This is a genomic window from Brevibacillus brevis, from assembly GCF_022026395.1.
Lineage (GTDB): Bacteria > Bacillota > Bacilli > Brevibacillales > Brevibacillaceae > Brevibacillus.
Genome location: NZ_CP041767.1, coordinates 5,076,104 through 5,133,774 on the forward strand (window position 1 = coordinate 5,076,104; position 57,671 = coordinate 5,133,774).

The 57,671-nt window shown below is 49.6% G+C and carries 48 protein-coding genes (2 of these 48 running past the window's edge); 16 read left to right on the plus strand and 32 right to left on the minus strand.

The window, feature by feature from the left end:
• Both FO446_RS24145 and FO446_RS24150 read left to right on the plus strand, forming a co-directional pair.
• Window positions 1-619, plus strand: the end of a protein-coding gene (locus tag FO446_RS24145; RefSeq protein WP_221867840.1) for a spore germination protein. Its footprint begins 764 nt before the window's first position; the window shows 619 of its 1,383 coding nt (coding positions 765-1,383); the start codon falls outside the window, past its left edge; its stop codon occupies window positions 617-619.
• Window positions 616-1,794, plus strand: coding sequence for a Ger(x)C family spore germination protein (locus FO446_RS24150; RefSeq protein ID WP_173609946.1), 1,179 nt, complete (start codon window positions 616-618; stop codon window positions 1,792-1,794). The genes FO446_RS24145 and FO446_RS24150 overlap by 4 nt, the downstream gene beginning before the upstream one ends.
• Window positions 1,795-1,862: 68 nt before the next feature.
• On the opposite strand, the gene ald is transcribed toward FO446_RS24150, so the two are convergent.
• From ald to FO446_RS24165, 3 genes are all read right to left on the minus strand, one after another.
• Entirely contained in the window at window positions 1,863-2,987 is a 1,125-nt protein-coding gene (gene ald, locus FO446_RS24155; RefSeq protein ID WP_047073211.1) for an alanine dehydrogenase, read from the minus strand.
• Between the two features lie 131 nt (window positions 2,988-3,118).
• Window positions 3,119-4,357, minus strand: a complete 1,239-nt coding sequence (locus tag FO446_RS24160; RefSeq protein WP_237899299.1) for a PucR family transcriptional regulator — start codon at window positions 4,355-4,357, stop codon at window positions 3,119-3,121.
• Between the two features lie 81 nt (window positions 4,358-4,438).
• Window positions 4,439-5,008, minus strand: coding sequence for a helix-turn-helix domain-containing protein (locus FO446_RS24165; RefSeq protein ID WP_237899300.1), 570 nt, complete (start codon window positions 5,006-5,008; stop codon window positions 4,439-4,441).
• 227 nt (window positions 5,009-5,235) lie between these two features.
• Between FO446_RS24165 and FO446_RS24170 the strand changes: the two genes are divergently transcribed.
• Together FO446_RS24170 and FO446_RS24175 are read left to right on the plus strand one after the other, a co-directional pair.
• On the plus strand, window positions 5,236-6,537 hold the full coding sequence (locus FO446_RS24170) for an MFS transporter (RefSeq protein ID WP_173609943.1): 1,302 nt from the start codon (window positions 5,236-5,238) through the stop codon (window positions 6,535-6,537).
• Window positions 6,538-6,554: 17 nt separating this feature from the next.
• Window positions 6,555-7,541 carry an ornithine cyclodeaminase family protein gene (locus FO446_RS24175; protein ID WP_237901089.1) on the plus strand — a complete coding sequence of 329 codons (987 nt, stop codon included), beginning with the start codon at window positions 6,555-6,557 and terminating at the stop codon, window positions 7,539-7,541.
• Window positions 7,542-7,609: 68 nt separating this feature from the next.
• On the opposite strand, the gene FO446_RS24180 is transcribed toward FO446_RS24175, so the two are convergent.
• Both FO446_RS24180 and FO446_RS24185 read right to left on the minus strand, forming a co-directional pair.
• On the minus strand, window positions 7,610-7,963 hold the full coding sequence (locus FO446_RS24180; RefSeq protein ID WP_173609941.1) for a response regulator: 354 nt from the start codon (window positions 7,961-7,963) through the stop codon (window positions 7,610-7,612).
• A gap of 119 nt (window positions 7,964-8,082) precedes the next feature.
• On the minus strand, window positions 8,083-8,274 hold the full coding sequence (locus FO446_RS24185; RefSeq protein ID WP_173609940.1) for a hypothetical protein: 192 nt from the start codon (window positions 8,272-8,274) through the stop codon (window positions 8,083-8,085).
• A gap of 174 nt (window positions 8,275-8,448) precedes the next feature.
• On the opposite strand from FO446_RS24185, the gene FO446_RS24190 reads away from it, so the two are divergent.
• Complete coding sequence (locus FO446_RS24190; protein ID WP_237899302.1) at window positions 8,449-9,459, plus strand: BMP family ABC transporter substrate-binding protein; 1,011 nt, start codon at window positions 8,449-8,451, stop codon at window positions 9,457-9,459.
• A gap of 5 nt (window positions 9,460-9,464) precedes the next feature.
• Window positions 9,465-11,285: a sensor histidine kinase gene (locus FO446_RS24195; protein ID WP_221867836.1), complete on the plus strand. Its 1,821-nt coding sequence runs from the start codon at window positions 9,465-9,467 to the stop codon at window positions 11,283-11,285.
• Here FO446_RS24195 and FO446_RS24200 read toward each other — a convergent pair.
• Both FO446_RS24200 and FO446_RS24205 read right to left on the minus strand, forming a co-directional pair.
• Window positions 11,282-12,082, minus strand: a complete 801-nt coding sequence (locus tag FO446_RS24200; protein WP_237901090.1) for an alpha/beta hydrolase family protein — start codon at window positions 12,080-12,082, stop codon at window positions 11,282-11,284. The two genes, FO446_RS24195 and FO446_RS24200, sit on opposite strands and share 4 nt — an antisense overlap.
• A gap of 5 nt (window positions 12,083-12,087) precedes the next feature.
• Window positions 12,088-12,975 carry a LysR family transcriptional regulator gene (locus tag FO446_RS24205; protein ID WP_173609937.1) on the minus strand — a complete coding sequence of 296 codons (888 nt, stop codon included), beginning with the start codon at window positions 12,973-12,975 and terminating at the stop codon, window positions 12,088-12,090.
• A 118-nt stretch (window positions 12,976-13,093) separates the two neighbouring features.
• Here FO446_RS24205 and FO446_RS24210 point away from each other — a divergent pair, with 118 nt between their 5' ends.
• Complete coding sequence (locus FO446_RS24210; RefSeq protein ID WP_221867835.1) at window positions 13,094-13,480, plus strand: rhodanese-like domain-containing protein; 387 nt, start codon at window positions 13,094-13,096, stop codon at window positions 13,478-13,480.
• 53 nt (window positions 13,481-13,533) lie between these two features.
• Here FO446_RS24210 and FO446_RS24215 read toward each other — a convergent pair whose 3' ends face one another.
• The 5 genes from FO446_RS24215 to FO446_RS24235 all read right to left on the minus strand — a co-directional run bounded on the left by FO446_RS24215 (window position 13,534) and on the right by FO446_RS24235 (window position 20,357).
• Window positions 13,534-13,947, minus strand: coding sequence for a S1 RNA-binding domain-containing protein (locus FO446_RS24215; RefSeq protein WP_173609935.1), 414 nt, complete (start codon window positions 13,945-13,947; stop codon window positions 13,534-13,536).
• 127 nt (window positions 13,948-14,074) lie between these two features.
• On the minus strand, window positions 14,075-15,193 hold the full coding sequence (locus tag FO446_RS24220) for an acetate/propionate family kinase (RefSeq protein WP_304502566.1): 1,119 nt from the start codon (window positions 15,191-15,193) through the stop codon (window positions 14,075-14,077).
• Window positions 15,194-15,254: 61 nt separating this feature from the next.
• A complete protein-coding gene (locus tag FO446_RS24225; RefSeq protein ID WP_173609934.1) occupies window positions 15,255-15,758 on the minus strand; it encodes a VanZ family protein in 504 nt (167 codons plus the stop codon).
• Between the two features lie 110 nt (window positions 15,759-15,868).
• Window positions 15,869-19,117: an efflux RND transporter permease subunit gene (locus FO446_RS24230; RefSeq protein ID WP_237899305.1), complete on the minus strand. Its 3,249-nt coding sequence runs from the start codon at window positions 19,115-19,117 to the stop codon at window positions 15,869-15,871.
• Window positions 19,110-20,357 (minus strand): efflux RND transporter periplasmic adaptor subunit, encoded by a 1,248-nt coding sequence (locus tag FO446_RS24235; protein WP_237899307.1) that lies wholly within the window; start codon window positions 20,355-20,357, stop codon window positions 19,110-19,112. Before FO446_RS24235 ends, FO446_RS24230 begins: the two co-directional genes overlap by 8 nt.
• A 266-nt stretch (window positions 20,358-20,623) precedes the next feature.
• Between FO446_RS24235 and FO446_RS24240 the strand changes: the two genes are divergently transcribed.
• From FO446_RS24240 to FO446_RS24250, 3 genes are all read left to right on the plus strand, one after another.
• Window positions 20,624-21,316 carry a CoA transferase subunit A gene (locus tag FO446_RS24240; RefSeq protein WP_015893185.1) on the plus strand — a complete coding sequence of 231 codons (693 nt, stop codon included), beginning with the start codon at window positions 20,624-20,626 and terminating at the stop codon, window positions 21,314-21,316.
• Window positions 21,317-21,362: 46 nt separating this feature from the next.
• On the plus strand, window positions 21,363-22,019 hold the full coding sequence (locus tag FO446_RS24245) for a CoA transferase subunit B (protein WP_173609931.1): 657 nt from the start codon (window positions 21,363-21,365) through the stop codon (window positions 22,017-22,019).
• Between the two features lie 101 nt (window positions 22,020-22,120).
• Complete coding sequence (locus tag FO446_RS24250) at window positions 22,121-22,885, plus strand: alpha/beta hydrolase (protein ID WP_173609930.1); 765 nt, start codon at window positions 22,121-22,123, stop codon at window positions 22,883-22,885.
• Here the strand turns inward: FO446_RS24250 and FO446_RS24255 are convergent.
• Window positions 22,863-24,077, minus strand: coding sequence for an MFS transporter (locus tag FO446_RS24255; RefSeq protein WP_173609929.1), 1,215 nt, complete (start codon window positions 24,075-24,077; stop codon window positions 22,863-22,865). The genes FO446_RS24250 and FO446_RS24255 overlap by 23 nt on opposite strands.
• 125 nt (window positions 24,078-24,202) lie before the next feature.
• Here FO446_RS24255 and FO446_RS24260 point away from each other — a divergent pair, with 125 nt between their 5' ends.
• On the plus strand, window positions 24,203-25,096 hold the full coding sequence (locus FO446_RS24260) for a LysR family transcriptional regulator (RefSeq protein ID WP_237899309.1): 894 nt from the start codon (window positions 24,203-24,205) through the stop codon (window positions 25,094-25,096).
• 68 nt (window positions 25,097-25,164) lie between these two features.
• Here the strand turns inward: FO446_RS24260 and purU are convergent, their stop codons facing one another.
• The 5 genes from purU to FO446_RS24285 all read right to left on the minus strand — a co-directional run bounded on the left by purU (window position 25,165) and on the right by FO446_RS24285 (window position 29,952).
• The gene (gene purU / locus FO446_RS24265) at window positions 25,165-26,061 is read right to left on the minus strand and encodes a formyltetrahydrofolate deformylase (RefSeq protein ID WP_237899316.1); all 897 of its coding nucleotides are present in this window, start codon (window positions 26,059-26,061) and stop codon (window positions 25,165-25,167) included.
• A 111-nt stretch (window positions 26,062-26,172) separates the two neighbouring features.
• Complete coding sequence (locus FO446_RS24270) at window positions 26,173-26,853, minus strand: TetR/AcrR family transcriptional regulator (RefSeq protein ID WP_237899318.1); 681 nt, start codon at window positions 26,851-26,853, stop codon at window positions 26,173-26,175.
• Between the two features lie 17 nt (window positions 26,854-26,870).
• Window positions 26,871-28,010 (minus strand): ABC transporter permease, encoded by a 1,140-nt coding sequence (locus FO446_RS24275; RefSeq protein WP_232774067.1) that lies wholly within the window; start codon window positions 28,008-28,010, stop codon window positions 26,871-26,873.
• Window positions 28,007-28,765, minus strand: a complete 759-nt coding sequence (locus FO446_RS24280; RefSeq protein ID WP_237899320.1) for an ABC transporter ATP-binding protein — start codon at window positions 28,763-28,765, stop codon at window positions 28,007-28,009. Before FO446_RS24280 ends, FO446_RS24275 begins: the two co-directional genes overlap by 4 nt.
• Window positions 28,762-29,952: an HlyD family secretion protein gene (locus tag FO446_RS24285; RefSeq protein ID WP_173609924.1), complete on the minus strand. Its 1,191-nt coding sequence runs from the start codon at window positions 29,950-29,952 to the stop codon at window positions 28,762-28,764. Before FO446_RS24285 ends, FO446_RS24280 begins: the two co-directional genes overlap by 4 nt.
• Window positions 29,953-30,281: 329 nt before the next feature.
• On the opposite strand from FO446_RS24285, the gene FO446_RS24290 reads away from it, so the two are divergent.
• Window positions 30,282-30,659 (plus strand): VOC family protein, encoded by a 378-nt coding sequence (locus FO446_RS24290; RefSeq protein WP_173610237.1) that lies wholly within the window; start codon window positions 30,282-30,284, stop codon window positions 30,657-30,659.
• A 53-nt stretch (window positions 30,660-30,712) separates the two neighbouring features.
• On the opposite strand, the gene FO446_RS24295 is transcribed toward FO446_RS24290, so the two are convergent.
• Window positions 30,713-32,911, minus strand: coding sequence for a DNA topoisomerase III (locus FO446_RS24295; RefSeq protein WP_237899321.1), 2,199 nt, complete (start codon window positions 32,909-32,911; stop codon window positions 30,713-30,715).
• A 243-nt stretch (window positions 32,912-33,154) separates the two neighbouring features.
• Here FO446_RS24295 and FO446_RS24300 point away from each other — a divergent pair, with 243 nt between their 5' ends.
• Genes FO446_RS24300 through FO446_RS24310 form a run of 3 tightly spaced genes read left to right on the plus strand, consistent with a single transcriptional unit; the run spans window position 33,155 to window position 35,641 of the window.
• The gene (locus tag FO446_RS24300) at window positions 33,155-33,664 is read left to right on the plus strand and encodes a MerR family transcriptional regulator (RefSeq protein WP_237899322.1); all 510 of its coding nucleotides are present in this window, start codon (window positions 33,155-33,157) and stop codon (window positions 33,662-33,664) included.
• Window positions 33,657-34,097, plus strand: coding sequence for an SRPBCC family protein (locus FO446_RS24305; RefSeq protein WP_221867826.1), 441 nt, complete (start codon window positions 33,657-33,659; stop codon window positions 34,095-34,097). Before FO446_RS24300 ends, FO446_RS24305 begins: the two co-directional genes overlap by 8 nt.
• Window positions 34,094-35,641, plus strand: coding sequence for an MFS transporter (locus FO446_RS24310; protein ID WP_269137315.1), 1,548 nt, complete (start codon window positions 34,094-34,096; stop codon window positions 35,639-35,641). Before FO446_RS24305 ends, FO446_RS24310 begins: the two co-directional genes overlap by 4 nt.
• 259 nt (window positions 35,642-35,900) lie before the next feature.
• Here the strand turns inward: FO446_RS24310 and FO446_RS24315 are convergent, their stop codons facing one another.
• The 8 genes from FO446_RS24315 to FO446_RS24350 form a co-directional block, all read right to left on the minus strand.
• Window positions 35,901-36,803 carry an Ig-like domain-containing domain gene (locus FO446_RS24315; protein ID WP_173609919.1) on the minus strand — a complete coding sequence of 301 codons (903 nt, stop codon included), beginning with the start codon at window positions 36,801-36,803 and terminating at the stop codon, window positions 35,901-35,903.
• A 245-nt stretch (window positions 36,804-37,048) separates the two neighbouring features.
• Entirely contained in the window at window positions 37,049-37,567 is a 519-nt protein-coding gene (locus FO446_RS24320) for a ribonuclease FAU-1 family protein (protein ID WP_173609918.1), read from the minus strand.
• 118 nt (window positions 37,568-37,685) lie between these two features.
• Window positions 37,686-39,107 carry a branched-chain amino acid transporter BcaP gene (locus tag FO446_RS24325; RefSeq protein WP_330873260.1) on the minus strand — a complete coding sequence of 474 codons (1,422 nt, stop codon included), beginning with the start codon at window positions 39,105-39,107 and terminating at the stop codon, window positions 37,686-37,688.
• 116 nt (window positions 39,108-39,223) lie between these two features.
• Window positions 39,224-39,691: a DinB family protein gene (locus FO446_RS24330; RefSeq protein WP_237899327.1), complete on the minus strand. Its 468-nt coding sequence runs from the start codon at window positions 39,689-39,691 to the stop codon at window positions 39,224-39,226.
• A gap of 502 nt (window positions 39,692-40,193) precedes the next feature.
• Complete coding sequence (addA, locus tag FO446_RS24335; protein ID WP_237899328.1) at window positions 40,194-44,021, minus strand: helicase-exonuclease AddAB subunit AddA; 3,828 nt, start codon at window positions 44,019-44,021, stop codon at window positions 40,194-40,196.
• Entirely contained in the window at window positions 43,990-47,487 is a 3,498-nt protein-coding gene (addB, locus tag FO446_RS24340; RefSeq protein ID WP_237899329.1) for a helicase-exonuclease AddAB subunit AddB, read from the minus strand. Before addB ends, addA begins: the two co-directional genes overlap by 32 nt.
• Before the next feature lie 15 nt (window positions 47,488-47,502).
• A complete protein-coding gene (locus FO446_RS24345) occupies window positions 47,503-51,153 on the minus strand; it encodes an AAA family ATPase (RefSeq protein ID WP_237899330.1) in 3,651 nt (1,216 codons plus the stop codon).
• Window positions 51,150-52,391, minus strand: a complete 1,242-nt coding sequence (locus FO446_RS24350; protein ID WP_237899331.1) for an exonuclease SbcCD subunit D — start codon at window positions 52,389-52,391, stop codon at window positions 51,150-51,152. The genes FO446_RS24345 and FO446_RS24350 overlap by 4 nt, the downstream gene beginning before the upstream one ends.
• A gap of 172 nt (window positions 52,392-52,563) precedes the next feature.
• On the opposite strand from FO446_RS24350, the gene FO446_RS24355 reads away from it, so the two are divergent.
• Window positions 52,564-53,313 (plus strand): inositol-3-phosphate synthase, encoded by a 750-nt coding sequence (locus tag FO446_RS24355; RefSeq protein ID WP_237899332.1) that lies wholly within the window; start codon window positions 52,564-52,566, stop codon window positions 53,311-53,313.
• Window positions 53,314-53,545: 232 nt separating this feature from the next.
• Here FO446_RS24355 and FO446_RS24360 read toward each other — a convergent pair whose 3' ends face one another.
• From FO446_RS24360 to FO446_RS24380, 5 genes are all read right to left on the minus strand, one after another.
• Window positions 53,546-54,460 (minus strand): COX15/CtaA family protein, encoded by a 915-nt coding sequence (locus FO446_RS24360; protein ID WP_221867819.1) that lies wholly within the window; start codon window positions 54,458-54,460, stop codon window positions 53,546-53,548.
• Between the two features lie 122 nt (window positions 54,461-54,582).
• Window positions 54,583-55,518 (minus strand): heme o synthase, encoded by a 936-nt coding sequence (cyoE, locus tag FO446_RS24365; protein ID WP_237899333.1) that lies wholly within the window; start codon window positions 55,516-55,518, stop codon window positions 54,583-54,585.
• A 96-nt stretch (window positions 55,519-55,614) separates the two neighbouring features.
• On the minus strand, window positions 55,615-56,073 hold the full coding sequence (locus tag FO446_RS24370; protein ID WP_232774056.1) for a DUF420 domain-containing protein: 459 nt from the start codon (window positions 56,071-56,073) through the stop codon (window positions 55,615-55,617).
• Between the two features lie 43 nt (window positions 56,074-56,116).
• On the minus strand, window positions 56,117-56,989 hold the full coding sequence (locus tag FO446_RS24375; protein ID WP_173609909.1) for a cytochrome c oxidase assembly protein: 873 nt from the start codon (window positions 56,987-56,989) through the stop codon (window positions 56,117-56,119).
• 552 nt (window positions 56,990-57,541) lie between these two features.
• Window positions 57,542-57,671, minus strand: the end of a protein-coding gene (locus FO446_RS24380) for an NAD-dependent succinate-semialdehyde dehydrogenase (RefSeq protein ID WP_237899334.1). 1,313 nt of this gene lie beyond the right edge of the window; 130 of the gene's 1,443 nt are visible here — the last part of the coding sequence; the start codon falls outside the window, past its right edge; its stop codon occupies window positions 57,542-57,544.

Sequence of the window (57,671 nt, forward strand, 5' to 3'; positions counted from 1 at the left end):
TCCGGTTTCTTATGTATGGTTGGAACGCATTCTGCGTTTGGGTGGATTTTGGATCGCGATTTTTCTGCCTGGCTTCTGGATTGCGCTGTCCGCTTATAACGTAGAGCAATTTCCTTTTCAATTGCTCGCTACCGTTACACAAGGCCGAAAAGGGCTGCCATTTTCCGCGCCAATGGAGCTATTTATCATCTTGTTTATCTTTGAATTTCTGCGCGAGGCAGGTGCCCGCTTGCCCAAAAACGTCGGGCAGACGCTGGCATTAGTCGGCGCACTGATTATCGGGGATGCTTCCATTCGTGCAGGACTGACATCGCCCTCGATGCTGTTTATCGGCTCCTTGACAGTCGTTGCCTCCTTTACACTGGTCAACCAGGCATTAAGCGGAGCTGTTACCGTGGCACGTTTCGCTGTTTTCTTCCTTTCCGCAACCATCGGCATGTACGGCTTTATCCTCGGGATGATTGCCATCGTATACTATTTGTCCACCTTGACCTCCTTTGGCAGATCGTATATTTTGATGGGTTCATCCAACTCCTTGTCCACCCTGTTCATTGTTTTATTCAAGTCCATGACCAGTTTTTTACGGACGAGATCGGCTAAGGGTGGCGATCCCAAATGAAATGCATGCGGATTGCTTCTGCTATGCTGCTGTTGGCAACGACTCTTCTTAGCGGCTGCTGGGACCAGAAATCGATCCAGGATCTTCGCTACTTATCTGCCATGGGCATCGATTACGTCAACAATGAGTATGTTCTATACGCCCAATCCACCGATCTGTCTACCGTCGCGAAGCAGGAGTCATCAACTACCCTTCAAGCACCACCCGCGACCATTTCGATCGGAAAAGGGAAAACACTTCAATCTGCCTTTGATAACCTGCAAAAAAACGCGCAGGTGCCCGTATTTCTAGGCTTTGTATCCTCCCTCGTATTTCATGAGCGTCTCTTGCAAAAGGGCATTATCACCTCCCATGATATTATGAATCGATACGGTCTGATTCGTTACACCAAATGGGTATTCGGAACACGGGAGCCGATTGACAAAGTGTTAAGCTCTCATTCTTTGGTCGGATTTTCTCCATTGGACTCTCTGTTGCATCAGCCAAAGGATGTTTATGAGCAACGTTCGTTTATCGAGCCGATCCAATTTTTTCGGTTTATCTCGGACTTTTGGGAGCCAGCAAACACCGTGTTATTGCCAAACATCACGCTGTACGAGCGTTCCTGGAAAGAAAATAACCGTTTTATTTCTCGTCTCTCCATCGATGGCATCCACGCCATTCATCGTGGAAATTGGCAGGGTTACTTCCCCAATCGTGATTTAATGGGGATTCGGTGGATGAATCCTGACACAAAATTTGCTGGCCTCGTTGTGAGACAAAACAACATTCCCAAAGCAACAATGCGTATCGAACACGTCCAATTGGACATCATTCCGATTACCACCGGAGATCATCCTCGTTATCAGGTCAATGTTCGGCTTAAGGGGTTCGTTCGTGAAATGATGAGTACGGTTACACCTGCTTTCGTAGAAAAAAGCTCCGAAGAACAGGTAGCCGAGCAGATTCGCGGGACGTTTCTGAAAGGAGTCAAAGCAGGGGTTGATCTATATAGCCTGGAGGAAGCTTTGTTTAAACAAGACTACCAGGCTTGGCGAAAGTACGAAATACGCAAGCGCAATAAGCTCACACCTGATTCCCTGACCCAAATCCAGGTGCATATGTACTTAAGTGATTCCGGAAAAATGAAGATGGATTCGGTCAAATACCCTGACCCGCTTCGGCCGAATGAATAAATAATAAAAAAACTGCTTGCCGTAAGCTCGGACAAGCAGTTTCTTCTATCATCTATTTACCGTTGAAGCTAGTTTTTCACCAGCAAAACTTCTTCGATAGAAGCATACGGCAGGTTATGCGCATCTGCGACAGCCTTGTAAGCTACTTTACCGTCGATGACGTTTACGCCTTTCGCCAATGCTTTGTTGTCGCGAATCGCTTGTGCGTAGCCTTTGTTTGCCAATTGTACCGCGTAAGGAACGGTTACGTTGGTCAGGGCCAATGTAGATGTACGAGCGACTGCACCAGGCATATTGGCTACCGCGTAGTGAATCACACCGTGCTTCTCATAGGTTGGCTTGTCATGAGTCGTGATGCGGTCAACGGTTTCAATCGATCCACCTTGGTCAATCGCAACGTCTACGATCACAGAACCAGGTGACATCTCTTTAACCATGTCTTCTGTTACCAGACGCGGAGCACGAGCACCTGGAATGAGTACAGCGCCAACCAGCAAATCTGCTTTTTTCACAGCGTTTGCGATGTTGAAGGAATTGGACATCAGTGTCTGAACGCGGCCTTGGAACAGGTCATCCAGTTGGCGCAGACGGTCTGCGTTTACATCGATAATGGTTACATTTGCACCCAGTCCAAGCGCCATTTTCGCTGCGTTTGTTCCGACGATCCCGCCGCCGATTACGACTACCTCGCCTTTTGGTACGCCTGGTACGCCACCGAGCAGAACGCCTTTTCCACCGTATTGCTTTTCCAGGAATTGCGCGCCGATTTGAACAGACATGCGGCCTGCTACTTCAGACATCGGCATCAGCAGAGGCAGAGCGCCATTGTCTAGCTGAATGGTTTCGTAAGCGATTGCAATCACTTTTTTATCGATCAATTCACGAGTCAATTCAGGCTCTGGTGCGAGATGCAAATACGTGAACAGAATCAGACCCTCGCGGAAATATCCGTATTCAGCAGGGAGTGGTTCTTTTACTTTCATTACCATGTCAGACGCCCATGCCTCTGCTGCTGTTTCTACGATCTCAGCGCCTACTGCCTTGTAATCTTCATTCGTAAAACCACTGCCTTGCCCTGCACTTGTTTCTACACGAACGGAATGTCCGTTTTGTACCAGAGCAGCTACACCTGCTGGGGTAATGGCTACGCGGTTCTCATTATTTTTAATTTCTTTTGGAATTCCAACGATCATGATAAGTATGTCCTCCTTGGAAACGCCAATTTCTTTGCGGTTACTATTATTGTACAGCGTATCTTCGGGCATACTCCTTGGAGATTCCTTTAATTTTAGCGTCTTTTCATTTGTGAAAATTCACAAACAAACTACTGTTCCCCATCTAATTTGGCTATTTTCAACTCTAAATATAAGGCAGCCCGCTGGTTCATATTGTCGAGGTCGACACGCATGATCTCTTCAATTCGTCTCAGTCGGTAGCTCAACGTATTGATGTGGATATGCAAACGCTCTGCTGTCTTGTTGACCTTGCCAGCGGCATCCAAAAAAGTCTCCAATGTCGTCAAGAGCATGGTCTGGTTGTCGCGATCATACTGTCTAAGCTTTTTCAGACGTTCATTCTGATAGCCCTGCTCCTCTTCCCACTGTTTCAGTTGTAGTAAATATCGATAAATCCCAAGCTCGTGGTACCCGTGAATCCCTTCATTTTCCTGCGGAAACAACTTCTTGATCTTGAGTGCATGCAGCGCTTCCCTGTAGCTTTTCACAATATCCGTATAGGACTTGTAATCTCTCCCGTACCCGGCAATCACCTGGCGTCCTTCCGTGACATGTGCTTCGAGCTTGCCGAGCGAGTCGGCGAGAAACTGTTCCACCTTGCGAATGAGCACGTCGCTCTTGTCTTTTTTCGCATCGGATAGACCGATCAACAAGATGATTTGCGAGCCGTCGACAACCCAGAGCAGCTTGTCACGCATTAATAACGGATACAAGTACTGATCCAGACGAGCTCCCGCCGCTTCAATAATACAGATTAAATAACAGGTCGGAAGCTGCATCTGCAAGGTGTCCGCTTTTTGCCGAATGACAGCCTCACTGCTGTGATTCCCCAGCAACAGCTCCCACAGAAATTCCTTACGTCGCTGTTCCTCCGCCTTGCGTTTCCCCTGCCGCTGGATGAGACGCGAGACAGCTACGCGAGCTGCTTGACGAAGAATTTCGTCATCGTCCTGGGTAATCGGTCGATTCACCTCTTGTGCCCAAATGTAACCGAGCACGTCGCTCCCTCTGCGAATGGCAATTGCCACGCGCTTCCCCAAGCCGATTTCGTCCTTGGCCGGGATGTGTACGGGGTCGTCTTTCGTTAACAGCTCCTGGAATACGCCGTCCTTCCAGAGGCGCGTCAGTACTTTTTCCGGTACCCGTCGCCCCATGATGGTAGACCAGCGCGCTTCGTCTGTGCTTTCTCCGTGTGAACTGTAAGCAATCAGTTTATGATCGGCATCTTCAACCGTTATCGGATTTTGCAAAAGTTCACCAATGACATCAGCTAATTCGTCGATATCAGCATGCTGATACTGTTGAAAATAGTTAGGCTCTACGGGCACACTTTCACCTCTTTACCGCTCTTTTCTACGCGTTCCTCTATTATAGTAGAAAACATGACTTCGCTAAACGCTCTCGCTCAATTAATGAGGAGCGGTCGGAATCCTGTCACTGTCATGCGAATTGACACAAAGGAATTTAGTGACCTCGCCTGTACGGTTCACCCAGTTGTGCGGTACGGAGGATTCCATGTGAATGCTGTCGCCAGGGAACAAATCATGCTCCTCTTCCCCGAGCAAAAGTGTCAGCACACCATCGAGGACGTAAATAAACTCTTGCCCCTTATGTGCAAAAGGCGTGCCTTTCTCTCCGTGCGGTGAAAGCGTGACGAGAATCGGTACGAGCGACGGATTTGCCAATTGACCGGACAGGTCCTCATACATAAATGGCGCACGCTGAAGCTGGGATCGCGCTCTGCTCGCCCTGCGCACCCGCTCATTTCCTCCAATCGACTCGCCCGAAAAGAAATAGCCTGGGCTCACTCCCAAGGCTTCCGAAATTTTTTTCAATGACTCCAGCGTAATGGAAGACTTCCCACGCTCTACTTGGGACAAAAAGCTGATCGACAGCTGTGTTTTTTCCGCAATTTGTTTGAGTGTCTTCTTTTTGCCGACACGAAGCGATTTGATCAATACACCAATGGTAGGTTCCATTTGCATACCTCGCCGTAAAAAGGATAGGTCTATCATACTCTTTCCTGAAAAAAGCTGTAAAGTTAGCATAAGGATCAATTTTTACTATTGCTCGAAATTATATTGCATTTTATAATCTTTACTATTATCAGATTTGTAATCGTTTTATTTTTAAAAATTGAAGTAGTACTTCACTTTCTTGAATTGAAGTGACACTTCAATATCTACTGACAAAGGAGGATTACCCGATGGCATTACAAACACAAGCGGGCGTTTCTAAAAAGGTTCAAAACAAAGCGTTGGTCGCGAGCCTGATTGGCAGCTCCATTGAGTGGTTTGACTTTTTTCTGTATGGAACCATGGCATCGCTCGTATTCAACAAGCTATTTTTTCCTTCTTCTGATCCAACTGTAGGCTTACTGCTCTCTTATCTCTCATTTGGTCTTCCCTTTTTCATCCGGCCTTTGGGTGGCGTGATCTTCAGTCATATCGGGGACAAAATCGGTCGTAAAAAGACGCTTGTCTTGACGTTGTCGCTGATGGGAGGTGCTACCGTCCTGATCGGTTTGCTGCCTGATTACAATGCCATTGGCATCTGGGCTCCCATTCTTCTCGTGCTGATGCGTTTGATTCAAGGCTTGGGGATCGGCGGTGAATGGGGAGGTGCATTGCTTCTCGCCGTAGAGTACTCCGGCAAAGGCAGACGCGGCTTTTTTGGAAGCATCCCGCAAATGGGGGTAACGATCGGCATGCTGCTCGGCACGTTGGCCATTTCTTTAATGAGTGCGCTTCCCGATGATCAATTCATGTCTTGGGGCTGGCGAATTCCATTTCTGTTGAGTGCAGCGCTTGTCTTTTTAGGACTCTGGATTCGCAATGGCATCGATGAAACACCAGCTTTTCAAGAAGCAAAAAAGACGGGGAACATTGCGAAGGTTCCCATCGTAGATACATTTCGTTACCACTGGAAAGCCGTTCTGATTGCCGTCGGAGCCAAAGTGGTAGAGACGGCGCCGTTCTATATTTTCTCGACGTTTATTATTGCCTACGCGACGAACTACTTGGGCTACGACCGAATTACGGTACTCAATGCCGTGACGATCGCCACATTGGTGACAACCATCGCGATTCCGTACATGGGCATACTGTCGGATAAAGTGGGAAGAAAGCCTTTGTATATCGCGGGAACGATAGCGATGATGCTGTTTGCATTCCCTTACTTTTATATGCTGTCATGGAAATCAGCCCTCTGGCTTACCGTCGCTACCGTCATCGGACTCGGGATTCTCTGGGCTCCAGTCACAGCCGTATTGGGTACGATGTTCTCCGAAATTTTCAGTACGAATGTACGCTATACAGGGGTAACGGTCGGCTACCAGCTCGGTGCTGCTTTGGCGGGCGGTACTGCTCCACTGATCGCTACTGCCTTGTTAAGCTCCTTTAACTCCTGGGTGCCAATCGCTTTGTACATCGTCATTTCCGGGGTTATTTCTCTTATTGCGGTTTCTGCTACGAAGGAAACAAAGGACTTGGATTTGGACGAATCCTGATGGAAAGGAAGAATGTCATGCTCGTATTAAGCCGTGAAAACATTGAACAAATTTACACGATGAAAGATTGCTTGGAAGATGTGGAGCAGGTCTTCCGTGAGCATATGCTGGGGAACGTCACCACCCCTGTTCGTACTGCCATTGACCATCCGAAATACGGAGCAACCAGTCTATATATGCCGTCCTATTTGGAAACGGACGATTATGTAGCGGTAAAAATCATCAGCATTTTCCCCGAGAATTACAAGCACGATATCAAAGCCCTCCAAAGCGTGATCGTGTTGACCGAAACAAAAACAGGGCAGCATGTAGCGATGATGGACGCAAGCCTGTTAACGATTATGCGCACAGGTGCAAGCAGTGGCGTTGCCACCAAATACTTGGCAAAAGAAAATGCGCAAAGCTGCGCTGTATTGGGCTGCGGGGCACAATCGATCGGACAGATTCAAGCCGTCATGGAGGTCCGTGCGCTGACAAACATTTATCTCTATAACCGCACTCGTGAGAAAGCAGACGAAATGAAACAAACACTCCTCTCCCTCTACCCGGAGTGGCAAGGCGAAGTCACGGTTATGGATGATGCCAATGAAGCGGTGGCAAATGCCGAAATCGTGATTTGCAGCACCAAGGCTACCAGCCCGTTGTTTGATGGAACACACTTGCGTCCCGGTACGCATATCAATGCCATCGGTGCTTTTCTTCCTCATATGCAAGAGGTCGACTTGACTACCGTACAAAACAGCAAAGTTGTGGTGGATACACTGGAGGGAGCTCGGCACGAAGCAGGCGATCTGCTCATTCCGATCGAACGCGGAGAATGGAGCTTTGAACAAATGCACGCTGAGCTGGGGGACATTCTGATTGGGAAAAAGCCTGGCCGAGAAAACGATGAAGAAATCACGCTGTACAAATCTGTGGGGATTGCCTATTTGGACACAGCGGTTGCCAAAACGGTCTTTGAACGGGCGAAAGCCAACGGCATTGGAACAGAAATCAGCTTGTAAATATCATGACTTACAGAAAAACAGCCGCCCTCCCACCCGGGATTTGGCGGCTGTTTGCTTTTTCCTGTTTACAAAAGTCGTGCGATTGCATCGAGAATCTGCTCTTTTTGAAAAGGCTTTACGACGAAATCACTCGCTCCTGTCCTCATCGCTTCCAGCACCTTCTGCCGATGCCCGACTGCTGAGCAGATCAAAATTTTGGCATCACAGTCAAAATCCAGGATGTGACGCATGGCTTCAATCCCGTGCATGTGCGGCATGGTAATATCCATGGTCACAATATCTGGCTTGAGTTCCTTGTACTTTTCAATTGCCTCCAAACCATTGCTCGCTTCTCCACAAACTTCATGTTGCTCGCCTAACATATCCGTCAGCACCCTTCTCGTGAAGGCTGCGTCATCTACTATCAGCAATCGGGCCATGCAGTCTTATCCCCTCGCATCTCGCTTGCTATTCTACTTCCTACTTTTGCAGAAATCGCAAGTCTTGTCCACGAGAGAAAATGACTTCTTTTGTCGAATAGCGCCAAATCCGATCGGCATTATGAAATAAATCCGATTCGCTCGCTGCTCTCATTCGAACCGCTGTCGTTGGCGGGGTCGGCTGTCCCGATCGACGCCAAAGGGCTATCTGGTTTTGGGTGTGGAGTGGTCTCTCCAATCTCCGGTCGATCGACCTGTGTAACCTCATCAGGAATATGAATCTGGGGGATTTCCACCATATCGTTTTCCATCGCTTCTACGCCTCCCTTCTGTTTCCTCTTGGTAGGGGGATATGTTCTCCATATGCTTAGCCTGTCCGTATCCCTTTTTTCCATGCACAACCCTCAGAGAACCGATATAATAGGCATGACGTGTATCTATATTTTCAAGTGGATTATGCTTTTTTTTCTATGGAGGAATCCCGCATGCCAAAGCTGCTGCCATTTCCCGTCTTATTTACCGGTTTGGTAGTCGGGCTGCTTCTGCTCATTACCAGTCAATTCATTACAAGCATGAAGCATCTCGATAAAGTCATGAATAAAAGCAGCCATTCTTCTGACAAAGTGCGTGTCGCCCTATTGCTGGAGGGCCCCACTTATGATCAGGGCTGGAACAGCAGTGCACTGGAGAGTATGACAGAACTGCAAAAAAGATTTAACTTTTCACTCGAAATCGCCAATAATATAAAACCGGAGCAGATCAAAAAGGTGGCTGAGAAATATGCAGCCAACGACTATGATCTCATACTCGGTCATGGCCTCATCTTCTCTGATCCTTTTACAGACGTGGCTCTTCGCTATCCGAAATCACATTTTGTTTCCTTTAATGGAGAGGCTCCGCATCCAAATCAGACGACGATTCGTTACGATATGAAGCCTGCCGGCAAGCTTGTCGGTATCCTAGCCGCGAAAATGACGAAATCGGATAAAGTCGGATACATCATGGTAGACAAGCCCACAGAGTTAACTCAAGTAGAAGGCTTTATCGAAGGAGTGAAAAAGGCATCGCCTAAAACCACTATCGTTGTGGGAAAGGTTCCTGATTTTAATGATATTGCGGGGGCCATTCGCACGACTCGCGACATGATTTCACAAGGGGTGGATGTCATCTACACCACAGGCGACAGCTTCAATCTCGAAGTGATTACAGAAGCGCAGCGGGCAGGAGTATTTACCATCGGATATATTGCCGATCAACGCTATATCGCTCCGGAATACGTGCTGGCCTCCATGATGCAGGATGTTCGTCAGTGCTACCGCATCATCATGGAACAGTTTATTCAAGGGGATCTCCCCAATGGAAAAGTCATGTACGGCCTTGCCGAAGGGGTCAACCGTCTCAGTCAATTCGGACACATGGTTCCAGATGATGTACGTGAAGATTTAGAACGGGAACTGCAAAATCTCATTCCTTCCCGTGGCTCGTATGGAGGTTAATCAGCATGCCCCTTTTCAGCAATCTCGGATTTCAGAAAAAAATCATGCTCAGCTATCTCGTAATGATGCTTCTCATCGGCTGCGTAACGACCCTGTTCAGTTATCAAATGACAAAGGTCACCTCTGATGAAGTGTATTTGACACAAAACCTCTTACCGCAAACGAGTGCCTTGTTGGAAGTCAAAAACCAGATATACACCAAGACCTATGCGTTGAACATGTATACATTGACACGCGACGAGTCTTACCTGGACCAGTACTATACAAATCTGATCGATACAGCTCGCTTTTCCTCGCTTCCCAAAACCGAGGCGAACAGTGGCTTGTTTACCATTATTGAATCGATATCAAAACTAGACTTTATTTTTTTGAACAAAATCAATCCGTTGCTGCAAGCAGGGAATGTTCCTGCCGTCAGCTATGTCCTTTCCAATGAAGTACAGCCATTGCTCGATCGGTTGGAACGAGATCTGTCTTTTTCACTCAATCAGCTGGAGTATCAGACGAATAAAGAGTTTCAGAATTCGAATGAGAGCATCAAAGTTTCGTTGATCCTGACGTATACGGTTTCCGTAGCCTCTATCTTGTTTGGGCTATTCTGCACGTTTTACTTCCGCAATGAGCTTTTGCGCCCGATCCAGTCTCTGATGCAACAAGCCCGTGAAGTATCGAAGGGAACATTCGGTCAGCAAATTGTCTATACCCATCAAGATGAATTCCTAGAGTTGGCCCAGGAGTTCAATAAAATGTCGAGTAGCATCGCCAATCTATTCGCACAAGATGAAAGGCAACGGCAAATTTTGACCGAAGAAAAAAACATCCGGGAGCAAATCTTAAACTCTCTGCCTGTTGGAATTATTACTCGCTCCCACGCGACAGTCGGTCTTCATGTAAACCAGTTGGCACAGCATTTGGTCAAGCTCGACGATCACGGCTACCCCGTGTCCAAGGATTCCTTTGAAGCACCCACAGGCAATGAGCCGACTCCCTGGTTCGTCAATCGCAAAATGACTTTGTACAAAAAAGACGACACACCATTCATTGCTCTGGTCTCTTACATCCCTTTACACAATCATCACCACGATCAGGAAACCGGGTGGATGGTCGCCTTCTTGGACATTACGGAGCAGGAGCAAATTCAAGAGTACTTGAATCAATCCGAGAAGCTGGCCATGGTCGGTCAGCTGGCAGCGGGGGCCGCTCATGAAATTCGCAATCCGCTAACAGTTATCTACGGCTTTATTCAGCTTTTGGAACAGCGTTTATCGAATCAAGAGCGCGATTTGTACTATTTGCCCTTAATCTTGCAGGAAATTGAACGGGTCAACCGCATCGTGACGGAGTTGCTGATGCTCTCCAAACCATCCAAGCCCGATTATCGCGAGGTTGCGCTAACTGGTGTCATTCATTCGATTCTTCCCTTGATGAATGCCGAGGCTATGCTGCATGGGATTGAAATCGTAGATCGCTGTGATCCCGGCATTCGCATTCATGTCGATGTCGAGCAATTAAAGCAAATCCTGCTTAATTTAATGAAAAACAGCATTGAAGCCATGAAAGACGGCGGCATTCTCTCCATTGAAAGCCGCCTGGATAATCAAGCTGTCCATATTCATATCAGAGACACAGGAGAAGGCATTCCCCAAGAATATCTGGTGCGGATATTCGATCCGTTTTTCTCCTTAAAAGAGGATGGGACAGGACTGGGGCTGCCGATTTCCCGACGAATGGTCGAAAACCACGGTGGGGAGTTGCACGTGAACAGCAAGCTGGGGAAAGGAACGGATATCATCATTACGCTGCCGCTTACACCAAAAGAAGATTAGACTTGCGCATCCAGCCAAGCAAACATTTTGCGCGTATACATCTCCATATCTTCCCCGACAAACAGATGGCTGGCCCCTTGCGCCAGCCATTTTTCATACGGTTTGCCTGCCCGTGTCAGCGCATCTGCCAATTTATGAGCATGCTCCACCCCCACATTCTCATCTTCCGTTCCATGTATGATCAGCACAGGGCAAGAAATCTCGTCCATCCGATACAAAGGTGTCCGATAGCGGTAAGCATCCTCCTGCTTTTGCGGATGACCGATGATTCTGCGCAGCATCCTTCTCAGATCAACCCGCTCCTCGTAGGTCAAAAACATGTCGCTGACACCACTCCATACGACGCAAGACAGCATGCCCTTGCACTCCATTGCGGCAAACAAGGCCATGATGCCACCTCGTGAAAAGCCGTAGACGCTGATTCGCTCCTCGTCCACCTTCTCCATGCTGCGGAGCAATTCAAATGCGGCAAACACATCATGCCTGTCTGCCCCACCGAATTCATCCCGGCCCTCTCCGCCTTCGTTGCCACGGTAATGAGGAGCGAGAATCACGTAGCCAAAAGCAGCCATCTGACTGATTCTCTCTGGTCTGACGCGCCCTACACCTTTAATCCCGCCTCGGCAATACAAGAGAGCCGGCAGACATGCTCCCTCCTGAAAATAAACCTCCGGCACAGCCAATGCAGCTTTTACCAGCAAGTCTTGACTATAGTAGCTAACGGTATAGAGCCGCACTCCCTGATGGACTGTCTCCTCAGGTGTACATGCGACAAATGGTGAAGTATCTAGCTGCATCCTGCTCACGATTCCTCTCTCTGTGATCTCGTAATCGTATCCACAAGCGTCACCATGGAAGGTGATAGCCATTTCTTTTTATGATAAACAAGCTGAATGGAAAACGGCGCCTTATTTGACTGAAACGGGATGGCTCTGAGCACCCCTTCTGTTAGCTCTCTCTTGACCGCCATGAGCGGCAGCAATGCCACACCCAAACCACAGCGTACACACTGCTTGATCGCTTCCGGATTGCTGAATTGGCAGGCGATTCGTTGGGTCATCCCAACCTCACCAAAAGCCTCCAGCAGCATGCCCCGATACGTACAGCCTTCTTCGGTCAATACAAGCGACTCCCCGCTCAAGTCATGGACAGTGAGTACAGTGGCTGTTGTGAATCGATGAGCGGGTGGCATGACGATCACCAATTCTTCCTCACGAATGACGTGGGTGACTAACTCAGGGTCTGTACAAGGGCGATCGAAAATGATCCCGAAATCGAGATAACCATCCCTGATCTGTTGCACAATTTCTGCTTCGCCAGCCGTCCGCAATACTAAATCAACCTGAGGATATTGCTGGCAAAAAGCCTGTAAATACGGTGGCAGAAAGAACGCCGCCAGTGTATCAATCGTCCCAATGGCAATGGGGCCTGTCGTCTGTTGCTTGATCACTTCTTTAGATTCCCCATACAGACGAATCAATTCCCGTGCGTACGGCAGCAAGGCTTCTCCTGCTTGCGTCAGTCGCAGCTTGCGCCCGTATCGTTCAAATAGCGGGGCTCCATACGACTGCTCCAGCTTTTGCATTTGTGCCGTTACCGTTGGCTGAGCATAGCCCAGTTCTTCTGCTGCCCGTGTAAAACTCCCATACCGGGCTACTTCGCGAAAAGTATGTAAATAGACCAGCTCCATCCCGCTTCCTCCCATAGAAATCAGTAATGATCCTCATTGAATAGTATAGATAACTGTGATGATTACTTCAATGCTATGCTGTGTACATCACCATCACATGTACCGAGGAGGATTGGATATGTCCCTTGTATTACAAACACCCGCCGCGTCACCTGAAGTAGCCCGCACTCATTTTCTCGACAAGCTGTCTCTTGAGACAGATGTCTCTGATGTATGGAATGACATCCAGAACCGCGTGGAAGGCTTTTACATCCTGGATGCTCGCAGCGAGAAAGCGTATCGGGATGGTCACGTTCCCGGTTCTTTGAATCTCCCTCATTCGCTTATTTCCGTTGAAACGACGGCTGCGCTTGACCCGACCAAGCTCCTGGTCGTCTACTGCTGGGGTCCCAACTGCAACGGTGCTGCAAAGGCTTGCGCGAAACTGGCCGCTCTCGGCTTTCGAGTAAAAGAGATGCTCGGCGGGATGGAATATTGGGAAAAGGAGGGGAATCCTCTCGAATAGGAAACGCAAAAAAGGACGGGAGCTGATCCCGTCCTTCTTAGTTATCGCAAGGCTTAGTAGCCGCGTTTTGCGTTCTTTTTGTTGATTGTCGCAAGGTTCTCTTCGCTGTGCTTCAACCATTTTTTCATTTTGTCTTCGAAAGAAGCTCCGCTTTCTCGTTTTGCATTCCCTCCGCGGTCGCCTCCACGATATCCACCACCACGGCGTTCTTCACGTTCCGGACGCTCAGGCGCTGGGAGTGCTGCGCGAACCGAAAGCGAGATTTTACCTGCATCATCAATGGAGAGTACTTTTACCTTTACTTGTGCCCCCACGGTAAAGTGATCATTGATATCCTTAACAAAACCGTTTGCTACTTGGGAAATGTGGACCAGCCCCTGCTCCGTTTCGCTGACTGCTACGAACATCCCAAACGGTTTAATCGCTGTCACTTTTCCTTCGATGATGCTTCCCACTTGTACTGCCATCCAGTTTGCACTCCTTTTATTTTTTCAGAAAAATGGTGAGAACCTCAAACCAGAAGCCTCATTCTCTTAGTATAGCAGAGAAATTCCAATACTGAAAAGCCTATTCTTTCTAGGTGCATACTCCAAGCTAGTTATGTCCCAGTTCGAATGCATCCATTGCCATAACAAGTTCTTCATTTGTTGGAATTACCATGACTTTTACCGGGGAGTATTTCGTGCTGATGAATGTCTCCCCTTTGCTGGTGCGGTTTACCTCGCGATCCAGGTTTACCCCGGCAAATTCCAGACCAGAGCACACCAATTCACGCACGGCAGCACTATTTTCTCCAACTCCTGCTGTAAAGATAATGCCGTCGACTCCATTCAGTCGAGCAAGGTACAGTCCCACATGCTTATGCAGGATAGTGGTAAATAATTCCAGCGCAAGCTTGCTGCGGAGATGCCCCTCTTCTGCTTTTTTCATAACGTCGCGCAAATCATTGGATACACCCGATACGCCCATGAGACCGCTCTTGTTATTCAGAATCTTAATAGCGCCAGCCGTGTCGGTCTTTTCAATTTCCTCAATGTAAGGGATGATACCTGGGTCAATGTTTCCGCTGCGCGTACCCATGGACAAACCTGCCAACGGTGTCATCCCCATCGACGTATCATAAGATTCACCATTTCGGATCGCTGTGATACTTACCCCGCTTCCGATGTGGCAGCTGATCAGACGAAGCTGCTCTTTCGGGCGACCCATCATTTCTGCTGCACGACCCATTACATAGCGGTGAGACGTTCCATGGAAACCGTATTTGCGAATACCGTATTGTTCGTAGTATTCATAAGGCAGTGCGTACAAATATGAGGATGGTGGCATCGTTTGGTGGAATGCTGTATCAAAAACAGCTACGTGAATCAAATCAGGAAACAGACTTTGAGCAACTTCAATCCCGGTTAGGTTAATGGGGTTATGAAGCGGGGCGAAACGTGACAGGTTACGAATTTCTTCTTTTACCTGGTCGTTGACAATAACAGACTGCTTAAATGCTTCTCCTCCGTGGACAACACGATGAGAAACGATATCTATCGAATATTGTTTGAGGGATTCAAACACTCCCCGAATAGTATCTTCATATTGGCCACGCTGGATTTGCTCCAAATAATCATGCGCGATCAATGTTTTGGAAGGCATTTCATAGAGCTTGTACTTCACTGAAGAACTTCCGCAGTTCAGTACAAGAACATTCTTTTTTTCTACCACGATCTAATCCACTCTCCAATCGTTCATCACAGCCTTCTCATCCATAGGATGGATAGGCTTCCTACATTTTATAACGATATGCTCTTCGTGAATACAGGTAATTGAGAGCAATTATCAACAACATCGTGACAGATCCAGATGCATCGAGCAATACATCCTGCACCATTCCGGTTCGATCCGGTGTAAACGTCTGGTGCCATTCATCCAAAGCAGCCGTCATCACACTGCAAAAAGCGCTCCAGGGCAGTGCTTGCCCAAACGAGAGATGATTCGAAAACACGCGATACCAGCTAAAAGCCAAGAGGGCAAAAACAGTAAAATGTGTCCCTTTCCGTATCAAGAACTCTATAAAACCAGCGGCTCCCTTTTCTTCCAGGCTCACATCTTTGCCTCCGTAAGGAATGGATATGTCGCCTATACGGTTCTGCAAGCTCTGTTCGTCCACTAGCTTGTCTATCGTCCCTCGCATGTCTTGTTTGGCGTATGGCTGTGAAGAGGAAATAAACAACCCAAGCAGAATGGCAATCAAAAGCAAGTAATCCCATACTTTCCGATATCGACGCACGTGTTTGCTACCCCCTGCTTTCGATTCTCTTTCCTATCTTACCATGACGCATACCTGGTTAGTCGGTTACAGCTACGTGAACGATTGAAAAAGAAAAACGCCAACCTTTTTTAGCGGTTGGCGTCATGTGTAGAAGAAGAAAGAGGCAAGAAGTCCTCTTGTTTAGGAACATACTCCCGGGAATGGTGGTTCGAGGCTTCGGCTTGCCCTGTTTTTGGTGAGCGGGCTTGTTCCCGTTTTCTATCTTTGAAATCACGGCGACGTACCTGGTTGTTCTCCCACCAAATCCGCAAATGACGGGCGAGGATCGGCAAGGACATCTCAGAATGAGCAGCCTGTTTTTGCACAGCTGCATGTTGCATACCAGGAAGAAGTGCCATAGTGGCAAAAGCCCCCATTAGTATGCCAAACAACAATACGCTGGCGAAGGACGCAAACGAATCATTCCCATTACCCAAGCCCCCAGCAAGTGGAAGGCTGGCTAACGCAATCGCCAAATATATCCCAGCTTGATTGACCATGGTGCGTTTGGCCCCCAGCTTGATACCGTCCCAAACCCGGTCCTGTTCGGCTTGGGCCTTGTACAGCTCATCCATCGTAAGAAGTGCCTGCAACACGATGACGGCAACGGCAGCCACCATACCGTAGAAGCTCATCACGTTCATAGGTCGATCCAACCACAGCAATCCCAGCGCAAAGCCTCCAGTCAAGACTGGCAAGAGAACGAGGGCAAATAATCCATCGCGCGTTCTGCGTTGCAAAAGCAAGCTCATGATAAGTACGAGGGCAATCTGACTGCCAATCGTCAAGAACCTGCTGCTCCAATCAACCGTATTGAGCTTTTTCTCCTCCAATTTCTTCAACTCATCATCGTTATATACCGTGTAGCCTTCGGGTATCGTCATTTTTTCTTGCATGGAATATGGAATGATGTAAGACCACAGCTCAATTCGGCTTGGGTCTGAGACGGCACTGCTTACCTTGAAAACATACAGTCCGTCTTCCCGTTGATAAATGGGCGGTTCGCTGCCGATCGACCAATCTACCAGCTCAGATAATCGCACCGTACCTTGTGAGGTTCGAATCAAAATATTTTTCACCTGATCCGGATAGTCCATCCACCCGTCAGGGAAACGGACGTGGATAGGTACCTGACGCTCGTTCCAATAGACACTGCCAGCTGTTTTTTCTCCCAAATAACTCTCCAGTTGTCTCTTGATCTCCTCTTGCGTAATCCGGTAGCGTGCCAGCATCTCTTGTTTTGGACGAATATCGATAAAGGTTCCCTCTGAACCTGAACCGATTCGTTCATCTGTTACAAGTTCTCGTCCCTCTTTATCCTTCGCACTCTGTTTTTCCATGAATGCCAATACTTCATTGGCAATGTTCTGCGTCGTTTGCAAGGATGGCCCCATGATCGTCAAGACGAGACGAGTTGCCTTATCTTTATTAATGACCAGCGCAAACGGATCTGTCCGAGGAATATCTCGCAGCTCTTTGTCCAGTACTTTTTCCAAGTCCGAAACCGATTGCGTCCAATCGTATTTGTCCACGAGCTTTAGCTGAAAGCTCAGATTTTCTTCGGAGGCAATCGTGTAGACATCTCGGACTTCGTCAATGGCGAGCAAACGCTCCTCAGCTATTTGTGCTGCCCGCATGGCCTCATCGATGCTGCTTCCCTGCACCATTGGCAACGAAAGCGACTTGTCTGCATAATCAAGCTTGGCGTACGGATCTACCAAAATAAACGACTTGAGCAAAAAGACAAAGACAAGCGAGGCAACCAGTGTGATTCCATAAGGCAAATACCCTTGTTCCACCAGTCGTTCCCAACGATTTTGAAAATAACTTGTCACTTTATTGGAAGCCCGTGGTGTTTTCTCCACTACTCGTTCGGAAGCTTCCAGCCACGTTCCTGTCAGTACCGGCGTGATAAATCCATAGATAAGAATAAGGGCAAACGTCCCTAGCAAAAGAACGGGCCAAGCATCGTACAAGACAACCTTGTCTTCCGCCTTGAGGAAATCAGTAAAAACGACACCTGTCCAACAGGCTGCCACCACCACAACCGTGAGCAAAAACGGCTTCATCAACCCCCATGCCACTTGCAAACAACGAACAAACGAGTACGAGGGCAAACCTGAAAACTGATGAAACAACGCAGAACCTGCTCCTGTGAACAATAGCGAAAACAATACGAGTGGGCCCAGCGTGGAGAGCGTCAATGGGATTCCCCATAACCACATGCCTCCAAGTACACTGCCGACCGCAAGTACGTTTGCCAAAAGCGCGAGTACAGCCCCTGCCCATTGTTTTCGGGTCAGATACAAAAAGAGCGAACAGATGACAGCGGATAGAGCCGCCAGTATTCCAAGCTGTCTCAATGCACTGGTGATTGTCTGCGCGTCGTCATGAAACAAATCGAGGCGGTATTTTCCGCCCGAAGCCTGATTCAACTCGCCAACCGCTTCCTTTACTTGCTTGCTGATTACAGGCAATTGACCGACATCTGCTGCATACACTGTGATGCCTAATGCAGGCGAGCCACGATACATCCCGATTTGTTCGCCTTTGCTCCCGCGTCGATCACGAATGTCAGCCAACATATGTAATGGCACGTATCCTTTATCGGTGGAGATCAAGTGCTTGCCCAGATCTTGCAGCCCTTCCGATTTACTCGTCCATTGAATCATGGTTCGATCCTTATCAGCTCCAACAGAGCCTACCTCTTCCCCAACCACATCTGTCGGCAGTTGCGACAGAACATCAGCAGGTGTGAGCCCGTAGGCGAGCAGCATGGACGGTCGGAAAATGATATCTACCTGCTCCTTCAAGGCTTGCTTGTCCATTTCGATACGAGCGATTCCTGGCAGATTGATCAATTTGTCGTAGACAGTATTTCTGGTAACGTCAGACAAGGTCTGCAAGTCTGTGCCGTACAGGACATAAAAACCAATTTTACTATCTGCCAGATTGCTTTGACTGACGCTCCACTCCTGCACGGGGAGCTGCTTCGTGATCTCTCCCAGCTTCTTTTCCAACCGTTCCTTGTAATCCGAACCGATTTGTTCCGATGTTTTAACAGTAATAACCGCCGACCCTGTCCGAGATTCGGTAGCTATCGTAAGCACTCTGCCTAATGAACGCACCGATTCCTCTACTTTTCTCGCGACCGATTCGTCTACTTCCGCAGAAGAGAGTTTGGGGGCCGAGAGACTGATTGTATATTCTGGCACAGACCGATCTGGAAACGTCTTGATATCCAGCCCGAACCAGGATCCTGTCGCAAGTAGACAGCAAATGACCGCCAGAATGCGGGCAAAGGAGGGGACAGTCGCTAAAAATGTCTTGTTATTCATCCGCCACCTTCACCGCCTCACCATCCACTACATACGACAAGCCTGCAGCAACAATCTGGTCACCAGGTGCGAGACCTTCCACTACCTCGTAGAAGGTTCCTTGCAAGGCCCCCACTTTGACAAACGTCTTTTCCACTGAGTGTTCATTGATTTTCATGACGTAATATTCTTCATCAGAGACACCGATGCTGCTAACAGGAACGAGCGCAACATTTGACGCTGGCAGCGGATACTGACAAGTGACAGTCATGCCACCCTTCCACGCTACATTCTTGCCGTCTACGGTCACCTCGACTGGATAAGACCCCAAGCCGGTATCCATAACAGGTGAGACAAATGTCACTTTTCCTTCTGCTTCACTGCCGTCCGAAGCTTTCACCTTTACCACTTTACCTGCCTGCCAATGGGCGACTTGCTCCCTTTCTACCTGTAGCTTGACAAGCCAGGAGCTCGTATCGACCATTCGAATGACTTCGGTCCCAGGTCCAGCTTGCTCCGACGCTGTCTTGGAGATCGCTGCAACCACGCCTGTAAACGGAGCTTTGATCACTGCGTCAGCCGCTTCCTGCTTCGCGCGGCTCAATTGAACATTGGCTTGCTGGACACTTGCATTCGCTTCTTCGATATCCAGTGGATCGGCGCCCTTCAGCAGATTGTTGTACGCCACTTGTTCTTCTTCCAGACTCAGCTCGGCCTGTCGCAGCGCCGACGTCAACTTGTCTTTTTCATCCTTCGAGATGGCTCCATTCGCATACAGAATCTCCGCTTTGGTGAGCTCGTCGCGAGCCTTTTGCATCTGTTCTCTCGCTTTTTCTACCTGCAGCTTCTTGGTCTGCACCTCATGGCTCTCCGGTCCCTTGGCAGCCTTTTCCCGCTTGATCGCAGCACTTGCTACCTGTCCCTGGGCTGCGTGAATTCCTTGCTGCAAGGCCGTACCATCTAATGTCGCCAACGTCTGCCCTGCCCTGACAGTGGCTCCTTTTTCCACGAGAATGCCTGAAATTTTGCCTGAGGCGCCAAATGATAATGCCAGCTCCTGACGCGGTGCCACCACACCCGCTACTTCCATCAGACGCTCACCCTTGCCATTCTCCACCGTATACGCACTTACCGTTTTCACCTTGATGACCGTTTCTTCTTTCGTCCGCTTCAGACTTGAGACATCCTCATTTAGCTTTTCGCACCCTACGAGCAGCAGGACCACAACCGTGAGACTTATCCATTTATTCGTATTTTTCATTCCTGCAACCCCACATTTCCACCTGAATCTTCCTATGCTGATCAAAAAAAACGACGAATATTGACAAAATATATTTTACAGAAAAAAATGGTATAGTTGTACTACTTTTCTGTCATTTTACATTATTTTTTATAATCCAAATGTCTCGTCACTTGTTTGTAACTCGTATCTAGTATGATAGAAGGGCAGGAAAACGGGGCAACTGCATCGCCCTATTGTTAGCGCTTACAAAAATCCTTTATTTCTTCATGGTGGGAGTGATCGTCATGGCCAAAATTTATACGTCTTACACGGACATCGTGGCTGATATTCACGATGGTGCCACTTTATTAGTGGGCGGCTTCGGACTGGTAGGAATTCCGGAGAATCTGATTATCGCCCTGCGGGACAAAGCAGTGAAAAACTTGACCGTTGTCTCAAATAACTGTGGGGTCGATGATTGGGGACTCGGTCTCCTTTTACGAGAAAAGCAAATCAAAAAAATGGTCTCCTCTTATGTGGGAGAAAATAAGGAATTCGAACGTCAATTTTTGTCCGGTGAGCTCGAAGTCGAGTTGACGCCACAAGGGACGCTGGCGGAGCGAATTCGTGCAGGCGGAGCTGGCATTCCGGCATTCTATACCCCGGCTGGAGTCGGCACACCTATCGCTGAAGGACGGGAAACGCGCGATTTCGCAGGGAAAGAGTACCTGCTTGAATATGGCATCACAGGTGATTTCGCACTGATCAAGGCGTGGAAGGCTGACAAGATGGGCAATCTCGTCTTCCGCAAAACAGCCCAAAACTTCAATCCGATGATGGCAGCAGCGGGAAAAATCACTATCGTCGAAGTGGAAGAAATCGTAGAGACAGGTGAACTGGACCCTGAGCATATTCACACACCAAGCGTCTATGTGCAACGTGTGATACAGGCACCTTCGTTCGAGAAACGCATTGAACGGCGCACTGTCCGCTCATAGAGAGCAAAAGAGAGAACCGGATTACATTCAAGGGAGGAAAACACAAATGTCGCTTACACGTGAGCAAATCGCCACTCGTGCCGCCGGGGAAATAGAAGATGGCTTTTACGTAAACTTGGGGATTGGAATGCCCACGCTCGTCGCCAACTACATCCCGGAAGGAAAAACAGTCGTTCTGCAATCGGAAAACGGCTTGCTCGGAATTGGCCCTTACCCGACGGAGGAAAACCTCGATCCTGATCTCATCAACGCCGGAAAAGAAACCGTGACGGCTATTCCAGGTGCGGCCTACTTCTCCAGTGCTGAATCGTTTGCGATGATTCGCGGTGGCCATATTGACCTCGCTATTTTGGGGGCGATGGAGGTTTCTGCTGCGGGTGATCTCGCCAACTGGATGATTCCTGGAAAAATGGTCAAGGGCATGGGCGGTGCCATGGATCTCGTCCACGGCGCGAAAAAAATCGTCGTCATTATGGATCATGTCAACAAGCATGGTGAGACAAAAATCTTGAATGAATGTGCTTTGCCTCTTACCGGAAAGAAGGTTGTCAACCGGATCATTACGGACAGAGCTGTCATAGACGTGACACCAGACGGGCTCGTCCTCGTCGAAGTAGCAGAAGGTTATACAGCGGAAGATATCCAAGCCTGCACGCAGCCTACGCTCCTTATCTCTCCAGAACTAAAAACGATTGGGTTGTAACCTATTTTTCAGGTACAGAACCCCTTTTAGTAAATAGCCGACTTCATCGCAGCCGCGTGAAGTCGCTTTTTCTTTCCTTTTTTTGCTTGGTGTTGGCACACTTGCGCGGTCGCCTCCTTCTGACCTTTTCGTATATAATATGGATGATCCATCAAATTTCCCAATATCTGAGAGGAAGAGATTCCATGTCAGGAACAGTCGGTTGCTTACTCATCCATGGATTTGCCGGAGACATCAACGATATACTCCCACTCGCCAAAAAGCTTCGCGAGGCTGGCTATCAGGTGGAATGCCCTACCTTGGAGGGACATGGGACCACTCGTCGTCACATGGCAAAAAGCACCCGCCACGACTGGCTCCGCTCGGCAGAAGAAGGCTACAAGCGACTGTCCATGCGCGCTGACACCATCGTGGTTATCGGATTTTCCATGGGGGGACTGCTCGCCTTTCACTTGACGACGAAATACCCCGTCGCCCTGCTGATTACCATCAACACCCCTTATAAATATTGGGATGTCAAAGAGGCGATGCATTATTTGCGTGAGGATTTCTCTACCCACTCCAAACGCTACATACATGGCATCGGCAGAATCCCTATTAGCAGTATGCTGCAATTTCGCAGGCTGTTGGCAGAAACGAAGCCGCTTTTGCCTCAAATTACAACCCCTTACGTCCTGCTGCAAGCAAGGCGAGACGATACTGTACACGCCGTAAGCGCCCAAATACTCGCAACCAGTGTAGACGAATCTGCCTCCCCGCAAATCACCTGGTACGAGCATTCGAACCATATGCTGCTACACGGTCCGGACAAGGAGGCAGCCATTGCTCACGTCATGACAACAATTAAGAAGCGCTTTCCATCTTGATCAGCTTCGGTCGGCCCAACCATACCAGGCCGACCAGAAGCAAGATGATCGCTATTCCGGTGTACATTGGACCCAAACCAACCTGTTCATCCAGCCAGAAGGCCAAGAGCGGACCCAGAGCCGCGCCCAGGTCACTTACAACTGAGTATTGTGTCATTACTGCCTGGCTGTTGGCCTGTCTCGCAGCTTCATCTGCCGCAAGAGTATCCATGACGGTCGTGATAATCGTCGCGCTCAGCTGGATGCCGAATAAAATCACAAACCATAGCACAAGCGAAGACGTTGCCTGCAACGAGCCAAACAGAACAGAAGCGACTAGCAACGTCCCGATAAATAGATTCGTCCGGCCATGCCTGTCCGACAATTTGCCTACCAATGGGGCAGCCCACGGCTCCCACCCCCAGCGAATGCCTTGGATCACACTCGCAATCACCGCTGCCCCCAACACGACTTCCCCAATCATGATAAGCGGTTCGCGGACTTCGATCACTCTGCTTAGCGTGGAGGTAAACACTCCCTGGTACACCATCGTGACGAGCAATCCCGTCATCAGCGTCAACAGCACCTGCGCCTGACTCCACAAGCGTTTCCCTGTATCCATCTGCTTCATGTCATTCGGATGCTGATTGGTAAAGGAAGGACGTATATAGCGAAAAACAAGAATGAATGCAAACAAGGAAGGTACCGCAAGTGCAATAGAGGTAACAGAAAGCCCATACCAAGTGGCAAGCAGCGCTCCGACCAGCATGCCGCCCAGACTGCCCAATCGATACAATCCATTGTACAAGCCCATGAGTTGCCCGCGATTATGCCCTTCGGAAACACTTACGATCAAGGAATACGCACCTAGCCTTAAAAATGTCCAAGCGACTCCCCATAAGCATCGCATCAGAAGCCACAGCCAAAAGCCTTCCAAGCTGTACGAAAGTGTCGTCAGAAAAGCCAGCACCACTGCCACAATCAAACCTGTGCGTCCACCCGAGCGTTCATACCATTTCCCAACAAGAGGGCCGATTGGTACACGGATGAAGCGGTTCACCGCAAGCAATACCCCCACTTCCCACAGCGATGTTAATCCTGCCTCCTTCCAGAAAAGAGGAAGCACTACATACAGCATCGAATCTCCTATCATGCATAATGCTGTCACCAGTGCGACTGCCACGACTTGTGTCTTTCCACTGACTTCTCTCATCTCCTGATCCTTCTCTCTGCTTGTTTTTACGTCTTTCTGAGCTATACCTTACGCGCAATCACTCATCATTTCTAATACATCTTTATCTATCACTCATAAATAAAAGTTATGAATCGAGGTACAAGATGAACTTACATGCTCTCCGCATTTTCGTAGAAGTAGCGTCACGAGGCAGTGTCACCGAAGCAGCAATCGCACTCTCGATCAGCCAGCCTGCCGTAAGTGCCCAAATCCGCAGGCTTGAAAGTGAATTGGGCATGACCTTGCTCATCCCGGATGGTCGCGGCATTGCTCTCACCTATGAGGGGCGCTTTCTCTTTGAAAAGTCACGCCGCATTTACGACTGGGAACGCGAAATCGAATCACATCTGACAGAAATCAAACAAGGGAAGAAAGGACGGCTAAGGATATCTTCTACCTATCTCCCCTCCCATTATCTCGTGCCACAGTGGCTGGCTCAGTACAAGCGCGATTATGAAGGGGTTGAGGTAGAAATTCGCACGCGTAATTCCATGCAATCGATTGAACTGCTTCTTAGCTGTGAGGTCGATGTGGCCGTTATTATCAAGGAATCGTGGGATGAGCTGCCTATCAATCGGCATCATCTGATGGACGTACCCTATTGGTTTATTTTGCCCGCCCATCATCCGCTTTCAGGAAAAGAGATCCGTATGGAGCAGCTCGTGGAGGAACCATTTTTGTTGCGGGAGCAAGGCAGCTCTACTCGCGATTGGCTTTTTACCCTCTGTCGCGAGCATGGTGTGAAACGTCCGCAGATCGGTATGCAGTATCACGGACTGGTCGAATCTATCCACTCCGTTCGTGCGGGATATGGGACGATGTTGGCTCCTGCTCTGGCCGTTAGGGAAATGGTAGATCGTGGCGAGGTCGGGCGCGTAATCGTGCCAGGAGTAGAGATTAAGCGACCCTTGTATGTCTGCACGCGTAACGATGAGACAGAGGAGCGGCCTGTTGTTGCTCAGTTTCTGGAGTTGGTAAAGCGTGAAAGACTGACTTGAAAATAAGAGAATCAAAACGAAAAAAAAGGCTTTTCCGCAAAGGAATAGCCTCTTCTTATATGCACCCCTTATGGGAACACAATCGTCTTGTTGCCGTACACCAGCACCCGATCCTCCAGATGCCAACGAACGGCACGTGCCAGCACTGTACGCTCTACCTGACGTCCAAGCTGTTTCAGTGCCTCAACGTCTTCCTGATGCGATACACGTTGAACGTCTTGCTCGATAATCGGTCCTGCGTCCAGTTCTTCCGTGACGTAATGCGCAGTCGCTCCGATCAGCTTCACGCCGCGACGATACGCCTGCTCGTAAGGCTTCGCACCGACAAAGGCTGGGAGGAAGGAATGGTGGATATTGATAATCCGCATCGCATAGTCCTCCAAAAAGCGCGGGGACAAGATTTGCATGTAGCGAGCCAGAACGATCAGATCAACGCCCTCTGCTGCTGCAATCTGCTCTTCTTCTGCCTGCGGCTTGTTATCCTTTGTGACTGGGATGCAACGATATGGAATACCAAAGGACTCGACAGTCTCCTGCATGTCAAGATGATTGCTGACCACAACCGCGATATCTGCGAACAGCTCCCCGGACTTCCAGCGCCACAAGAGCTCCAAAAGACAGTGATCTTCTTTGGAAACAAACAACGCAACCTTTTTGCGCTTGTTCGCTTCGACCAACGACCATTCCATCCCAAAGCTCTCGGCTACTGGGGTGAATGCTTGCTTGATCTCTTCACAGCGCTCCTCCAGATTGATGAGATCGAATTCAATGCGCATAAAAAAACGGCCTGTTTCCGGATCAGTCGTGTACTGGTCAGACTGAACGATGTTGGCTCCTTGTTGGAACAAGAAGTTCGACACAGCCGCGACAATACCCGCGCGGTCCGGGCAAGAAATCAGCATGCGCGCACGATCTTTGTTTTTCTCCCGATACGCGAGCCATTCTCTCTCTGATAACAATTGCATGGTTTACTCTCCTCCAAAAAACAGCAAAAAGTTGTTTGCAATTATACCATTCCCAGAAGGGATTTCTATACCCAATTAGAGAGAAAAATGCTCACTTATCGATAAAAAAATTTAGATAGAGTGATTTCCAATCCCATTTAGCAAAATATCTACGGTCAGTGCGATTTGTTCGTCGTCGCTGAACTGCGCAAACTCATCGGTATCCAAAACTTGCCGGAACAGGACAAGCCCGATCATCGAGGACAGGATCGCCCGAAAGACAGCCTGTGTCGGGAGCGGACGCAATTCGCCTACCTCTACCTTTGCCTCGATCAGCTTGTTTGCCATCTCCTTCACACCCGTGAAAACCGTAGCAATCAGTGCTTCCCTGATTTCGTCATGGAAAAAAGCTTCTTGCAGCAAAATCCGAATATGCTTTTCATTCGCCAGCACCAGGTCGATCCGGTTTCGGTACAGCTCTGTCACGATTTGGGAGAATGCTTTATTATTCTGCTCTTTAAAAATCTCACGGACATCTTTCAAGATAAACGGCGCCGCGAATTTGACCAATACAGGTGCAACGACGGCGAGTAAAATATCCTTTTTCGATTTGTAGTGGCGAAAAATCGTTCCCTCTGCCACACCCGCTTCTTTGGCAATTTCAGAGGTGGAGCTGGCATGGAAGCCTTTTTCAGCGAACAGCTTCACTGATGCACGCAAAATATTGCGCTGCTTCTCTGTCATCTCATTCTCATCTTTCAACTCTTCTACATATTGCAACAGGCCTTCTACAAATGTTGGCGGCTTGTTCATCACCCATTACGCTCCTCTTATTCGATCTTCTTGCGGAATCGCAGGATAGCGACGGTCAGGATCAAGAGACAAAAGCTGCTCATTCCGACGACATCCTTCCAGAGCGCATCGATGCCCACGCCCTTTAAGAAAATTCCCCGCAGGATTTCCAGAAAATAGGTCAACGGGACGAGCCCGCCTAACCATTGTATCACGAGCGGCATCGAATCGCGCGGGAACATAAAGCCGGAGAGAAGCACGCTAGGCAGGATAAAGGCGAATGCCATTTGCATCGCTTGAAGCTGGGTCTTTGCCACCGTGGAAATGAAAATGCCCAAGAGAAGCGTCGTCACCAAAAACAAGACAGACAATGTCACCAAAAGCGAAATGCTGCCTTTGACGGGGACTCCAAACCAATACGTTCCAACCAATAGCACCAGACAAAACGAGAAGAGACCTACACCTACATAGGGGGTAATTTTGCCGAGCATCAGCTCCAATGGGCGTATCGGCGTCACGATTAACTGCTCCATCGTTCCCCGCTCCTTCTCACGTACGAGGGAAAACGCCGTCAGAATCATCGTGACGTTTTGCATAATCAAGCCGATCAAGCCAGGAATATTGAAGACGATGCTCTCCATATTGGGGTTAAACAACACGCGTGTATCCAAACCGAGTGGCTGTTCCAGCTCCCCCAAGCCTTGTTTTTGCAGCTTTATTTCCTGCAACGTGATCGCTTGATGCTGAATGATCAACTGAGCATGAGAGGTCGCAGTCCGGGCGATATTCGGATCAGAGCCATTAATGAGCATTTGCACGTCTACCGGCTCGTTGCGATCACGCTTGCGGGTGTAGTCTGGCCCGATAATGAGCGCTACATTTACGGAGCCATCGTCTAACATGGCTTCAATCTCCTTGTAGCTACTTACATGTGCTGCCACCTCGAATACACGCGTATTGACGAATTGATCTACCAGCTCTCGACTGGCAGCAGATGGACTTTGATTCCAGACTGCCATCTGGATGTCATTCACGTCTGTATTGACAGCATATCCGAACAAAAACAACAGCATCAGCGGCATGACCAGAGCAATCGCCAAACTGGGACGATCCCGTTTGATTTGGATGATTTCCTTCTTCACGACAGACCAGTAACGCTCCCAGACAAAGTGCCTCATCGGACTCCCTCCTCCGCCGCCTGTCTGGCTTCTTCCTGCCTAACCAGCTCGATGAAGACATCCTCCAGATTGCCTACTCCCATACGATCGATCAACTCTTGTGGTGTGCCTTCCGCCAGCAGATTGCCGAAAAAGATAAAGCCGATCCAATCGCATGTCTGCGCCTCATCCATGTAGTGTGTGGTCACCAGCACCGTGATCCCCTTTCCCGCCAGCTCATGAATCACGTCCCAAAAAATTCGGCGGGAAACAGGATCGACCCCTGCTGTCGGTTCATCCAAAATCAACAGCTCCGGCTTGTGCAAAAGAGCGCAGGAGAGCGCAAGGCGTTGCTTCCATCCCCCTGACAGCGATCCGGCAAGCTGCTTTTCCCTGCCTGTCAGGCCTGCCATCTCAATTAGCTCTGCTTTTCGCTCCTTGCGTTCTGCTGCCCCTAGTCGATAAACCCCAGCATAAAAATCGAGATTCTCTTCCACTGTCAAATCTTCATACAGACTGAACTTTTGCGACATATACCCGATCCGTTGCTTGATTTCCTCGCTCTGTGTCATGACATCGAAGCCAAGTACCGTCCCCTTTCCCGTCGTCGGGGTCAGCAAACCGCAAAGCATTCGGATTGTGGTCGATTTCCCTGAGCCATTCGGACCCAAAAAACCGTAAATCGAACCTCGCGGAACTGTGAGTGTCAAGCTGTTCACGGCTACTCGATCTCCAAAACGCTTCGTCAACTGCTCGCATTGGATAGCGGCGTTCATTGACCTCCCTCCCCGTCTGCCAACAGGACATCGGCAGGCATACCTGGTTTGATTTTGTCGAGTCCATCTGTGATGTGTATCGTAACAGCGAACACAAGCTTGGTGCGTTCATCTGGCGTCTGTACATTCTTCGGCGTGAATTCTGCTTTTTCCGAGATGCGGCTGATCGTTCCTGTAAACGTCTCTTCCGAATAGGCATCCACCTTGATGCCAACCTCTTGCCCTTTTTTCACCCGATTCAATTGTGCTTCCGGAATGTACACGACGAGCTCAAGCTGATCTGGCTTCATCATCGTAAACAAAGTGGCACCTGTTTTGGCTACTTCCCCCTGTTCGATAGAGGAGCGCAAGAGAGTCCCGTCGTCTGTAGCTGTAATCTTGGACTTTTCCAGCTGTAATAAGGCTTGATCCAGTTTCGCTTTTGCCTGCTGCTGAGTGGCAAGCAATGCCCGAATCGCGTAATCGGTACTTCCTTCCTTTACCTGATCAAGATCCGCCTGCGCTCCGGCTTGCGCGGCTTGTGCTGTACCGATTTGGGCCGCAGCAGCAGCGATGTCTTCTTGTGCAGAACGGTACTGTGCCTGTGTCTGAGCTACTTGTGCTGCCCATTGATCTGCCTGCGTTTTTGCCTGGTTCACTGCTTCTTTTTGTGTTTCGAGGTCTTTGGCAGAGATCGCTCCTTTTTCGAAAAGCGCTGTTGCTTCCTCGAGTCTTTTTTGTTGATACAAAAGGGTCTGTTTCGCTCCCTGCCATTGCGATTCTGCCTGCGTCATCTGTTCAGCAGCACGTGCTTTTCCTGCTTCCGCCTGATTTTTTCTCGCTTGTGCCAGTTGGATATTCGCATTTGCTTGCTGGACATTGGCTATGCTTCTTTGGATCGTCGTGTCGCGTGATCCAGCCCTCGCCTCTTCTAGTTTGGCTGTCGCTTGATCCAATGCTGCCTGTGCTTCTGCCACAGTCATTTGGTAGCTTCGTTTATCGATTTGGGCCAGCACTTGTCCTTTTTTTACTGCATCTCCCTCTTCTGCCGTAACGTTTGTCACCAATCCGCCTACTTCAGCTACGATCGGCAACTCAATGGCCTCGATTGTGCCGGACAGTGACGAATGATTTTCAGATGTCCAATTGCAGCCCGACAAAGCCAGTAAGAGTCCCCCGATACAAATGGAGCGAACAACTGGTTTCATAACGCTTCCCCCTACCTACGTAATTAAGTGAGTAATCACTTTCTTTTTATGAGTAAAAAAAGCAAGCCTCAGAATCAGGCTCGAGATGAGCTTTTTAGATTAGCGAGTGATTACTCACTTTTAATCGTGAGTATATGCTCCTCTTTTACGAAATGCAATTCCTTTTTCTAAAATGCGCAATTGAAAAGAAATCCTGTCTGATTATTCATGCTATGATGAAGACAAGCTAGACCACGTCCGTTGGCATCGGGTATCAGATACCGTCGGGATGGAAAGGATTAAAATCGTCGGATTATAAACTACCATGTAGGGAGTGGATCATGTCCATGATGATTAGCAAAGTTGGTCAAATCATGTTGTATGTCAATAACCAGGATCAAGCAGTGAGCTTTTGGACCGAAAAGCTAGGGTTTCGCGTGGTTTCAGAAGAGAAGAACGGTGAAATGAGATGGATTGAAATTGCACCAGCTCAAGGCGCTGAAACAAGCATCGTTCTGCACAATAAGGAATTCGTTGCGAAAATGTCGCCCGGAATGAATCTTGGCACGCCTTCGCTCCTGTTCTTTTCGGAAAATATCGAGGAATTGCGAAACGACCTCATGAATAAAAATGTAAAGGTTGGAGACATTGTCACGATGCCTTCGGGCCGTGTTTTTAACTTCGCAGACGATGAAGAAAATTACTTTGCTATTCTGGAGAAAAAGTAAATAGAAGGAGGCGGCTGACAGGAATGGTCGGCCGCCTTTTGTTTCATGCCTATTTAGTCGAACTTTAATTTGGACAGTGCGTCTTTCAACGCTGAGTTGATTCCTTCGTCCTGCTCCTTGTCTTGCCCCTTCAAATACTTGGCTACTTCTTTCTTCGAAACCTTGCTGCCCTTTTCCTTATCGCGACGTTCCTGGAAGGTCTTCAGTTTTTCCTTGTGCCCACAAGCACAGATAAAGGTTTGCCCTTCCCCTTCTCCGCGCAGCTCCAATCTTTTATGGCATTTTGGACATCTGGCATTGGTTTGCTTGGCAATGCTTTTGCGATAACCGCATTCCCGATCCTGGCACACCTGCATTTTGCCGCGCTTTCCGTTTACCTCCAGCAAAAACTTGTTGCACTCCGGGCATCTGCTTCTGGTCACGTTGTCGTGCCGGAAAGTCTGATCGCTGTTCTTGATCTGTTGGACGACTTCTTTGGCGTACGTTTTCATCTCTTCGATAAACGCTCGCTTGTTCAAGCTTCCCTTGGCGATGGCACCGAGCTTTTGCTCCCATTGGGCCGTCAAGGTCGGCGACTGCATTTCATCTGGGACGAGCTCTAGCAATTGCTTCGCTTTTGCGGTGACAAAAATATGCTTGCCGCGCTTCTCTAGCAAAAAGCTGTTGAACAGCTTTTCGATCACATCCGCGCGGGTGGCTACCGTACCTAGTCCGCCTGTTTCCCCAATCGTTTTGATCAAATCCTTGCTCTCGTTTGCCATGTATTTCGCCGGGTTTTCCATCGCGGACAGCAGACTCGCTTCTGTGAAAGGCTCTGGCGGCTTCGTCTCGCCCTTGGTCTGGGATATCGACTGGATTTGCAAGCGATCTCCTTTGGCAAGAGAAGGCAAGATTTGTTCCTTTACGCCGTCCTTCGCATCGTCTTCTTCTACATCGTGGTCGTACGCCTCTCTCCAGCCTTGGGAGAGCACGGTCTTTCCTTTTGCCAGGAAGGTTTCATTCCCGATTTTCGCCTGGATGGTTGTTTGCTCATATTCGAAGGCAGGCAGTAGAACAGCCAGGAAGCGCTTCACGATGAGGTCAAAAATTTTGCGTTCCTTATCACTCAAATCACCGAGAAAAACAGCTTGCTCCGTCGGGATGATCGCATGGTGATCCGATACTTTACTGTCATCCACGAACGATTTGTTCGCTTTGATTGGCGAACGCAGAATTCTGGCGGCGAGGGGCGCATATGGCTTCATTTGGACAGCCTTGATTCGATCCGGCAGTGTCTCTACGATATCGGCAGAGAGATAACGAGAGTCGGTTCGTGGGTACGTCACTGCCTTGTGATGCTCATACAGCCCTTGCATGATGGACAGTGTCTGTTTTGGTGAATAGCCAAACATCCGGTTGGCATCCCGTTGCAGCTCCGTCAAATCGTACAGCTGTGGAGCATACGTCTTTTTGTGTGCACGAGTAACCTCGATGACTTCTGCGTTTTTCTCCTGTTTGAGAACGGCTATTAGCTGATCCGCTTTTTCCTTGGAAAATGTTTTGAAATCCTTCGTTTGCTGATCTTGCCATTGGAGCTGAATCGGACCTTGGGCCACCGCAGACAGTCCGTAAAATGGCTTGGGTGTAAAACGGCGAATCTCCTCTTCTCGCGTTGCCACAATCGCAAGTGTTGGCGTCTGGACGCGACCGCATGAGAGCTGGGCGTTATGCTTGCACGTCAAGGCGCGTGTGGCATTGATTCCAACGAGCCAGTCGGCTTCTGCACGAGCAGCTGCGGAGGCAAACAAGTTTTCATAGTTTTTGCCGTCCTTCAAATTACGGAAGCCTTCCCGGATTGCCTTATCTGTCACGGAGGAAATCCACAGACGCTTGATTGGCTTATTCACGTGAACCAGCTCGAGAATCCACCGGGCAACGAGCTCTCCTTCACGTCCTGCATCCGTCGCAATGACGATCTGCCCGACATCGTTGCGTCTCATTTGTTGTTTGACGACCTGGAATTGCCTGTTGCTTTCCTTGATCACGACCAAGCGTAATGGGGACGGCATAATCGGCAAATCCTCGATTCGCCACGAGCTGAATTGCTGACCGTACGCTTCAGGGTCTGCGAGAGTGACCAAATGCCCGAGCGCCCACGTCACGATATATTTATCTCCTTCAAAAAAGCCGTTTCCTTTTTTGTGACACTGCAATACTTTGGCAATGTCGCGTCCAACCGAAGGCTTTTCTGCCAGTACAACTGTTTTACTCATGTACGACATCCTTTCAAACCAATTCAACAATCTGTATCCATTGTAAACAAAAAAGCAGGAAGAAGGGGCTTCGAAATGTTTCGAGAAAATAAAGTTTTAAATTCTTAGGGTTATGAAACGCTAACGGGCAAGCTCACTTTCGGTATTGGGAAAAACTTCAAAAGCCTCCTTGACCATTACGTAACGTAACGGTTTATAGTGAAGTTACCGGTGAAACGCTAGCGATCAAGAAAGGGGCTGATCATGAAACAACATTGGAAAGTCGGAGAACTTGCGAAAATGGCGGGAATTACGATACGAACTTTACGTTTTTACGATCAGATAGGCTTGTTTTCTCCATCCGGCTATTCGCCATCCGGATACAGACTCTACACCGAAAAGGACATTTCACGCCTACAGCAAATTTTGTCCTTAAAGGAGTTGGGACTATCTCTGGAGCAGATTAAAGCCGTTATGGCCGGAGACCAGCTCAGCCTGTCAGACATTGTTACCATTCAAATAGACAGCCTGAAAGAAAGTATACGCATGCAGCAGAAACTCTTGGATGAGCTTGAGAATGTTTCGAGTCGGATGCAAAGGAACGAACCGTTTACTGTTGAGCATTTCATGAACATCATACGAACGATGAGAATGAAGCATGAGAAATTTTTCGCCGAGAGAAAATCGAGTATGGATCGCCATCTCGACCGACTTGGTGCATATTTAGATGAGCATCCGGAAGAACCCGGACCAGGAGGTTTCGACTATGAGTGACAGATCTGCCAAACATTCCACATTTGTCATCGAAAAGAACTATAAGCATTCCCCAGCTCGTGTATTCGCTGCATGGGCGGGTCAAGCAGCCAAAGCTAGTTGGTTTCCTAAAGCCGATGAGTTCGACTTCCGCGTTGGCGGCCGCGAATTCAATCGCGGTGGTCCACCAGAGGGACCCGTTTACACATTCGATGCCTGCTATCAGGAAATCGTTCAGAATAGACGCATTGTATACTCATACACGCTGGACATGGAAGACAAGCGGATGTCTGTCTCTGTAACGACGGTGGAATTCGATTCCGTGGACGGCGGCACACGCTTGATCTATACCGAGCAGGGCGTTTTTCTGGACGGTCTCGATACGCCTGAACAGCGTGAGCACGGAACAAACGTGATGTTGAACCGGCTCGGAGAGGTTCTGGACGCCCAATGAAAGATGCTGCGCTTGAATCGAATACCGGGGCCGGTTTGAACGAATGGATTGGACTTGCCGTGCTTTCATTGCCTGCACTGCTCGTTTCGATAGACTTGTCCGTAATGATTCTCGCACTTCCTCACATAAGCGTTTCTATCGGCGCTGACAGTACAGAGCAGCTCTGGATCATGGACATATACGGCTTCATGCTCTCGGGATTTCTGATCACGATGGGCTCGCTCGGAGATCGGTTCGGCCGCCGTAAGCTGCTGATGTTCGGCGCAGCGGCATTCGGTTCGGCTTCGCTGTTGGCCGCTTACTCCAGCACCTCTGGAATGCTGATTGCAGCACGGGCGCTGCTCGGCATAGCCGGGGCGACGGTAGCGCCTTCTTCCCTGGCATTGATCAGCAATATGTTCCGTGATCATAAGCAGCGTTCCCTCGCTATAGGCATATGGTTCATGTGCTCCATGGGAGGCATGGCGCTTGGCCCAGTAGTCGGCGGGATGATGCTGGAGCATTTTTCATGGGGTTCGATCTTTCTACTCGGCGTTCCCGTCATGGCGCTGCTGTTGCTGACTGCGTCCCATCTTCTGCCCGAATATCGGGATCCCGCACCTGGTCATTTGGATTTGACTAGCGTCGTGTTGTCGATGTGCACCATTCTACCGGCCATATACGGCCTAAAGGAAATGGCTAAGGAAGGTCTACAGACTCTGCCGCTCATTGCCATTGCGGCTGGATTTGTTTTTGGGGCGTTATTCGTAAGACGGCAGCAACGGTTGGACAGTCCGCTAATAGACTTGCGCCTATTTGCAAACCGCGCTTTCAGCACAGCACTGGGCGGCTTGTTCGGTATCACTTTGACAGGCGCTTCCATGCTCTTTATCGCACAGCATCTTCAGTTCGTGGAAGGACTATCACCTCTTGCGGCAGCGATGTGCATGCTCCCGGGAGTGGTTGCGTCGATGGCAGGCATGTTGTTGTCGCCGATCATCGCTCGGCGGGCCCGACCGTCGCACCTTATCGGGGCTGGCCTTGCCGTCTCGGCGACTGGTTGTATCCTACTCTCCCAGGTAGAGGCGGGGGCCGGACTCTCTACCCTGATCGTCGGTTATATCTTTTTTAATGTGGGAGTGGCCCCGTTTGCGAGCTTGTCCAGCGACCTAATTATCGGGTCGGCACCGCCAGCAAAAGCGGGGTCGGCGGCGTCTTTGCTGCAGACGAGTGGTGAATTCGCATTTGCACTGGGTATCGCTGTATTAGGGAGCATCGGAACATACGTGTACCGCACTCAAATTGCCAGCTTCATACCAAGAGATGTTACGACGTTAACATCCGCAGCCTCCCGCGAAAGTCTTGCTGGGGCTGTCTCGGCGGCCAAAGCTTTACCCGAACCTATTGCTTCAACACTTCTTCATGGCGCCCAGATAGCCTTTACTGACGGCATGCATGCTGTTGTGGGCGTGAGCGGCGGGCTCATGATCGCTATCGCCATACTCACCGTGATCAAGCTTCGGCATATCCCCCCCATCGGGCAGAAAACGCCAGGTGAGATGTAATGATCCGTGGCAGTCTGGGACTCTATTTTCCCGTCCCAGACTGCCGCTGTCTCATGTATGCGAGACATCCTTTCAAACCTAGTCAAACATCCCTGTAACGATTGTAAACAAAGAAGTCGTAGGAGGGATTCAGGAATGAATGAAAAAAGGGCCGTCTCTGGAATAGAGACAACCCTTCTATCTTTAACATTTCACCCTATACACTTGTTGCCCTTTCCAGTAACAGTCGCAACAGAGGTGTCAGAAGAAGATGCTTTTTCTACTCAACCTCTGTTGAAAGGTCACCAAATTCTAGATCATCCCATCCACCAGATGGGGTGCCTGTTGAAAACACGGAAAAATATTTATAGCTTTCATTCCCTGATGTATCCTTTACTGCTCCTTGGGCTACATCTATGTAGTACTCTACATTATTTTTTAAAGGCGCTTTCGGTTGGATCGTTACAGTGTCATTACTGACAGTAAAAGTTGCAGGAACCTTCGCACCATTGTCATTCATTAATAGGAATTTCTTTGTTCCACTTATCACTTTGCGATCATACTTAATTGTAATAACCGCATCTACATCCACTTTTGTTTCCTCTCCATACGGCTTTACATCGATTACTATAGGCGCTTCGTTGTTGCTGGTCACAAACTGTAATAAATACTTATCGATCGATTTAGTAGAATCAATGGTGCTTACAATTGCTCCTTTGTCAATCTCGATCGCATATTTCGTATTGGATTCCAAAGTCTTGTCAGGACGAATATAGAGTGTGTTATTTCTAATCTCCAATTTTCCGCTGACTGGTGATTTTCCTTCAACCTTATAGAGCGATACTACTGTTGACGGATCATTGTCAAAAGTAATTGGCACCGGGAATGTTAGCGCAGGTCGAATGTTTGTAGGAACATCTGTCTGCGCAATAATAGGATTAGAAACTGATACGAACACATCCCCAGGCTTTGGATAACTGATTAGGTCGTCGGAAATATACGTGCTATCAAGTTGGTATTCACTTTTGAATTTCGCGTCAATTTCCTCTAGCTGCTCATCATCATGGAACTGATTCGGTACACCAAGCTCTTCTTTCTCCGATTTTGCTGATACGTTGTTGCTGTTTAGGGTTAGACTGAACATGAGTGTTACTGCGAGTAAGGCTTGAAATAAACTCTTCATACTTCTCCTCCAAAATAGTTTGTGTGTTCATAAAAATCGTATTTGATTTTTAAGGCGTAACATACAGTTTTTTACACGAAATAAAAATACAGTTATTTTGGACTAGGAACTCTTTCATCCATCGTGACCTTCCTAAATTAGAAAACTCGGAGCAAACTCCGGGCCTCCTCCGTCTCCACTCCAAAAAGCGGTACGTCTACCAAAAAAAGAACGAAAGCAATAACCGCCTTCGTTCTTTCATACGTTTATACAAAAAAATTCGGAAAATCAAAGTCATCCCGTTTGCCCGCCAAAATATTTCGTAATAAAAGATCAGCGGTCTCGGAGGCAAACTGGTGATCCTCGCTCGTGATAACGCCTTTTTTCAATGCCTCATCGAGCTCATCCTGATCAAGCAAGTATATTTCTCCTGTCGGCAATACCACGATGTCGAGGTACAGATCGTCATACCAGATATGTCCGTTCTCATCCTTGCCATGTCCCCGGCAAATATCAATATACCATTGCACGGTATTCCCTAACTCATCCATCATTTTCGTAACGGCATAAGCTTGACCATGTGGAAAATACTGCAAATACACATATCCTCGATCGCCCACACATAACGTTTGATCCCCGACATGCATGTAGGCAGGCTCACTTACTTCATCCAGAGTCAGGCGGACAGCGTATCCAGAGAAAGATAAAGATTCTACCCATTTTTGCTGGTAGCCCAATCGTTTCACACGTCTCCAACCAGGTCGATCTGCTCTTTTTCGCTTCATAGCCTGCCCTCCCTCGTCATTTTGGTTGTTTTTACTCTACCATGAATGGGATCGCTTTGTCAGATAGCAAACAAAGACATGCTCACGTAGAACATGCCTAAACGGATGAACCTGCCTTTTATGTTTGGGAGGAGTCGTCTTTTGTTGCCAATCGACTGTGTTTTCGCCCATATAGAAAATAGACGATCGCCCCTACCGACAGCCAACCGAGAAAACCGATCTTTGTCAGCGTAGGCAGGTTGAAAACGAGATATCCGCAAAAAAGAACCGAGAGCAAGGGAACAAGCGGAACAAATGGGACCCGAAACGCGCGTGGTAATTGGGGATGAGTGCGACGTAGTACAACCAGTCCAACCGAGACCAAAATAAAGGCAAACAGCGTGCCGATGTTAGTGAGCTGAGCCAAGCTGGAGAGGGGCAATAATCCGCCGAAGGTTGCTACTAATGCAGCCACGACTAGCGTGCTCTTTTGTGGTACCTGTGTGCGGGGATGTACGTGCGAGAAGACCTCAGGAAGCAAGCCATCTCGGCTCATCGCAAAAAACATCCGGGCTTGTCCATACATCATGACTAACAAAACAGTCGTGATGCCGACGATGGCTCCCAACGAAATGAAGCCTGCTACCCAGTCCTGGTTAACATAGTTGAGGGCAAACGCGACAGGATTTTTGACATTTAACAAATGGTACGGAACAATCCCTGTTAATGTCAGTGAGACAGCAATGTACAAAATTGTGCACACGAGTAAGGACGAGATGATCCCGATTGGCATGTCGCGCTGGGGATTGCGCACTTCTTCGGCCGCAGAAGACACCGCATCAAATCCGATAAAAGCAAAAAACACCGTTGCGGCACCAGTTGCTACTCCTGCAAAACCAAACGGCATGAATGGACTCCAGTTTTCCGGCTTGACATACATGACCCCAACGACGAGGAACAGGACAACTACCGCTACTTTTACTAACACCATGATGGTATTCAAACTCGCTGACTCTTTCGTCCCTTTCATCAATAAAGCTGTAATGATGACAATGATGAGGACTGCAGGTAAATCAATGATTGTTCCTTTCGATACATCAAAGGCACTTGTGAGCGCATGCGGCAGGTGAATATTAAACCCGGCTAGCAATCCCTGGGCATACCCCGACCATCCACTTGCCACCGCAGCACAAGCCACTCCGTATTCGAGAATCAAATCCCACCCGATCATCCAGGCGACAAATTCGCCAAATGCCGCATAGCTGTATGTATAAGCGCTTCCCGACACGGGAACAGTCGAAGCAAATTCTGCATAGCAGAGCGCGGCAAACACACAGGCAAGTGCCGCAATAACAAAAGACAAAACAAGTGCAGGTCCAGCGTGCAAGGCAGCGGCAACGCCCGTTAACACAAAAATCCCTGTTCCCAAGATCGCGCCGATGCCCAGCATTGTCAGGTCAAAAGCACCTAATGATTTTTTGAGGGAGCTTTCATTTTTATCCACCTGCTCCAGCATTTGCGCAACTGACTTTTTCCTCAGCAATTGATTTTTCCATGACATCATGTGCGACCTCCCAAGCGGGTCATTCACTTCCAACCGTGATAGAAAACAGTTGGAGTATGATCCGTTTGGAGGAAAGTTATGCACATGTGCAGCTAGGATCGCGTTTGTCAGGGCTAGCTACCCGTTAATCCGCGCCCAATGACATTGGCGGAAACGGGAGTAATCCCGAGCTCTCTTGCCCAAATGGACAACTGCCCCATGTGATGAATCTCGTGGGCGATGACATGACGAAGCAGCTCGCCCTTCGTGTGAATCTCATTGTCCCACTCCACCTTTACAGGCTCGTCCTCCCTCTCGTCTGACCAATTCTCGATGAAATCACGCAATTCTACGCGGCAGGCATCTGATAGCTCTTTTACTTTTTCCAGGGTCTTGTACGCTTCGAATGTCACCTGAACATCCGACTTTCCTTGCACGCCCCGAAGCCAGCTATACTCGACGTCAGCAATATGAAACAAGGTGTACAAAATCGTGCCAGCTCCACCTGTACGCTTGCGTAGCAATTCTTCTGGTGGAAGCTGCTTGCACCATTCCATCCATTCGTCCCGTACCTGCCAGTTATACTGGAAAAACATCTTCATCGAGTTCACCCTTTGTTTGATGATTATGTAGATTAGGAAAATTTCAACTGATTATAGCACGTATGTTCTCGTTTGGTAAAACCATTGGTGGTCTTCTAACCGTAGTGGTCGGGTGAAGCCCTGTCACAGGGCTTTCGTATGGCTGTGATCCCTTACCGCTTTAGATCATAATGGAAGGCCAGTTCAAAGTAGCTTCCTTGAACCTACTTTCAAGTAGTTAACCAAAAGCTGCGCAGGAAGAAGCGCATTTCCAGTCCAAGCGCCTCTGGAGCCCATCCTAGCTGCGAAATGAATGGCGGGGAATTTCAGCTTCACCTATGAAATTCTTCATCGAAACTTCTACGTTTGAAGCGCTCCCGCCATTCATTTCGCAGCGGACAGTCATTCCCTCCTTGCGGGGCGTAGGCCGAAGCGTAGACTGGAAATGCGCTTCTTCCCCCACCACAGCAGCTCTAATAAACAAAAAGACCGCCAGAGCTATTAACCCTGACGGTCCAACATACTAATCTATGCTTTCATCCGAAAACGATAGTGAGAATCCACCTGAAAGCAAATAAAGATAACTAGACACGTTCCCTTTTGGCTTGAGAATCTGCTTGATCGCTCGGACGTATAGCCTGATCTGTCCTTCGTATCTTCTTTTCATCTCTTCGATAGCTATGGCAGTCGCCTCTTTTGCCATCCAATCTGTCTTGAAGTCGATCAGGACGAGGCTTCCATCCTGCTCCTCCAACAGGCAATCAATGACCCCTTGGACGACAACCTGCTCGTCGCTCTCTTCACCCAACTCCGCTTCTACTTCATATGCAGGAAGCACGAGGGTAAATGGTAATTCACGATGAACGACCGCCGCAGCCTTCATTCGCTGCCCCAAAGGATCAGCGAAGAATCGGGCAATTTGGGAAACATCTACTGCTTCTACCTGTTCGTCAGTCAAAAAGCGGCGTGCTGCTAGTTCCATCACCTGCTCCCGAATATCCGCTTCATCCAGCGGACGCTTTAAATCGAGATGCTGGAACACTAAGTGAGTGATTGTCCCTTTTTCTGCTGCTGTCAGCCGATTCGATTTTTGCTCAGATAAAAACTTTGGCTTTTCCGTAATGGACGGCAGAGTGAGTGGCTGTCCGCCTTTGCTGACTTTGGCATGTCGCTTGAGTTCGCTGACACTCCATTTCGCAGCTACGCGTGGCGCGATTGGATGCGGGTCCTGCCATCCTAATCTCTTGTCGACAATCTCACGTAACGTGTCATCAGACGGTCGTTCCGCGATCGCCTCTCGTCTGGTCATGCGCTCCCACAGAGATACCTCGTCGTTGGTTGACTCTCCTTGGGCACGGAGCTCATCTGCCTGATAGAAGTGAAACGACCAAACCGAATCATCCGGCACACTTCTGACTCTCACGACTTCTCCTGAGCCTTGTTGCTCTGGGTATCCCCGCAGCAATCCTGCCCCAGGATGTCGCAGCATCGCACGCCCCACCCAGTCCAGGTATCCCTTTGCCTGAATCAAGTCTTCGTCACTGAGCCGCTCGCTGTCATCCTGTCTGCCCCAGTCCGTCACACTTTTTGCGAGATCCTTGGATGAACCGACAAGAATGAGCTTCTCGCGTGCACGCGTCAAAGCCACGTAAAGCACACGCATTTCCTCAGCCAGCATATCCCGACGCAGCTTTTGCCGGATGCCCAGCGCAGCCAGACTCGGATAGCGCAGCTGCATGGAGGGCTCAACAGCCATCGGGCCAAAGCCCAGATCTTTATGCAACAAAAACTGGCTTTTCAAATCCATCGTATTAAACTGCTTGCCCATGCCCGCCACAAATACAACAGGGAACTCCAGCCCCTTACTTTTGTGGATCGTCATGATACGTACGACATCCTCGTTTTCCCCGATGGTTCTTGCTTCGCCCATATCATTGCCCGCTTCTTGCAGACGGTCGACAAAGCGCAAAAAGCGGAACAAACCACGATAGGAGCCAGCTTCGTATTGTCTCGCCCGATCATAGAGCGCACGCAAGTTGGCCTGTCGCTGCTGACCGTTTTCCAGAGCCGCTACATAATCGAGATAACCTGTCTCCCGGTACAGCGTCGTCAGCAGTTCCGATAGAGCACCTCTGCGAGCCTCTGTCCGCCATAGATCCAATCGGCCAAAGAACTGCCGCAGTCTTTTCTCCCACGACTCTTGGGGCGGGCGTTCTTCTGCATATTGAAGAACAGCTTGGTGAAACGGCCCTGTCGCGTAGTGAATGCGGATTTGAGCAAGTTGCTCCTCCCGCAAACCGACGATAGGTGATCGCAATACAGCTGCCAATGGAATGTCTTGGAGCGGGTTGTCAATGACACGCAACAAGGAGAGCATCGTTTCTACCTCAGTCGCCGCAAAATAACCCGCAGTCTGCTCCGCATACACAGGAATTCCTGCTGCGTGCAGCTCCTCTTGCATCGTCTGCCCCCAGCCCGAGGTCGCACGAAGCAAAATAACGATATCGCGATAGGCCAGCGGGCGCATTCCCCCAGCCTTTTTATCGAAAACGAGTAGCGGCTCTTCTCCCTCGCCCGGCTCCATCCAGCGACGAATACGGCTGGCGATTAGGCGTGCTTCCAGCTGTGCCACACTCGCTTCCTCTGTGGACTCTCCCTCGGGTATACCAGCTTCGCCCTCATCTGTCCCCTCTGCAACTACCGCCTGACCTTCTTCTGCTATCGCTGTATTCCGATCGATCAGATGCATCTCTGCCTGCAAACGGTTAGGCTGTGCTTCAGGATAAGATGCACGGTTGATCAGCTCCGCCGAAGGATCATAGCCAATCTCACCTACCCCGTGAGACATGATCTGGCGAAACAAAAAGTTAACGGCATCTACAACTTCCCTTCTACTGCGGAAGTTCGCCGCCAGATCGATACGCCGACCGATGCAAGCTTCGTCGGTGTCACCATCTTTTTGATAGGTCACATATTTTTCGAGAAACAGCTTCGGCTCTGCCAAGCGGAACCGATAAATACTCTGCTTCACATCCCCTACCATGAAGCGATTCGCTGGCTGACCATTCGCTCCGTCTCGGGAAACCATTTGCAAGATTGTCTCTTGCACGAGGTTGATATCCTGGTATTCGTCTACGAGTACTTCAGCGAACTGTTCGCGCAATTGAGTGGAGATAGACGAAGGAACAGTCTCCCCAGACTCATTCGTTTCGGTTAGAACACGCAGAGCCAGATGCTCCAAGTCGCCAAAGTCGACCAAGCCACGTGAACGCTTCTCCAATTGAAAAGCATCCGAAAATGCTGTCACCAGCCTAGCCAATGTCTGCATGTGAGGAGCAATCCGCTGCAAGTCCGCGACGTACTGCTCGGCTGGCGTAGAAAAGTACTGCTCGATTTGCTCTGCCAGTTCCTTTTTCACACTGTTTCGCAGGTCTTGCACCTGTTCCTTCACGAGCGGATCTGTGCCTTTCACCGGAGGAAGCTTGGCAAAAACAACTCCTCGAATCGCTTCGGCGGTCGCTTCCCAGCCATCTCTGCAAGCCGCTCCTGCACGGTGCAGGGCAGCCGCCTCCGCCTCAAGTAAAGGCAAATAGCCAGCTGGCCCTTCCGGTGAGCCAGCCAGAAGAACTGCCCTGCGCATCTTAGCGGTCATTCCACCGAGTGCCAGCTCCACAGAACGCAGCACGCTTCTACTCCACTCCAGCCCGTCCAGGCCGTTTTTATCGTGAACCGCAAACATTCCTGCCGCTTCCCCAAGCCATTGTTCTGGTGCCGGATGACTGCGCGAAAACTCATACAGCCTGAGCAGCAACAGGGTGAGGGCATGGTCATCCTGACCGTCCAGCATCACATCAGCTAATGCATGAAAGTCCGCGTCATTCTCGTACCAGCTCTCCAGCTGTTCCTCCAAGACATCCTGCCGCAAAAGCTCCCCTTCCATCTGATCAGCAATGCGAAAATCAGGATCGAGATCAATCAGATAGTAATACTGGCGCAAAATTCCCAAGCAAAACGAGTGAAGTGTCGTAATCGTCGCCCGCTGGAGCAGTGCCAGTTGCCGGCGCAGATGAGAGGAGTGCGGGTCATCTTTCAAGGCCTTTCGCAAGGCATCGCCAATCCGGTGTCGCATCTCTGCTGCAGCCGCATTGGTAAAGGTCACCACCAACAGCTGATCAACGCCAACCGGGTCCTTCTCGTCCATGATGCGTCGGATAATCCGCTCAACCAGGACTGAGGTTTTCCCGGAGCCTGCCGCAGCGGCCACCAGGAGATTGTTCCCGCGCTGGACAATCGCTTGCCATTGCTCGTCCGTCCATTGTTCAGGCTTGGCCTGCAACTGTTGATCCGCCATCGGTCATTCCTCCTTCTCCTGCCATCTGCTGCTCTGCCAGCATGCTCCATATTTGCTTGTTGTTCCACTTGGCAAGCTGTCGGTGCTCATTCCCGCCTGCATCTCCGTCGAACTTGCATACCGGCCTGTATGAACAGTAATCGCAAGCGGTCATCGTCCCGTTTGTGTACGGTTCGATTTGGATTTCCCCATTGGTCATACGCGTACTGATTTGCTTCACAGTATCGCGAACATAAGAAGTCAAGGCTTGGAACTGCTCGGCTGTTGCCACAGATGATCGCGACGAAAGCGTACCATCCTTTTTGATTTCAAATGGCACCAGCTCTGACGCCCCTTGCTCTACATAGCCATCCATCATTCTAGCCAGCTCTGGATCTGCGAGCATCAAGCCTTTCATGCGCAAGCGCTTTGCCCGCTCCTTTGCCGCTTCGTCAGCCGTTAGCAAGCGTTTTGCCGTTACAAAAGGATCCGCTACCTGATAGTAGAAAACGCCTCCCATTTCGGCTTTTTTCCCCAGCCATTCCTCCGCATTTGCCACGACGACATCGAGATAGACGAGCAATTGCAAATTCAGGCCATTCCAAACGTCGGAGAGGGACAACTGCTTGGGACTGGACTTGTAGTCAATCACGCGCAAATACGGGACCTCACTATCCAGTGATTGGTCAACGCGGTCAATTCGTCCGATTAACTGAAGCTCCACGCCATTTTCAAGCGTTAAAGCCAATCCCGGCAAATCTGAATTCGGCCCAAAGGAAACCTCCAGTCCTACCGGGGCAAAACGGCTGCGCTTCGCATGCTCCCCAAGTACATAAATCGCGCGGCCAACTGCTCGCTTCAGCTTGCCGGACAAATAACGATACCGGGCTGTCCGCGTCAAAATGCTGCTGCGAGTCGCAGGAACCAGTTCTTCTACGACCACGTTTGCAAGCTGCATGCTATTGTCTTCCGTCAGCTTGCTCCACTCCAGATTGTCTTCGTTCATTTTTTCAACGGCTCGCTTGAGTGAAGCGTGGAACAGTTCTCCCACATCGAAACGCTCCAGCTTGTACATCGTTCTCTCCGCCAATCTGAGGCCGTGAGAAGAGAAATGCGAGAACGGACATGACTGGAACCGCTCCAGACGAGACACGCTCATTTTCAGTTGTTTGCCGTACAACGTCGTGCTCGTTTCCAAATCCAGCTCCTGCGGTCGATTGAAATAACGCAAGCCGGACAACAGCCACTGCTCCCGTTTGACATCGGGAGAAGAGCGAATATACCAGTCGTATACCTCCCACCAGAAGTCTGGCAGCTCACCTGTCTTCTTCATCGATCGTAATAGCGTCAAAAGATGGCGGAACACACGTCTCGGATGTCCGAGCAGGAATACGTCTGTCTCGTGCTGCCCCGTCGGTTCATTGTAGAACACCTGATGCGGGATATCCGGCAGTACTTCCCGAATGCGGGTAAACACTGAGGAAGGCAACAGGGCCTTGCCCTCTTCATCTGCCAACGCACAACTCAGGATCAGCCTCTCTGACGGTCTCGTCATCGCCTGGTACAGCAGGTAAGGCTCTGCCATCAGCCGTTGCTTCGCACTCGGTGCCAGAGACATGCCCATTTCAGCCAGTCGCTCCCGTTCCGCCTCATCCAGAATTCCTTCTTCTTTTGGACGCAACGGAATAATGCCTTCGTTTACACCAAGCAAAAACAGAGCTTTGACATCCGGTTGACGGGAGCGTTCCATCGCCCCGATCAACACCTGATCCAACGCCGGGGGAACGAGTCCCAGTTCAATCGTCTCCAGACCGCTGTCGAGCACACGGGCGAATGTCGCCAGATCCATGCTCTCGTCGCCCATGACCTCTACGACCTGGTCCATCAGCTCGATCAATCCTGTCCATACTTGTCCGTGCACCTGTGCTGCATCGAGATCGCCGTCATTTTCTGCCTTTCGCTGCCAATACTCCAGCTTGTTAGGTACATCCAGTGCGATCAGAAGGTTGTACAGGGAAAGGGTCATTTCCTGTACGTTTAGACCCGCTGCTTGCTTCATCTCTTTTTCAAAGGACAGGAGCGGCGCTGCGTATTTGCGTCTCAGCTCATCGATTTGCGCGTCTTCCTCGGCGCCTGCCTGCCCGCGGAAATGCCAAGCAGATTCTTCTGCCCATTGATAACCAAAGACACCATGAGCCAGCACGTAGTTTTCCAGTCGATCGATTTCCCTCCGTGCTGTATGCTCATCGGTGATATCCAAAAGGAGCAGGTCTGTTTTCAAGCAGCGGAAAACAGCGTCGTACCGCCACCTCGTTACAATGACCTCCAAAGCCGAGCGCACCAGCTCCACCAAGGGATGGTGCATGACGGAGCGCTTCTGGTCCAAGAAGTGCGGGATGCCGTATTCGGTAAATACAGCGGAAATTTCATCGGCGTACGTCCCGATTTCCCGAAGCAAAATCGCCATGTCCTTCCAGCGATATCCCTCTTCTCTCGACAGAGACAGGAGCCTCAACGCCACAGCCTCTACCTCTGCGCGCCTGTTCACCGCTGAGAGCATCGTCACTTCGTCCGCTCGTCCAGGCTGATCCGGTATTGGCGGGTCTCCCCATTGGAAATACACTTGTTCGACCTGACGCAACCACGGACTGCTCTTGAAGCGCTTTGCCTCGGTCAATAAAAGCGGCTTGGCGATTGATACACCCGATTCACGCGCCATCAGTGTCAGGGCTTGGTATGTTCGCAGTGTAGGGTGGAACAGCCCCAGCTCATCCACAGAAGCGTCACGTTCATTCGGATCAAGCGTCAGCGCAATCGTCACCTGCTTGGCGTGCTGCATCAACTGATCGATCAAGCGCAGCTCTTGATTCGTAAATCCGGTAAATCCATCGATAAATATTTCAGCCTGCTTGATGTAGGTGGAATCACGCACCATCGTGGCCACTCGGTTCAGGATGTCGTCCGCATCACAATATCCCTCTGACAAGTAAGCCTCGTACGCATTCATAATCAAGCGGAGGTCATGTATTTTTTGATTGAGATTGGCTCCTCCCCATTCCAGATTCTCGGAATGGGTGAAGGATACCCCATACGATTTGCACTCACTAATCAAGCGACCGAGCTGAGCAGCAAACCCAGGCTGTGTCGCCGAGCGCCCGAATACGTTCAACTCTTCCTTATGCCGCTCCAAAAGCATGCGCAAAACCATATGCTTACCCAGATCGTCAACAGGCACGGTAGTCAGATCGCCCAGCTCCTGCATGAGCCTGTGAGCCAATCGACCGAAGCTGAGCACCTGCGTCCCCATCACACCGCCCAGCTCTGGCAGTGTAGCGAGCGCATACTCTTCCTGAAAGCTGGCCTGTTCCGGCACGAGCAGAATCATAGGAGAACCCAACGGCTTTTCCCGCAGCCGGGCTTGCATCTGCCGATGAATCGATTCTGTCTTCCCCGTTCCTGCCCGTCCCAGTATAAATTGGACTGCCATGATTTTTCCCCTTCCCTACTCCATTTCCAGATGCAGCATGCTTCCTTTTCCCATCGGTTCTGCAGGTGTCACGACCAGACGACGCGGCATGCGCACACGTATTTCCGGAACGTGGCTAATGACCCCAATGGTAAAATCGTCCATGCGCAGTCGCTCAAGCGCATCCATAACGACCTCCAAAAGCTCCGGATCAAGTGTCCCAAAGCCTTCGTCCAGGAAGAAAAACTCCAAGCGTCCGCCACGCATTTGAATCTCCATTGACAGGGCTAGAGCCAGCGACAAGGAGGTCAGGAATGTTTCCCCGCCAGACAATGTGCTTACTGGGCGGCGCATTCCTCCAGCTCCCTCATCCCGCAAAACAAATTCGCCCTCGTCCCCGATTTCCAGCCCGTAGCGGTTGGCGGTCATTCGCTTGAGGTGATAGGAAGCGTCTCTTGCGATTGATACCAGTTTTTCCTCCGCAATGAACTGGACAAACGCCTTGGCTTCGAACAATTTTTTCAACTCTTCCAAGCGGCTCTGCTCATCCTGCTGCTGTACCATCTCTTTATGGAGTTCTTGCCATTTGTCATGATTTTTTTCCATGCGATCCACATGCTCTTTGGCGACAGCGACTTGCTTTTGCGCCTCCTGGAAGGCTTGCTCCCATTGATCCCACGCCTCTTTTGCGGTGGTGAGTTCTTCTTGTGTAAACGAACGGCCTGCTATTGCTTGTTGAAGCCTTTCTTCCTCATAACGAAGCTGCCCAGCGACTCGCGTGTAAGCCTCGACTTGCTCCTGTGCCTGAGGCAATTGCTCGCGCTCTGCATACCGCTCTCGTACATAATCGACAGTACCGAGACCTGTTTCCTGTAAGCCCTGATACAATGTCTCATGAGCTTCCGTGCGTTGCCGTGTGAGGATCGCGAGCGTCTCCGAATACTTGACCAGATTGTTTTGCACCGTTTCCCGCGCTTCGGCAGTTTCTTTGCGCTTTGTCTCTGCCAGCGTAACTGCCTGACGTAAACGGAGTAGAGTATCCTCTACCTGCATCAGACACTCCTGCGCAGTAAGTCCACCCGTGCGTTCCAGCCATTGAGCATGCTTTTGTTCCCACATGCGCTTTCTATCTTCCAGCTTTTCCTTCAGCGCCGCTTCCCGTGATTTGCCCTCTACCTTGCGCGATTTGGCGGCTTCTACCTGCATCATCAGCTTCCCGCGCTGCGTTTCTTTCTCTGATCGCACCTGTTGGAGTTCCGCCAATCGGCGATCTGATTTTCCGATTTCCTCGTACCGCTGTTCGATTTCCTCGATGGGAAGTTCATTGCGCTTCGTGTCCAGCTCTTCTCTAGATTGCTTTTCTTGTGTGAAAGCAGCGTCCAGGCGAACTTTATTCTCATCGATTGCCTTCTGTTCCTGCTCGAGCAACAGCGCGCTCCGCTCCATCAAGCGTTTCTTTTCCGCCTCTTCCTCACGCAAGACCTCCAACTGGTGCTGCAATTGCTCCCGCTCTGCTTTTAGCCGCTCTCTTTCCGCTTGCTTGGCAATCAGTTCCTTTTCCTCACGCTGATAGACGGCGAGAAGCTCTTCAAAAGAATCCACGATCCAAGGCTGTCCGTACCCGTGGCACTCTGCCTTGATCGCGTCCAAGCGCGCTTCCAGCTGTTCCTGTTCGGCCTTTACACTTGCTAGGCGCTCATCAAAAGCAGCAAGCGCTCCCTTTGCTGCCAACCAAGCTTCCTTGGTCTTGCCTGCTTCTTGTTCAGCCGCACGCAAAGCCTCCTCTGACGCTTTGATTCGAGCACGCAGGGTATCACCCTCCGTTCCCGCTTCAGATGCTTTTGTATGCTTCTGGTGGCCGTGTGGATGGTGCTCGGAACCACATACCGGACACTCCTTTCCTTCCTCTAAACGTTCACGCAAAAATCGCGCCATATTTTCCTGCTGCCATCTTTCCCATTCCTGTCGCAGCTCATCTCGTTGGGTCAGTTGACTTTTCACAAGCGCTTCGCTTGCCTCTACTTCCCGAGTCAGCTCCTGATTCCGCTCATCCAACTGTTTGCGCTCCTGGATGATGTGCTGAGACTTTTCCTGCCATGATGAGAAAGCCTGCAATACTTCCCGCCACTGGCGACCTACCTGCTTCATGTCTGCCAGTACATTTCTTGCTTTCTCCCATTCCGCTTCGCTCATCAAAGCCGTGTCGGATGGTGCTGCCAGCTCTTCTCTTTTTTGTGCCAAGCGATTCGCACACGCTTCCCAGCTACGCTTGTGCTCATCAGCTGTATGGGCTGCCGCCTGAATCTGCTGCTGAGCTGCGAGTTGTTCTTTTTCCAGCTCACGTACCTTGGCATAGTCACGCTCCCACTGCTGCTTCGCTTCTCTGGCTGCCGCTATTTGTGCTCGCCATTCAGGAGAGATCGTGACCTGCTTCATCTGTTCTTGCAGGTCCGCCCACGCAAGCTCCCAGTTTTTTAAGTCGGCTTCATCCTTTTCCAGCTGTTGCTCTATGTTGGTCAAGGCAACTGACACTTCGTTCCATTCACGTTCCAGACCTGTCCACTCTTCCCGGATCGCCTTTAGCTCCTCTTCCCACTCCTGTGCCTGTACCAGCCTGCCCTTTTGCTGAATTAGTAACGGCTCTTGTACAGCCAACTCGGCATGGACCTTCTGATACGCTTGCTCTGCCTCATCTACGGCTAAACGAGCACTCTCCTGTTGTTCGCGGCTGCGTTCCAATGCCGCACCGGTCGCATGCCATTCCTGATCCAAGCGCTCATATTGCTGGAGTAATGGCCACAGCCGAATACTTGACTCCCACTCGCGAATCTTTGCCGTTAGAGCTGCTATTTCCGCTTCATTTGCTTCCTGCTGCTGTAGTTGCGCCTGGACATGCAATAGCTCGTGATGCCACTGGTTAAGCTGCTCCAGCTCCTTGAGCTTCCCTGCCAGCTCCTGTTTTTGCTGGGTGAATTCCTGCTCTTTTTGCGCAGCTTCCTCCCACGTTTGTCTCGCCAGCTCCAAGGCTTCCGGGCCTGCGTCACCCAGAGCTGCACTCGCCAGTTGCAAGCGATGCATCTGTTCCTTGACCTGCTCCAACGCGTGCCGTACGCGCTCACTCAGCTTTTCCCCATAAATATGTAGGCGGAACATCCGTTGCAGCATTTCATTGCGTTCACTGCCCTTCAGCGTCAAAAAGCGGGAAAATTGACCCTGTGGCAAAACAACCGCCCGGGTAAAGTCCTGCAAAGTGAGACCAATCAGTGCCTCAATCGCGGCTGTCGCGGACGTGGCTTTAGACTCCAATACGACATCCGGCTCTCCGGTCAAGGCGCCCGACTGAATCAGCCTCACTTCCGGCTGTCGCTTGTTCCCCTTTTTATCCAAGCCAAATTCCCGTTCCACTGTATATTGCTTGCGCTCATCGCCAGTCCCCAGCTCAAAGGTAAAGGAAACGAAAACGCGCTGCTCGAGCTGATTCAGCACTTCTTTTGGATGGTTTCCCCCGCCCAGCCGGACGACCTGCCCGTACAACGCGAGCGTGATCGCGTCCAAAATCGTCGATTTCCCGCTTCCAGTCGGGCCAAATATCCCAAACAGTCCCGCCTGACATAGCATTTCGAAATCGACCTCTTGCATTTCTCGGTAGCTGTGCATCCCTGCCAGCTTCAATCGTATCGGTCTCACTCTTCTTCCCCCTCTCCTCCGGTTTCTGCCAATAGACGCTGGAACAAGGCCACGAGCTGCTCATCCGGCTCTGCTCCCCTCTTTCGTTCATAGAAGCGTTTGAACAATTGATCGGAGGTCAGCTCTGTCAGCTCGACACGCTGTTCCTCTTCTTCCTCACGCTCTTCTCTCACAACAACACGCTGTATTTTCAAGAAATCATCCGAAAGCTTGCGGACACGCTGAAATTCTGCCGGGTCGATCACACCAGACACATGCAGCTCCAAGTCAATCCACGCCCCTGCATCGCGTCCCTCTTCCAACCAGCGCTCGACTTGCTCGATTCCCTCTGTCGCCTTCCAACGTGCCAATGGCCGTGCGCTCGTCAAATAAATAATCTCCTCACGCACTTCTTGTCCCGGCTCCACCTCGACCAGTACGACTGCCTTGCTCTGACCTGCTTCAGAAAAGCTGTACGAAATCGGTGAGCCGCTGTAACGCACCAACGGCTTGTCACTGAGCTTTTGCAGTCGATGGAGATGGCCGAGCGCCACATAATCAGCGTTCTTCGGAAAAGCCTGCGGCGATACCGTCAACGCTCCCCCAATTTGAATCGGTCGCTCGGAATCTGTTTCCTTACCGCCCATGACAAACAAGTGACTCGTGACCAGGTTGACCGTATCCTCGCGAAAATGAACAGACAGATCAGCAAGCAATTGCGCAATACGCTCGGAAAAAGCAAGCTGCATCTGCTCTTGGGTAAAGCTTTCGCTCAACAGCTCCTTTAATCGCGATTCAGAAGGATAGGGCAATGCCAAAATGACCGCATTCGCGGCGCAGCCAGGAATCTTCATTTCCAGCCAAGAAGGGCCTCCCTGCACAATTTGCACGCGATCAGGCGAGGCTTCCTGTGTCAGCAATGGCGCTTCCTTCGGCAACCCCAACAAAACGATCCCGTGCTTTGTGGCAAGCGGAGCTGCTGCCCGCACCCGCTCAGGCTGGTCATGGTTCCCCGCGATCACGACAACACCTCGCCTGCCTTCCGAAGACAAGCGCTCCAATGCATCATAAAAAAGCTCTTCCGCCCAAGCAGGCGGATTGACAGAGTCGTACACATCCCCAGCAATGAGCACCAGGTCCACTTCCCGCTTATCAGCTATGTGACAGAGCTCGTCCACAAATGCCACTTGCTCAATGCGGCGGTCCCGCCCTTCCAGTTGCCGCCCGAAATGCCAATCGGCTGTATGTAATATCCGCATAGCTACTATCACTCTCCACGATCATGTGTTTGCTTTTCATTGTAACAAAAGACAGCGCTGTTCGCGGTTGAAATTTACTCCACTTTTCCGTAACTTTTGCTCCTGACTGCTCGTCTTCCAACTGAATAGGTCGTGATTGATCGATCTCATCCCGGAAAGGAGCTCGTTACCGTTGCGTAATTCCCGCCTGTTGCTCAACCTGACAGTAGGACTTGCCGCCTCCAGTCTCGTCCTCACTGCCCCCTCTTCTCTTGCCTCCAAGGAGCCTACCAAGACCCAAGTAATAGAATGGATTAACAAGCAAGCCAAAGATCCAGTTGTTTCCGACTACTTTGATTTTCAACTCGTCAATCTGGATGATGACCCAGAACCAGAAATTGTCGCCAAGCATAACGGCAGCGTACATATCGGAAATTTTTACATCTTGGATCAAAAACCAGATCGTACGTATGCCCTCATCGCGGAAGAGCAATGGAATCCACCGCACCTGCAATTGGATCATTGGGACTATACGCGTGAAGTGAATCACTCCGAGATCGACAAAAACGACGACGCTGAACCACGTTTGCTCGCAGAAAAACGAGTATTTGAAACCATCCACCATACAGGCGGCTCCGGCATATGTATCTACGAGGCGAATCTGTGGTATTTGGACAAAGGGCGTCTAGTCAAAGCATGGGAAGGGCTGCTGCGGGAAACGGTTTCCATGCCGGGTGGTCAACTATTCCGGACTGTCGGCAGTTATCAAATCCTTTATGACGACACTGAAAAACCTTTGCTCTACTACTGGCAAACAAAGCAAGAGCTAAACCCGGATACAGGTGAACCACTTCCGGGCAAACCTGAGACTGCTTTGCAAATGTATCGTTGGGAAAATGGTGTTTTTGTTCCGATGAATGTTGAAAAACCGTCTGGGCAATAGCCTGACGGTTCGGTTTTTAAATGCGTTTTCTTCTATCCGTTGTAGTGGGGAGAAGTGCATTTCCAGTCCAAGCGCCTCTCATGCCCTACCCAGCTATGAAATAAATGGCGGACAGTGAATCTCCCCTTGTGGGGCGGAGGCCGAAGCGTAGACTGGAAATGGACTTCTTCCCCCGCCGCAGCCACTTATAAAAAAAGCTGCCCTCCACGAATTAGGAGCGCAGCTTTTCCTCTTATCTTCTCAGCTTTTCATTTGTCGGTGACTTCAATGTCTGCAAACACATGTAGCTGATGATCCCAAACAAGATCGTGATAATCATCGAGTGAGTCAGCGTAGCGTACAGGTGAAGTTTGTAAATAATCACGAAGCCGCCGCTGAACACCTGCGCAACGCAAAGAATAAAGCTCAGGATACTTGCACCGTACAAGTCACGCCGTTTTTCCTTGAAATGACGTATACAGTAAATCATTGTCCCCAACAGCAAGAATCCCAACACCATCGCAGCGATTCTGTGGGCAAAATGAATACCGGTCTGTCCGTACAACTCTGGGATGACCTGTCCCTGACACAGAGGCCAGTCACTGCATGCCAAACTTGAACCCGTATGTCTGACATACGCTCCGAGATAAACGACAGCGTACGTATAAATAGCGACGAACCACATCCAGTTGCGGAAGCCTTTTGAGACGGTCGTTTTCACCAGACTTTGCGTTTTTTCTCGCTGATAAACAAACATACTCAACAGGAACACGCCTGAATAAGCAAGCAAGGAGAATCCGAAGTGCAGAGCCAAAACAGATGAGGACTGTGGCCAAATGACGGCAGAAGCGCCGAGAATGGACTCCACTACGATGAAAAACAAACCAAAAATAGCGAGATTGCGAACTTCTTGGTTGTCTTTGTAATAACGCCAGCAAAGTACAGAAAAAATCGCGACAACAATACCGGCAACACCCGTAATCAGGCGATGAGAATATTCAATAATGGATGCCAACGTGTATTCAGGAACCCATTTACCGTTGCACAGCGGCCAGTCATTTCCACAGCCGAGTGCTGAATCTGTCTTTGTAACAAGCGAACCGGCTACCATCACGATAAACATGATCAAGGTAGCAAGAAAAGCTAATGGCTTCAGCCATTTTCCCATAGTAAGTCACCCTGTTTCTTGTGAGGATCAAACAACACCTCGTTCTATGTCCTCTTTTACGATAATGAAACATCCCCTGCTAAGCAAGGGATGTTCCGTGAACATTTAGTGAGTGTTTCGTGTCAATAATAGTTGACCATGGTACTGATGACGATCACTGCACAAAACACTGTCAAATAAAGGATGGAATACCCGAACAGTTTGCGTGCCCATGCAAGATCATCCTTGGTTTTGAACCCTTGGAAAAGCAAAACCATGTACACAATCCCCATCACACCCATGACGAGCAAATACACATAGCCTAGACTAGCATGGACAAACAGCAGCAAAGAAGCCGGGAGCAACACCGAACCCCATAGCACCATCTGTCGCTTGGTCTCGGCAAAGCCTTTTACTACCGGTAGCATCGGCAGATTACCTGCACGGTATTCTTCTGTTTTCAGCATGGCCAACGCCAAAAAATGGGGAGGCTGCCACAAGAACAAAACCAGGAATAACAGCCATGCAGTCATGTCCATGGTCTCTGTTACTGCTACCCACCCAATTACCGGAGGAGCTGCACCTGAAATACCGCCAATCACCGTATTGAGAGTTGTCACTCGTTTCAACGGCGTGTAAATCAGCACGTAAAAAATGTGACCGATCAATCCCCAAACCGCCGCCAAAGGATTCGCATATACAGCCAACACAGTAACCCCTGCCAACAGCAGACCAATTCCCAAGATGATCGCGCTACGTGCAGAAATTCTTCCGGTTGCTACCGCCCGATGTTGCGTCCGCTTCATTTTTTTGTCCAGATCTCGGTCGTAGAAATTATTTAAAGCCGCCCCCGACATAATGACCAAAGCGGTTCCCAGCATGGTGAAAAAAGCCAGTTTCCAGTTCGGATAACCGTAGGACGCTAACCATAAAGCAGCAAAAGTGGTCATCAAGTTTGACAGGGTAATGCCGGGCTTCGTCAGTTGTACGTAATCCCGAAAGGTAGCTGGCCCTCCCGGCTGTGTCTGCGAAGAAGCATCGGCATCAAGCGATTCCTGCACGGTTATTTGCTGGTCCACGTTTTGTACCTCCTGTTTCCTTCTATCTGAACATCCGAATCATGACTGGATAAACTACCTACATTGTATCCAATGCCCCAAAAACTACTAAAACGATCACTTACCAAAAATTACATCCAGCACGCCAGAGGTCTCGCCACCTGGATAAATCCAGTACAGCAGCAGATAAACCGCAGCTCCTGTAATCGAAGTGACAAACCAGACAATGGACGTCCAAGGACCGATCTTCCGATGAGAAGCATAGTTTTTCGTGTAAGCGTACCTGAGTGTAATCAGACCCATCACACCACCTACTGTTGCCAGGACGATGTGGAAGAACAAGAACGTCTGATAGATTGGTTTGATGCTGTCAGGTCCGCCAAAATGCGTGTTTCCAATAAAAGCCGTTCTGGAAACATAAGTGATAAAGAAGATCGTGGCACAGATCGCAGCCCATTTCATAATCTTCACATGCTTTTCTACTTGCTTTTTCGCAATGGCGTACCAGCCAATCGCAACGAGAATTCCGCTAATGACGATAAAAGCCGTACTTACTGTAGGCAATATAAGCCCCATTTTTTCACCTCATTCAACAAACGTTTCTGCTGTTCGCACATATTTAAAAAGTCGGCTTTTCAGCACCGAAAGATTGATCCATCGGCAGGTCGTCCTGCTTCTCTGCCTTGTACCAATGGTAGAACACATAGGCCAGCACACAGCCGTAAACAAGCTCCTGTACCAGCTTCATAATGATCCCGCCAAGACGCTGATCATTAAACGCGTCCAGGCTCTGGAATAGTTGTGGAGCAGCTATATACGTAGCGTACAGCGGTTCCGAGGCAAAAATAATCAGCGCGCAGGCTGGCGTGATCAAGACACCGTTTGCAAAAACGTACGACAGTTTTTTCAATCCGGCCAGTTGTCGCTTGTTATCAGACAACGGACTCACAATTGGCCACCACATTGCAAATGCGGCAATCACGAGAATGACATGATAAAACGTCATCCACTCATGGTTGATCGCGACGGCATCAAAAATAAACGGAACATGGTAAAACGAAAACAGGGAGTTGAACAACAGCGCTGCCACTAACGGATGTGTCAAAGAGTTTAGGATGAGCTTCAGCGCTTTCGGACGGAAAATCTTGGCCAAAAGCCATTCAGGCATTGCCAGAAGCATGAGTGGTGGCAGAGCAAAGTACAAGATCGATTGTTGGAGCATGTGTAAACTAAACATGTAATGATGGCCGTAATAACTGATAGGGCTTCCTTGTGCAATGTAAAACAATACGATTGCCAACACAAAAAGCAATCTTTGCTTGCCAGTCGCCGGTGTAGCGTTTTCAAAACGTTTATGCATGGGACCTGTTACGAGAAAGTAGACAGTAGTCACGAGCAACGATAGAAGCATCACATCCGGACTCCATAAATCCGAAAAGGTTGCTGATCCGGTAGTCGGTGACATCTCGTGCATTTGATGTGCATTTCCCAAGTTTATATCCTCCCTTCCGAATGTGAAATCTTGGACGATGCCACTCTCACTTGGCGTCGTCATATGTACATTTTGTGTCAATATGAAATACCAATTTTTATCTATTAAATATTGCCCTTGATCCAATCTCCATTATACCGTTTATTCCCTTTTTCTTTGAAGACAAAAATGAACAAAGTGTTGAACAATACAATTCGAAAAATTCACATAAAACCTATTGTGAATTGAGTCATCATGGTGGAGGAGAAGAAAAAGCACAGTTCTCTCCGACACTGACACGCCCGCAAGGGGGATATACTGTCCGTCTCCACTTCCAAAAGGGGACCGTCGAGCCAAAGCCACCCTACGGGCGGAAGTTTCTCAGGGAAGAAGTGTTCGATAAGCGTGGTCCTCTTTTGGAAGTTCCGACTGGGTAGGCGTTGTCAAGGTCTACGAGCCCTGTGCTTTTTCTTCTCACCAGCTTTGTTTGTTCATCGGTACGTTTTAAAATCTTTCCCATATGAAAATAAAGAAGAGTCCAGATCTTGTCTGAACTCTTCTTCTCTTCTTATCTTACAAACCAAAGGAAACGAACTTCGTCTCCAAATACTCATCCATTCCGTAGCGGCCACCCTCACGGCCGATTCCGCTTTCCTTGAAACCGCCAAACGGTGCTTGTGTCTGGGTTGGCGATCCGTCATTG

Bases quoted from the DNA above. Each gene is read 5' to 3' on its own strand.
- addA (WP_237899328.1), bottom strand. From the start codon at position 44,021: ATGGCGGATCAACAGTTGCAGGCCAAGCCTGAACAATGGACGGACGAG.
- FO446_RS24180 (WP_173609941.1), bottom strand. From the start codon at position 7,963: ATGGCCCGATTGCTGATAGTAGATGACGCAGCCTTCACGAGAAGGGTG.
- FO446_RS24150 (WP_173609946.1), top strand. From the start codon at position 616: ATGAAATGCATGCGGATTGCTTCTGCTATGCTGCTGTTGGCAACGACT.
- addB (WP_237899329.1), bottom strand. From the start codon at position 47,487: ATGGCAGTCCAATTTATACTGGGACGGGCAGGAACGGGGAAGACAGAA.
- FO446_RS24370 (WP_232774056.1), bottom strand. From the start codon at position 56,073: ATGGGGCTTATATTGCCTACAGTAAGTACGGCTTTTATCGTCATTAGC.
- FO446_RS24175 (WP_237901089.1), top strand. From the start codon at position 6,555: ATGCTCGTATTAAGCCGTGAAAACATTGAACAAATTTACACGATGAAA.
- FO446_RS24260 (WP_237899309.1), top strand. From the start codon at position 24,203: ATGAACTTACATGCTCTCCGCATTTTCGTAGAAGTAGCGTCACGAGGC.
- FO446_RS24235 (WP_237899307.1), bottom strand. From the start codon at position 20,357: ATGAAAAATACGAATAAATGGATAAGTCTCACGGTTGTGGTCCTGCTG.
- FO446_RS24215 (WP_173609935.1), bottom strand. From the start codon at position 13,947: ATGGCAGTACAAGTGGGAAGCATCATCGAAGGAAAAGTGACAGCGATT.
- FO446_RS24330 (WP_237899327.1), bottom strand. From the start codon at position 39,691: ATGAAGATGTTTTTCCAGTATAACTGGCAGGTACGGGACGAATGGATG.
- FO446_RS24185 (WP_173609940.1), bottom strand. From the start codon at position 8,274: ATGGAAAACGATATGGTGGAAATCCCCCAGATTCATATTCCTGATGAG.
- FO446_RS24290 (WP_173610237.1), top strand. From the start codon at position 30,282: ATGATTAGCAAAGTTGGTCAAATCATGTTGTATGTCAATAACCAGGAT.
- FO446_RS24270 (WP_237899318.1), bottom strand. From the start codon at position 26,853: ATGAACAAGCCGCCAACATTTGTAGAAGGCCTGTTGCAATATGTAGAA.
- FO446_RS24245 (WP_173609931.1), top strand. From the start codon at position 21,363: ATGTCGCTTACACGTGAGCAAATCGCCACTCGTGCCGCCGGGGAAATA.
- FO446_RS24300 (WP_237899322.1), top strand. From the start codon at position 33,155: ATGAAACAACATTGGAAAGTCGGAGAACTTGCGAAAATGGCGGGAATT.
- FO446_RS24325 (WP_330873260.1), bottom strand. From the start codon at position 39,107: ATGTCATGGAAAAATCAATTGCTGAGGAAAAAGTCAGTTGCGCAAATG.
- purU (WP_237899316.1), bottom strand. From the start codon at position 26,061: ATGCAATTGTTATCAGAGAGAGAATGGCTCGCGTATCGGGAGAAAAAC.
- FO446_RS24230 (WP_237899305.1), bottom strand. From the start codon at position 19,117: ATGAATAACAAGACATTTTTAGCGACTGTCCCCTCCTTTGCCCGCATT.
- FO446_RS24305 (WP_221867826.1), top strand. From the start codon at position 33,657: ATGAGTGACAGATCTGCCAAACATTCCACATTTGTCATCGAAAAGAAC.
- FO446_RS24310 (WP_269137315.1), top strand. From the start codon at position 34,094: ATGAAAGATGCTGCGCTTGAATCGAATACCGGGGCCGGTTTGAACGAA.
- FO446_RS24210 (WP_221867835.1), top strand. From the start codon at position 13,094: ATGTCCCTTGTATTACAAACACCCGCCGCGTCACCTGAAGTAGCCCGC.
- FO446_RS24280 (WP_237899320.1), bottom strand. From the start codon at position 28,765: ATGAACGCCGCTATCCAATGCGAGCAGTTGACGAAGCGTTTTGGAGAT.
- FO446_RS24360 (WP_221867819.1), bottom strand. From the start codon at position 54,460: ATGGGAAAATGGCTGAAGCCATTAGCTTTTCTTGCTACCTTGATCATG.
- FO446_RS24275 (WP_232774067.1), bottom strand. From the start codon at position 28,010: ATGAGGCACTTTGTCTGGGAGCGTTACTGGTCTGTCGTGAAGAAGGAA.
- FO446_RS24200 (WP_237901090.1), bottom strand. From the start codon at position 12,082: ATGCAGCTAGATACTTCACCATTTGTCGCATGTACACCTGAGGAGACA.
- FO446_RS24285 (WP_173609924.1), bottom strand. From the start codon at position 29,952: ATGAAACCAGTTGTTCGCTCCATTTGTATCGGGGGACTCTTACTGGCT.
- FO446_RS24165 (WP_237899300.1), bottom strand. From the start codon at position 5,008: ATGGAACCTACCATTGGTGTATTGATCAAATCGCTTCGTGTCGGCAAA.
- FO446_RS24170 (WP_173609943.1), top strand. From the start codon at position 5,236: ATGGCATTACAAACACAAGCGGGCGTTTCTAAAAAGGTTCAAAACAAA.
- FO446_RS24320 (WP_173609918.1), bottom strand. From the start codon at position 37,567: ATGAAGCGAAAAAGAGCAGATCGACCTGGTTGGAGACGTGTGAAACGA.
- FO446_RS24315 (WP_173609919.1), bottom strand. From the start codon at position 36,803: ATGAAGAGTTTATTTCAAGCCTTACTCGCAGTAACACTCATGTTCAGT.
- FO446_RS24255 (WP_173609929.1), bottom strand. From the start codon at position 24,077: ATGAGAGAAGTCAGTGGAAAGACACAAGTCGTGGCAGTCGCACTGGTG.
- FO446_RS24350 (WP_237899331.1), bottom strand. From the start codon at position 52,391: ATGCGGATATTACATACAGCCGATTGGCATTTCGGGCGGCAACTGGAA.
- FO446_RS24195 (WP_221867836.1), top strand. From the start codon at position 9,465: ATGCCCCTTTTCAGCAATCTCGGATTTCAGAAAAAAATCATGCTCAGC.
- FO446_RS24205 (WP_173609937.1), bottom strand. From the start codon at position 12,975: ATGGAGCTGGTCTATTTACATACTTTTCGCGAAGTAGCCCGGTATGGG.
- ald (WP_047073211.1), bottom strand. From the start codon at position 2,987: ATGATCGTTGGAATTCCAAAAGAAATTAAAAATAATGAGAACCGCGTA.
- FO446_RS24240 (WP_015893185.1), top strand. From the start codon at position 20,624: ATGGCCAAAATTTATACGTCTTACACGGACATCGTGGCTGATATTCAC.
- FO446_RS24190 (WP_237899302.1), top strand. From the start codon at position 8,449: ATGCCAAAGCTGCTGCCATTTCCCGTCTTATTTACCGGTTTGGTAGTC.
- FO446_RS24295 (WP_237899321.1), bottom strand. From the start codon at position 32,911: ATGAGTAAAACAGTTGTACTGGCAGAAAAGCCTTCGGTTGGACGCGAC.